At 60.1% G+C, this 57,671-nt stretch carries 51 protein-coding genes and 2 tRNA genes (1 of these 53 only partly in view); 19 read left to right on the forward strand and 34 right to left on the reverse strand.

Annotated features, from left to right (window positions below; all coding sequences use genetic code 11):
* Window positions 1–137: 137 nt before the first annotated feature.
* Window positions 138–213 (reverse strand) — tRNA-Gly (locus ACYP2A_RS28035).
* Window positions 214–218: 5 nt separating this feature from the next.
* Window positions 219–294: transfer RNA gene (locus ACYP2A_RS28040), tRNA-Glu, on the reverse strand.
* A 273-nt stretch (window positions 295–567) separates the two neighbouring features.
* Here ACYP2A_RS28040 and ACYP2A_RS28045 point away from each other — a divergent pair.
* Window positions 568–1,338, forward strand: a complete 771-nt coding sequence (locus ACYP2A_RS28045) for a hypothetical protein (protein WP_459749180.1) — start codon at window positions 568–570, stop codon at window positions 1,336–1,338.
* Window positions 1,339–1,395: 57 nt separating this feature from the next.
* Here the strand turns inward: ACYP2A_RS28045 and ACYP2A_RS28050 are convergent, their stop codons facing one another.
* Together ACYP2A_RS28050 and ACYP2A_RS28055 are read right to left on the reverse strand one after the other, a co-directional pair.
* Window positions 1,396–1,878: a GAF domain-containing protein gene (locus tag ACYP2A_RS28050; protein ID WP_459749181.1), complete on the reverse strand. Its 483-nt coding sequence runs from the start codon at window positions 1,876–1,878 to the stop codon at window positions 1,396–1,398.
* Entirely contained in the window at window positions 1,875–2,765 is an 891-nt protein-coding gene (locus ACYP2A_RS28055) for an ATP-binding protein (protein ID WP_459749182.1), read from the reverse strand. The genes ACYP2A_RS28050 and ACYP2A_RS28055 overlap by 4 nt, the downstream gene beginning before the upstream one ends.
* 86 nt (window positions 2,766–2,851) lie before the next feature.
* Between ACYP2A_RS28055 and ACYP2A_RS28060 the strand changes: the two genes are divergently transcribed.
* Window positions 2,852–5,224 (forward strand): hybrid sensor histidine kinase/response regulator, encoded by a 2,373-nt coding sequence (locus tag ACYP2A_RS28060; protein ID WP_459749183.1) that lies wholly within the window; start codon window positions 2,852–2,854, stop codon window positions 5,222–5,224.
* Window positions 5,225–5,227: 3 nt separating this feature from the next.
* On the opposite strand, the gene ACYP2A_RS28065 is transcribed toward ACYP2A_RS28060, so the two are convergent.
* Window positions 5,228–5,710, reverse strand: a complete 483-nt coding sequence (locus tag ACYP2A_RS28065) for a glutathione peroxidase (RefSeq protein ID WP_459749184.1) — start codon at window positions 5,708–5,710, stop codon at window positions 5,228–5,230.
* Between the two features lie 17 nt (window positions 5,711–5,727).
* The gene (gene msrB / locus ACYP2A_RS28070) at window positions 5,728–6,144 is read right to left on the reverse strand and encodes a peptide-methionine (R)-S-oxide reductase MsrB (RefSeq protein ID WP_459749185.1); all 417 of its coding nucleotides are present in this window, start codon (window positions 6,142–6,144) and stop codon (window positions 5,728–5,730) included.
* Between the two features lie 189 nt (window positions 6,145–6,333).
* Here msrB and ACYP2A_RS28075 point away from each other — a divergent pair, with 189 nt between their 5' ends.
* From ACYP2A_RS28075 to ACYP2A_RS28085, 3 genes are all read left to right on the forward strand, one after another.
* Complete coding sequence (locus tag ACYP2A_RS28075) at window positions 6,334–7,545, forward strand: pyridoxal phosphate-dependent aminotransferase (RefSeq protein ID WP_459749186.1); 1,212 nt, start codon at window positions 6,334–6,336, stop codon at window positions 7,543–7,545.
* Between the two features lie 213 nt (window positions 7,546–7,758).
* Entirely contained in the window at window positions 7,759–8,646 is an 888-nt protein-coding gene (gene htpX, locus ACYP2A_RS28080) for a protease HtpX (protein WP_459749187.1), read from the forward strand.
* Between the two features lie 154 nt (window positions 8,647–8,800).
* Window positions 8,801–9,568 (forward strand): DODA-type extradiol aromatic ring-opening family dioxygenase, encoded by a 768-nt coding sequence (locus ACYP2A_RS28085; protein ID WP_459749188.1) that lies wholly within the window; start codon window positions 8,801–8,803, stop codon window positions 9,566–9,568.
* A 68-nt stretch (window positions 9,569–9,636) separates the two neighbouring features.
* On the opposite strand, the gene ACYP2A_RS28090 is transcribed toward ACYP2A_RS28085, so the two are convergent.
* Both ACYP2A_RS28090 and ACYP2A_RS28095 read right to left on the reverse strand, forming a co-directional pair.
* Window positions 9,637–11,355 carry a DEAD/DEAH box helicase gene (locus tag ACYP2A_RS28090; RefSeq protein WP_459749189.1) on the reverse strand — a complete coding sequence of 573 codons (1,719 nt, stop codon included), beginning with the start codon at window positions 11,353–11,355 and terminating at the stop codon, window positions 9,637–9,639.
* A gap of 408 nt (window positions 11,356–11,763) precedes the next feature.
* A complete protein-coding gene (locus tag ACYP2A_RS28095; RefSeq protein ID WP_459749190.1) occupies window positions 11,764–12,519 on the reverse strand; it encodes a spermidine synthase in 756 nt (251 codons plus the stop codon).
* Between the two features lie 127 nt (window positions 12,520–12,646).
* Here ACYP2A_RS28095 and ACYP2A_RS28100 point away from each other — a divergent pair, with 127 nt between their 5' ends.
* The gene (locus ACYP2A_RS28100; RefSeq protein WP_459749191.1) at window positions 12,647–13,993 is read left to right on the forward strand and encodes a class II 3-deoxy-7-phosphoheptulonate synthase; all 1,347 of its coding nucleotides are present in this window, start codon (window positions 12,647–12,649) and stop codon (window positions 13,991–13,993) included.
* A 96-nt stretch (window positions 13,994–14,089) separates the two neighbouring features.
* Here the strand turns inward: ACYP2A_RS28100 and ACYP2A_RS28105 are convergent, their stop codons facing one another.
* Window positions 14,090–14,839, reverse strand: a complete 750-nt coding sequence (locus ACYP2A_RS28105) for a sulfite exporter TauE/SafE family protein (RefSeq protein WP_459749192.1) — start codon at window positions 14,837–14,839, stop codon at window positions 14,090–14,092.
* Window positions 14,840–14,945: 106 nt separating this feature from the next.
* Between ACYP2A_RS28105 and ACYP2A_RS28110 the strand changes: the two genes are divergently transcribed.
* The 3 genes from ACYP2A_RS28110 (at window position 14,946) to ACYP2A_RS28120 (ending at window position 18,204) form a co-directional block, all read left to right on the forward strand.
* Entirely contained in the window at window positions 14,946–15,395 is a 450-nt protein-coding gene (locus tag ACYP2A_RS28110; protein ID WP_459749193.1) for a MarR family winged helix-turn-helix transcriptional regulator, read from the forward strand.
* Between the two features lie 175 nt (window positions 15,396–15,570).
* Window positions 15,571–17,670 carry a TonB-dependent receptor gene (locus ACYP2A_RS28115; RefSeq protein ID WP_459749194.1) on the forward strand — a complete coding sequence of 700 codons (2,100 nt, stop codon included), beginning with the start codon at window positions 15,571–15,573 and terminating at the stop codon, window positions 17,668–17,670.
* 114 nt (window positions 17,671–17,784) lie between these two features.
* Window positions 17,785–18,204: an organic hydroperoxide resistance protein gene (locus tag ACYP2A_RS28120; RefSeq protein ID WP_459749195.1), complete on the forward strand. Its 420-nt coding sequence runs from the start codon at window positions 17,785–17,787 to the stop codon at window positions 18,202–18,204.
* A gap of 73 nt (window positions 18,205–18,277) precedes the next feature.
* Here ACYP2A_RS28120 and ACYP2A_RS28125 read toward each other — a convergent pair whose 3' ends face one another.
* Both ACYP2A_RS28125 and earP read right to left on the reverse strand, forming a co-directional pair.
* Window positions 18,278–18,847 (reverse strand): elongation factor P, encoded by a 570-nt coding sequence (locus ACYP2A_RS28125; protein ID WP_003226785.1) that lies wholly within the window; start codon window positions 18,845–18,847, stop codon window positions 18,278–18,280.
* Between the two features lie 99 nt (window positions 18,848–18,946).
* Window positions 18,947–20,080 (reverse strand): elongation factor P maturation arginine rhamnosyltransferase EarP, encoded by a 1,134-nt coding sequence (gene earP / locus ACYP2A_RS28130; RefSeq protein ID WP_459749196.1) that lies wholly within the window; start codon window positions 20,078–20,080, stop codon window positions 18,947–18,949.
* A gap of 116 nt (window positions 20,081–20,196) precedes the next feature.
* Between earP and ACYP2A_RS28135 the strand changes: the two genes are divergently transcribed.
* From ACYP2A_RS28135 to ACYP2A_RS28145, 3 genes are all read left to right on the forward strand, one after another.
* Window positions 20,197–20,586, forward strand: a complete 390-nt coding sequence (locus tag ACYP2A_RS28135; RefSeq protein WP_459749197.1) for a hypothetical protein — start codon at window positions 20,197–20,199, stop codon at window positions 20,584–20,586.
* Window positions 20,587–20,589: 3 nt separating this feature from the next.
* Window positions 20,590–21,072: a GreA/GreB family elongation factor gene (locus tag ACYP2A_RS28140; RefSeq protein WP_459749198.1), complete on the forward strand. Its 483-nt coding sequence runs from the start codon at window positions 20,590–20,592 to the stop codon at window positions 21,070–21,072.
* Between the two features lie 146 nt (window positions 21,073–21,218).
* Window positions 21,219–21,416, forward strand: coding sequence for a hypothetical protein (locus ACYP2A_RS28145; RefSeq protein WP_459749199.1), 198 nt, complete (start codon window positions 21,219–21,221; stop codon window positions 21,414–21,416).
* Window positions 21,417–21,467: 51 nt separating this feature from the next.
* Here ACYP2A_RS28145 and ACYP2A_RS28150 read toward each other — a convergent pair whose 3' ends face one another.
* A complete protein-coding gene (locus ACYP2A_RS28150; RefSeq protein ID WP_459749200.1) occupies window positions 21,468–22,745 on the reverse strand; it encodes a serine/threonine transporter in 1,278 nt (425 codons plus the stop codon).
* A gap of 267 nt (window positions 22,746–23,012) precedes the next feature.
* On the opposite strand from ACYP2A_RS28150, the gene ACYP2A_RS28155 reads away from it, so the two are divergent.
* Window positions 23,013–23,567 carry a TetR/AcrR family transcriptional regulator gene (locus ACYP2A_RS28155; RefSeq protein ID WP_459749201.1) on the forward strand — a complete coding sequence of 185 codons (555 nt, stop codon included), beginning with the start codon at window positions 23,013–23,015 and terminating at the stop codon, window positions 23,565–23,567.
* Window positions 23,568–23,583: 16 nt separating this feature from the next.
* Here the strand turns inward: ACYP2A_RS28155 and fabF are convergent, their stop codons facing one another.
* The 15 genes from fabF to mtnA all read right to left on the reverse strand — a co-directional run bounded on the left by fabF (window position 23,584) and on the right by mtnA (window position 43,718).
* Entirely contained in the window at window positions 23,584–24,858 is a 1,275-nt protein-coding gene (gene fabF, locus ACYP2A_RS28160; RefSeq protein WP_459749202.1) for a beta-ketoacyl-ACP synthase II, read from the reverse strand.
* Between the two features lie 171 nt (window positions 24,859–25,029).
* The gene (locus tag ACYP2A_RS28165; protein ID WP_459749203.1) at window positions 25,030–25,362 is read right to left on the reverse strand and encodes a ComEA family DNA-binding protein; all 333 of its coding nucleotides are present in this window, start codon (window positions 25,360–25,362) and stop codon (window positions 25,030–25,032) included.
* 151 nt (window positions 25,363–25,513) lie between these two features.
* The gene (locus ACYP2A_RS28170; RefSeq protein ID WP_459749204.1) at window positions 25,514–27,508 is read right to left on the reverse strand and encodes a polysaccharide biosynthesis protein; all 1,995 of its coding nucleotides are present in this window, start codon (window positions 27,506–27,508) and stop codon (window positions 25,514–25,516) included.
* 113 nt (window positions 27,509–27,621) lie between these two features.
* On the reverse strand, window positions 27,622–28,638 hold the full coding sequence (locus ACYP2A_RS28175; RefSeq protein ID WP_459749205.1) for an MraY family glycosyltransferase: 1,017 nt from the start codon (window positions 28,636–28,638) through the stop codon (window positions 27,622–27,624).
* Window positions 28,631–29,611: a UDP-glucose 4-epimerase family protein gene (locus ACYP2A_RS28180; RefSeq protein ID WP_459749206.1), complete on the reverse strand. Its 981-nt coding sequence runs from the start codon at window positions 29,609–29,611 to the stop codon at window positions 28,631–28,633. Before ACYP2A_RS28180 ends, ACYP2A_RS28175 begins: the two co-directional genes overlap by 8 nt.
* Window positions 29,612–29,884: 273 nt before the next feature.
* Window positions 29,885–31,345: an MBL fold metallo-hydrolase gene (locus ACYP2A_RS28185; RefSeq protein WP_459749207.1), complete on the reverse strand. Its 1,461-nt coding sequence runs from the start codon at window positions 31,343–31,345 to the stop codon at window positions 29,885–29,887.
* 350 nt (window positions 31,346–31,695) lie between these two features.
* Window positions 31,696–31,938, reverse strand: coding sequence for a lipopolysaccharide assembly protein LapA domain-containing protein (locus ACYP2A_RS28190; protein WP_459749208.1), 243 nt, complete (start codon window positions 31,936–31,938; stop codon window positions 31,696–31,698).
* Between the two features lie 3 nt (window positions 31,939–31,941).
* Complete coding sequence (gene ihfB / locus ACYP2A_RS28195; protein ID WP_459749209.1) at window positions 31,942–32,253, reverse strand: integration host factor subunit beta; 312 nt, start codon at window positions 32,251–32,253, stop codon at window positions 31,942–31,944.
* Window positions 32,254–32,538: 285 nt separating this feature from the next.
* On the reverse strand, window positions 32,539–34,224 hold the full coding sequence (gene rpsA, locus ACYP2A_RS28200) for a 30S ribosomal protein S1 (RefSeq protein WP_459749210.1): 1,686 nt from the start codon (window positions 34,222–34,224) through the stop codon (window positions 32,539–32,541).
* A gap of 121 nt (window positions 34,225–34,345) precedes the next feature.
* Window positions 34,346–35,035: a (d)CMP kinase gene (gene cmk / locus ACYP2A_RS28205; RefSeq protein WP_459749211.1), complete on the reverse strand. Its 690-nt coding sequence runs from the start codon at window positions 35,033–35,035 to the stop codon at window positions 34,346–34,348.
* A complete protein-coding gene (locus ACYP2A_RS28210) occupies window positions 35,032–37,239 on the reverse strand; it encodes a bifunctional prephenate dehydrogenase/3-phosphoshikimate 1-carboxyvinyltransferase (protein WP_459749827.1) in 2,208 nt (735 codons plus the stop codon). The genes cmk and ACYP2A_RS28210 overlap by 4 nt, the downstream gene beginning before the upstream one ends.
* A 28-nt stretch (window positions 37,240–37,267) precedes the next feature.
* Window positions 37,268–38,362, reverse strand: coding sequence for a prephenate dehydratase (gene pheA, locus ACYP2A_RS28215; protein ID WP_459749212.1), 1,095 nt, complete (start codon window positions 38,360–38,362; stop codon window positions 37,268–37,270).
* Window positions 38,362–39,447 (reverse strand): 3-phosphoserine/phosphohydroxythreonine transaminase, encoded by a 1,086-nt coding sequence (serC, locus tag ACYP2A_RS28220; protein ID WP_459749213.1) that lies wholly within the window; start codon window positions 39,445–39,447, stop codon window positions 38,362–38,364. The genes pheA and serC overlap by 1 nt, the downstream gene beginning before the upstream one ends.
* Before the next feature lie 122 nt (window positions 39,448–39,569).
* On the reverse strand, window positions 39,570–42,329 hold the full coding sequence (gene gyrA / locus ACYP2A_RS28225; protein WP_459749214.1) for a DNA gyrase subunit A: 2,760 nt from the start codon (window positions 42,327–42,329) through the stop codon (window positions 39,570–39,572).
* Between the two features lie 312 nt (window positions 42,330–42,641).
* Window positions 42,642–43,718, reverse strand: coding sequence for an S-methyl-5-thioribose-1-phosphate isomerase (mtnA, locus tag ACYP2A_RS28230; RefSeq protein ID WP_459749215.1), 1,077 nt, complete (start codon window positions 43,716–43,718; stop codon window positions 42,642–42,644).
* Window positions 43,719–43,911: 193 nt separating this feature from the next.
* Here mtnA and ACYP2A_RS28235 point away from each other — a divergent pair, with 193 nt between their 5' ends.
* The 5 genes from ACYP2A_RS28235 to ACYP2A_RS28255 all read left to right on the forward strand — a co-directional run bounded on the left by ACYP2A_RS28235 (window position 43,912) and on the right by ACYP2A_RS28255 (window position 48,623).
* Window positions 43,912–45,243, forward strand: coding sequence for a TRZ/ATZ family hydrolase (locus tag ACYP2A_RS28235; RefSeq protein WP_459749216.1), 1,332 nt, complete (start codon window positions 43,912–43,914; stop codon window positions 45,241–45,243).
* Between the two features lie 82 nt (window positions 45,244–45,325).
* Window positions 45,326–46,024 (forward strand): bifunctional 2-polyprenyl-6-hydroxyphenol methylase/3-demethylubiquinol 3-O-methyltransferase UbiG, encoded by a 699-nt coding sequence (ubiG, locus tag ACYP2A_RS28240; RefSeq protein WP_459749217.1) that lies wholly within the window; start codon window positions 45,326–45,328, stop codon window positions 46,022–46,024.
* A gap of 2 nt (window positions 46,025–46,026) precedes the next feature.
* Window positions 46,027–46,698 (forward strand): N-acetylmuramic acid 6-phosphate phosphatase MupP, encoded by a 672-nt coding sequence (gene mupP / locus ACYP2A_RS28245; RefSeq protein WP_459749218.1) that lies wholly within the window; start codon window positions 46,027–46,029, stop codon window positions 46,696–46,698.
* Window positions 46,699–46,734: 36 nt separating this feature from the next.
* The gene (locus ACYP2A_RS28250) at window positions 46,735–47,475 is read left to right on the forward strand and encodes a YciK family oxidoreductase (RefSeq protein WP_459749219.1); all 741 of its coding nucleotides are present in this window, start codon (window positions 46,735–46,737) and stop codon (window positions 47,473–47,475) included.
* A gap of 212 nt (window positions 47,476–47,687) precedes the next feature.
* Entirely contained in the window at window positions 47,688–48,623 is a 936-nt protein-coding gene (locus ACYP2A_RS28255) for a GGDEF domain-containing protein (protein WP_459749220.1), read from the forward strand.
* 12 nt (window positions 48,624–48,635) lie between these two features.
* Here ACYP2A_RS28255 and ACYP2A_RS28260 read toward each other — a convergent pair whose 3' ends face one another.
* The 7 genes from ACYP2A_RS28260 to ACYP2A_RS28290 all read right to left on the reverse strand — a co-directional run bounded on the left by ACYP2A_RS28260 (window position 48,636) and on the right by ACYP2A_RS28290 (window position 56,453).
* Window positions 48,636–49,427: a TenA family transcriptional regulator gene (locus tag ACYP2A_RS28260; RefSeq protein WP_459749221.1), complete on the reverse strand. Its 792-nt coding sequence runs from the start codon at window positions 49,425–49,427 to the stop codon at window positions 48,636–48,638.
* 35 nt (window positions 49,428–49,462) lie between these two features.
* Window positions 49,463–51,946 carry an EAL domain-containing protein gene (locus tag ACYP2A_RS28265; RefSeq protein WP_459749222.1) on the reverse strand — a complete coding sequence of 828 codons (2,484 nt, stop codon included), beginning with the start codon at window positions 51,944–51,946 and terminating at the stop codon, window positions 49,463–49,465.
* Window positions 51,947–52,035: 89 nt separating this feature from the next.
* Complete coding sequence (locus ACYP2A_RS28270) at window positions 52,036–53,838, reverse strand: ABC transporter ATP-binding protein (RefSeq protein ID WP_459749223.1); 1,803 nt, start codon at window positions 53,836–53,838, stop codon at window positions 52,036–52,038.
* Entirely contained in the window at window positions 53,831–54,463 is a 633-nt protein-coding gene (locus tag ACYP2A_RS28275) for a DsbA family protein (RefSeq protein WP_459749224.1), read from the reverse strand. The genes ACYP2A_RS28270 and ACYP2A_RS28275 overlap by 8 nt, the downstream gene beginning before the upstream one ends.
* A gap of 3 nt (window positions 54,464–54,466) precedes the next feature.
* Window positions 54,467–55,405, reverse strand: coding sequence for an oxygen-dependent tRNA uridine(34) hydroxylase TrhO (trhO, locus tag ACYP2A_RS28280; RefSeq protein WP_459749828.1), 939 nt, complete (start codon window positions 55,403–55,405; stop codon window positions 54,467–54,469).
* 217 nt (window positions 55,406–55,622) lie between these two features.
* Window positions 55,623–55,919: a BolA family protein gene (locus ACYP2A_RS28285; protein WP_459749225.1), complete on the reverse strand. Its 297-nt coding sequence runs from the start codon at window positions 55,917–55,919 to the stop codon at window positions 55,623–55,625.
* A 9-nt stretch (window positions 55,920–55,928) separates the two neighbouring features.
* Entirely contained in the window at window positions 55,929–56,453 is a 525-nt protein-coding gene (locus tag ACYP2A_RS28290) for a DUF2059 domain-containing protein (protein WP_459749226.1), read from the reverse strand.
* Between the two features lie 204 nt (window positions 56,454–56,657).
* Between ACYP2A_RS28290 and ACYP2A_RS28295 the strand changes: the two genes are divergently transcribed.
* A protein-coding gene (locus ACYP2A_RS28295) for a class II fumarate hydratase (RefSeq protein WP_459749227.1) crosses the window boundary here: on the forward strand, window positions 56,658–57,671 show its 5' portion. 381 nt of this gene lie beyond the right edge of the window; 1,014 of the gene's 1,395 nt are visible here — the first part of the coding sequence; its start codon is at window positions 56,658–56,660; its stop codon lies beyond the right edge, outside the window.

Genomic DNA, 57,671 nt, shown 5'->3' on the forward strand with positions numbered 1-57,671 from the left:
GAAAGGGCGGTGTCCTAGGCCACTAGACGAAGGGGACGTTGCCCGAAACATATACAGAATGTTTCAAACTAACCAGAAGGTGACAAACGGTCACTTTCTGTTTTCACCAGCACCGCCTGAGCAGCACTGCTTGAAACTGGAGCGGGAAACGAGACTCGAACTCGCGACCCCGACCTTGGCAAGGTCGTGCTCTACCAACTGAGCTATTCCCGCTTATATGGCGTCCCCTAGGGGACTCGAACCCCTGTTACCGCCGTGAAAGGGCGGTGTCCTAGGCCACTAGACGAAGGGGACACACTACAACTTCACTCCTTACCGCGTTTCGCTGTGTGCTTTACGCTGTAAGTGGCGCGCATTGTATGGATGGATTGAAAGGTCGTCAACCCCCATCTGAAAATTTATTTAAATCAAATACTTCGTGATGATTGGGGGTCCAACCGCAGGTCGCCTCATGCCGCTATGGTCATCAAGATTTTGCGGCAGAAGCGGATAACAACATCTAGGCGCAATAGTGCTTAGCCACTACACTCGCCATCAATTACCTGGACTAAAAAAGAGGTCTGCACAGTGACACCACTCATGATCACGGTGCTCATACTGGTGGGTATCGCACTGCTTATAGCAATCGGTTACCTCAATCATGTGGCTGAGAACAAAAAGCTGGACAAGGCACGTCATAAAGTCGAACTCAACGATCGCCTGCGTCGCTGCTCCGAAATAAGTGAAACATTCCCCGGGCAACTGATGACGCCAGCCCTCAAGCTCTTGCTGACACGCCTTGAGCTTAATGTGGTACAGCGCATGCTGAATCTGGACAAGGCCAATGCCCAGCTCAAGTTCCGCGCCGAGGAGCTTGAAGAACTGGTCGCCAAGGGCGAGGCGATTCCGATCGGCAACCCGGTCACTCCCATCCAGACCGAAGCCAAGGCCAAGGATGTACGCTTTCTATTGGAAGCGCTGCACGCCCAGGTGACTCGCGGCGCGCACGATGGCTTTCTGCATACCAGTGAAGCGAAGCACTGGATCCGTGAAATTCGCCACATTCTGGTGTTGCTGCACATCGAGTTCTTCAATACGCTCGGCCAGGAGGCGATGAACCAGGAGCAACCCGGCCAGGCGCGCCTGGCATTCGAGCGGGGCGTCAACTATCTGCGCAACCAGCCGGACCCTGTGACGTATCAGAACCAGTTGGCGGCCATGGAAAAACAGCTGGCGCGCGTCAATTCGATCGTGCTGACCAATACCGCTCCGACGGACGACGACGAGAACGCGCTGACCGAAGGCTTGAAAGCCGACGCCGAGCAGACCGAATGGAAGAAGAAGGTCATCTACGACTGATGACCCGGCTCAGCGTGCGCATGCAGGCCATGCGCACGCTGAAACCAACAGACAGGCTCAGCAGTCGCTGGCTTGCACAAAGATCGCCGCCAGGCGTTCGATACCCTGCTGATCCTGCACGGTAAAACGTCCCAGGCTGGGACTGTCCAGGTCCAGAACGCCGATCAGGCGCCCGTCCTTGATCAATGGCACCACCAATTCACTGTTCGACGCACTGTCGCAGGCGATATGCCCGGCAAAGGCATGCACGTCCTCGACGCGTTGGGTCTGCCGGCTGAGTGCCGCCGTACCGCATACGCCGCGCCCGAAGGGAATGCGTACACAGGCGATTTGTCCCTGAAACGGCCCCAGCACCAGCTCTTCATTACGGTTCAGGTAAAAGCCCGCCCAGTTGAGGTCATCGAGCTGGGTATACAGAAAGGCAGAAAACTGCGCCGCATTGGCGATGAAGTCGCGCTCGTCGGCCAGCAGGGACTGCAACTGGGCCGCCAGCAATGCATAACCTTGCAGGCCTTCGCCCGCTTCACTGAGGTCGATCATGGGTGCTGCTCCAGCAGTTGCAGGCCCACCCAGTAGCGGGCGAACTGATAGGCGCAGCGTCCATTACGGTTACCACGCCCGGTGGCCCAACGCACGGCCAGAATATCCAGCGCTTCGTCGCGCTGCCAGCTCAGGCCTGCCGCGCCGGCCAGCTGGCCAATCCAGTGCTCGACGACATCCAGATAATGCGATTGGGTAAAAGGGTAGAACGACAGCCACAGCCCGAAACGGTCTGACAACGCGATCTTGTCTTCCACTGCCTCGCTGGGGTGCAGCTCGCCATCGACGTGCTTCCAGTTGAGGTTATCGCTTTCTTTTTCCGGGACCAGATGGCGGCGGTTGGAAGTGGCGTACAACAGAACGTTGTCCGGGGCCTGTTCCAGTGAGCCATCAAGAACGCTTTTAAGCACACGGTAATCGCCCTCGCCCGCCTCGAACGACAGGTCGTCGCAGAACAGGACAAAGCGCTGCGGCAGTGTTTGCAGTTGCTCGACCAGGCGCGGCAGGTCGCCCAGATGATCGCGCTCGATCTCGATCAGACGCAGGCCGGCGTCGTGGTACTCGGCCAGCAAGGCACGCACCAGCGAAGACTTGCCGGTGCCGCGCGAGCCCCATAGCAACGCATGGTTGGCGGGCAGGCCGTCGATGAACTGGCGGGTGTTGCGACCCAATTGGTCACGTTGCAGGTCCACACCGATCAGGTCGGACAGGCGCATGTCGAGACTGACCTCAAGGGGCAGCAGATAGCCGCTACGCCCCTCGCGCACCCAGCGTGCGGCCAGGCTGTGCGACCAGTCAATGGTCTGGCGCGGCGCTGGGAGCAAGGGCTCCAGACGTGCCAGCACAGCTTCTGCGCGTTCAAGAAAAGCATTGAGCCGGGAATCCACTGTATCTCCTTGTCTATTGACCGATTTAACCGGACCTGTGATCGGCTATGCTACGAGCGCAATCCAGACCGGAAGTAGCAGTACCTATGGATATAGCCTTTACCAACAGGTTGTCGTTCAAACAGGCACGCCTGGCCGTCGCCATCGGTTTTGTGCTCGGCACCCTGCTCAGCCTGTTCCAGATCGGCCTCGATTATGCCAGCGAAGACGCCTCCATCGATCGTGAAATTCACGCCTTGCTGGAAATCAGCCACAACCCGGCCTCACGCATTGCCTACAACCTGGACGGCGAACTGGCGCAGGAGCTGACTCTGGGCCTGCTGCACTCATCGGCGGTGATCAGCGCACGGCTGACCGATAACAACAATATGGTCCTGGCCAGCGTCGACCGCCCCATGACCACCGGACGCTTTCGCCTGCTCAGCGACTACCTGTTCGGAGAAACCCGCGAATTCGAGCACCCCCTGGGCCTGGACAGCATGCCCAATGAACCCATCGGCACCTTGCGCCTTACCGTCGACACTTTCGCCTTCGGCAGCCCGTTCCTGCAGCGCGCCGAAATCACGCTGCTCAATGGTTTCGTGCGCAGCCTGGTACTGGCGGCACTCTTGTGCAGCCTGTTCTATATCACCCTGACCAAACCCCTGGTCGACCTGATTCGCGCCCTCACCCACCACGACCCCCGCCGTCGCGAGCAAGACAAGATGATCTGCCCGCCCGGCCACGAGCATGACGAAATTGGCGTGCTGGTCGATGTGGTCAACAGCCAGATCGCCACCGTGGCCAGCGAATTTTCCCAGCGTCGCGAAGCCGAAGACCGGCTGACCCGGCACCTGGACGAACTGGAAAATATCGTCGCGGCACGCACCACTGAACTCAAGGCGAGCAATTTGCGCCTGAGCCAGTCCAACGAAGAACTGCAACTGGCGCGCAGCACAGCCCTGGACATGGCGCAGGCGCGTTCGGCATTTCTGGCCCATATGAGTCACGAAATCCGCACCCCGCTCAATGGCCTGCTGGGCATGCTGGCCTTGTCGCTGGACGGCCCGCTCGGTCGCGAACAGCGCCAGCAACTTATGATCGCCCACGACTCGGGCAAGGTGCTGGTCGAGCTGCTCAACGATATTCTCGACATGTCCAAGTTCAATGCCGGACATCTGGAGTTCGAGCGCATTCCCTTTGACCTGTGCTCTCTGGTCGAAGACACCGCCATCCTGCTGTCACAGAACACCGCGCCCAGCGTCGAGCTGACGTGCCTGATCGCGCCGGACTTTCCGGCCTCGGTGCTGGGCGATCCGACACGGGTGCGGCAAATCGTCAGCAACCTGCTGTCCAATGCCTTGAAATTTACCCGCTTCGGCCGGGTGGATGTGCGCCTGAGCCATTATCAGGACAGCGAAAGCCAGACTCACCGGGTGCGCATCGAAGTGCGCGACACCGGCATTGGTATTGCCCGTGAAGCCCAGACAAGAATCATCCAGCCATTCACGCAGGCCGAGACGGCGATCACCCGACAGTTTGGCGGTACCGGCCTTGGTCTGTCGCTGACCCACAACCTCTGCGAGGCGATGAGTGGCCAGTTAGACATCGAGTCGCAACCTGGCTTTGGCAGCCGTTTCAGCGCTGAACTGCCCCTGCCGGTGCACCTCGATGCCGTCCCGCACACGCGCCTGAGCGGGCGCGTCACGGTGATCAGCATGGCCGGCAGCGGCCTGGTGGAGTTGCTGGGCAATCAGTTGCCTGGCTGGGGCGTCACGCTGGAGCGGCGCAGCATCGATGAGGCCAGTACGTTTCTTGAAGCCGAAACCCGCCCCGACCTGCTGATCACCGACTGCCCCGAGTGTCTGTTCGACATCCGCCGTGGTACCTCGGTGCCGATCCTGCTGGTCACCGCCTATGGCAATTTCATGCCCGCCGAACAGGTCAGCGCACTGGCGCCGCTGCAACAACTGGCCAGGCCCCTGGCACGCAACGCGCTGTACCAGATCCTGCGCCGCGCCCTGCGCCAGGAGACGCCCGACGGCGAAGACCAGCCCAAAGAAACCACTGCACCCTGCAAGGCGCGCGTGCTGCTGGTAGAAGACAACCCGGTCAATCAGATGGTGGCCAAGGGCATGCTGCACAAGCTTGGCTGCGAGGTGACCATCAGCGGCCATGGTGGCGAGGCGCTGGAGGCGCTGGAACACGGCCAGTTCGATCTGGTGCTGATGGACTGCAATATGCCGGTGATGGATGGCTACGAAGCCAGCCGGCAGATCAGACATAGCGGGCGCTGGCCAAACCTGCCAATCGTCGCCCTGACCGCCAACGCCATGCCCGAAGAGCGTGAGCGCTGCCGGGACGCCGGAATGGACGATTACCTGGCTAAACCGTTTCGTCGCACAGAGTTGCTGAACATGCTCGACCAGTGGGTACCGGCAACCCAGGAATACACAGGGCTGCCGCATATCGCCCAGTGATTATCAAGAAAGCAGGGCTTCGATCTGCGCCTCAAGCGCCTGCGGCTTGACCAGTGGCGAGAAGCGCTGAACCCGCCCATCCTGGCCAATCAGGAACTTGGTGAAATTCCACTTGATGCGCCGGGTACCCAACAATCCGGGAGCCTGCTGCTTGAGTTCGACGAACAGCGGGTGCGCGGCATCGCCATTGACGTCGACCTTGCCGAACAGCGGGAAGCTGACGCCGAAGTTCAATTCGCAGAATTCGCCGATGTCTCGCGCACTGCCGGGCTCCTGGCGACCAAACTGGTTGCACGGAAAGCCCAGTACGACCAGCCCACGCTCGCGGTAACGCTGCCATAGCTGCTCCAGCCCCTTGTATTGCGGGGTGAAGCCGCACTGGCTGGCGGTATTGACCACCAGCGTCACCTTGCCGGCCACGTCACCGAACGTCTTGCGCTCGCCTTTGAGGGTCGTGCAGGGAATGTTCAGCAGATTGTTGCTCATGGTCAGGTCCGTATCCGTCAGGCGTTGGGGGTGGCTGCAAGATCGCGCGGCACCAGGGTCAGGCACACCGAATTGATGCAGTAGCGCAGGCCGGTAGGCGGCGGGCCATCGGGAAATACATGGCCCAGGTGCGCATCGCAGCGCGCGCAGACGGTTTCGGTGCGGATCATGCCGTGGCTGATATCGCGCACTTCGACCACCGCGCCGTCGTCGATCACATCATAGAAGCTGGGCCAGCCACAACCGGAGTCGAACTTGGTCCTGGAATCGAACAGGGCAAGGTCGCAGCACACGCAATGATAGACGCCATCGGTTTTGGTGTCGGTATATTTGCCGGTATACGGCCGCTCGGTGCCTTTGAGCCGGCACACCTGATATTGCAGGGGGTCGAGCATCGCTTCCCACTCTTCACGGGTCTTTTGCAACTTGTCCACTGGTACACCTCCGCGTCCGAAAAACCCCGATCTGTGTCTTTTCCACAGGTCGGGTGGCACGTATGATTGCGCCTCATCAGTCGTCAGTCTGTCACCCGCTTCTGACCCAGACAAACCCAATTTTCACGGCCAGTTGTGCCGCCAGATCGTTGCTCAGGCAATCGCACGTCCATTTTCGGGATCATCCACATGCAGTTCAGCAAATCGAACAAGCTCGCCAACGTCTGCTATGACATCCGCGGGCCTGTGCTCAAGCACGCCAAACGCCTGGAAGAGGAAGGCCATCGCATCCTCAAGCTGAACATCGGCAACCCGGCGCCATTCGGCTTTGAAGCCCCGGATGAAATCCTTCAGGACGTGATCCGCAACCTGCCCACCGCACAGGGCTACAGTGACTCCAAGGGCCTGTTCAGCGCCCGCAAGGCGGTCATGCAGTACTACCAGCAGAAACAGGTCGAAGGCGTCGGCATCGAAGACATCTACCTGGGCAACGGCGTCTCCGAGCTGATCGTGATGTCGATGCAGGCTCTGCTCAACAATGGCGACGAGGTGCTGATCCCGGCCCCCGACTACCCATTGTGGACCGCCGCCGTAAGCCTGGCCGGTGGCAACCCGGTGCATTACCTGTGCGACGAGCAGGTCAACTGGTGGCCTGATCTTGCCGACATCAAGGCCAAGATCACCCCCAACACCAAAGCGCTGGTGATCATCAACCCGAACAACCCGACGGGCGCCGTTTATCCCAGGGAAGTGCTGCTGGGCATGCTGGAGCTGGCGCGCCAACATAACCTGGTGGTGTTCTCGGACGAGATCTACGACAAGATTCTTTACGACGAAGCCGTGCACATCAGCACCGCCTCGCTGGCACCCGACGTGCTGTGCCTGACTTTCAACGGGCTGTCCAAATCGTACCGCGTGGCGGGCTTTCGTTCCGGCTGGCTGGCCATTTCCGGACCCAAGCATGCCGCGCAAAGCTACATCGAGGGCATCGACATGCTGGCCAACATGCGCCTGTGCGCCAACGTGCCGAGCCAGCATGCCATTCAGACCGCACTGGGCGGCTACCAGAGCATCAATGACCTGGTACTGCCACCAGGCCGCCTGCTGGAACAGCGCAACCGTACCTGGGAGTTGCTCAACGACATCCCCGGCGTCAGTTGCGTCAAACCCATGGGCGCGCTGTATGCCTTCCCGCGGATCGACCCGAAAGTCTGCCCGATCCATAACGACGAGAAGTTCGCCCTCGACCTGCTGCTGTCGGAAAAGCTGCTGATCGTTCAAGGCACGGCGTTCAACTGGCCATGGCCGGACCACTTCCGCGTGGTGACCTTGCCGCGCGTCGACGACCTCGAACAGGCCATCGGTCGCATCGGCAATTTCCTCAAAGGCTACCGCCAGTAACTCCCGCCTCTGCTGTCCCTGCCGCCCAAGGCAGGGACAGTCAGCACCCGCCCCGCCTGTACCTCTCTCAGCTTGCGTTCAGCCTGAGCGGTTTACCCTTGCCTGCAAGAAAACGACACAGTTTGAAATAGTCCCTCTGTTGAATAGCGACTGGCATCGCCTTATATACCCGGCATCGCGTTACATATTTGTCCCGAGGAGAACGTTTCGACCATGATGCGCATCTTGCTGTTTCTGGCCACCAACCTGGCGGTGGTGCTGATTGCCAGCATCACCCTGAGCCTGTTTGGCTTCAACGGGTTCATGGCGGCCAACGGGGTGGATCTGAACCTCAATCAGCTGCTGGTGTTCTGCGCTGTGTTCGGCTTTGCAGGCTCGCTGTTCTCGCTGCTGATCTCCAAATGGTCGGCAAAAATGAGCACGGGCACGCAGATCATTACCCAGCCTCGCACCCGGCATGAACAATGGCTGCTGCAAACCGTCGAGCAACTGGCGCGTGAAGCCGGCATCAAGACCCCCGAGGTCGGTATCTTCCCGGCCTACGAGGCCAATGCCTTCGCCACCGGCTGGAACCGCAACGACGCCCTGGTGGCGGTCAGCCAGGGCATGCTCGAGCGTTTCTCGCCCGATGAAGTCAAGGCGGTACTGGCGCATGAAATCGGCCACGTGGCCAACGGCGACATGGTGACCATGGCGCTGGTGCAGGGCGTGGTGAACACCTTCGTGATGTTCTTTGCGCGCATCATCGGCAACTTTGTCGACAAGGTCATCTTCAAGACGGAGAACGGCCAGGGCATCGCTTATTACATCACGACGATCTTTGCCGAACTGGTACTGGGCTTTCTGGCCAGCGCCATTGTCATGTGGTTCTCGCGCAAGCGCGAATACCGCGCCGACGCAGCCGGCGCACAACTGGCCGGCGCCCAGGCCATGATTGGCGCCCTGCAGCGCCTGCGCGCCGAACAGGGCGTGCCGGTGCAAATGCCCGCCACCCTGAGCGCCTTCGGCATCAATGGCGGCCTCAAGCACGGTCTGGCCGGCTTGTTCATGAGCCACCCGCCACTGGAAGAACGCATCGAGGCCTTGCGCCAGCGCGGCTGATCCTTGCGGCGAGGTTAAGCAAAGGGCGACGTGAGTCGCCCTTTTTGCGTCAGACACTTCGATAAATTCGATCATAAGGCCGCAGAACTTATATTAGATCCGGATAGGTCTTGTACCTGAAGATAGGCCATTGCTCATTTTCAGGAGGCCTTTCATGTTTCCCAGCCTGTTCATTTCCCACGGCTCGCCCATGCTGGCACTGGAGCCAGGTGCCAGTGGCCCTGCCCTGGCGCAACTTGCCGCCGAACTGCCCCGCCCACGCGCTATCGTCATCGTCTCGGCGCACTGGGAAAGCGCTCATCTGAGCGTCAATATCAATCCACAACCGGAAACCTGGCACGACTTCGGTGGCTTTCCGCCTGAGCTGTTTGCTGTGCAATACCCTGCCGTCGGTGCGCCAGAGGTGTCCCGAGAGGTGATCGCGCGACTTGAGGCCAGCGGCTTGCCGGTGCACATCGACAACCAGCGACCGTTTGACCACGGCGTCTGGGTGCCACTGTCATTGATGTACCCGAACGCCGACATCCCGGTTGTGCAGGTCTCACTGCCCAGCCGACAGGGTCCGGCCTTGCAGACCCGCGTCGGCAAGGCGCTGGCGGGGCTGCGCGAACAGGGCATTCTGATCATCGGCTCCGGCAGCATCACCCATAACCTGCGCGAACTGGACTGGCACGCAGGGCCGGAACGGGCTACCGGCTGGGCGCTTGAGTTCCGTGACTGGATGATCGAAAAACTGGCCAGCGATGACGAAGCCTCATTGCACGACTACCGCCGCCTTGCACCCCACGCCGTACGCAACCACCCCAGCGACGAACACCTGCTGCCGCTGTACTTTGCCCGTGGCGCCGGCGGCACATTCAACATCGCACATCAGGGCTTTACCCTCGGCGCGCTGGGGATGGACATCTACCGTTTCGATTGATGCGCGCCTAAAAAACACAGGCAAAAAAAATCCCCGAACCAGTCGGGGATTTTTTCATTCAGACTGAATCAGTCTTCGCGATACCGGCGCAGCTTCAGTTGCTTACCGGCGACACGGGTGTCTTTCAGCTTGGTCAGCAGACGCTCCAGGCCTTCTTCCGGCAGTTCAACCAGGCTGAAGCTGTCACGGATCTGGATGCGACCGATTGCGTCACGGGCCAGGCCACCTTCGTTGAGGATGGCGCCGAGCAGGTTCTTGGCGGCGATACCGTCACGCGCACCCAGCGCGGTACGGCAACGGGCACGGCCTTCGGCAAGTGGCAGCGGCGCACGACGCTCGCGCTCTGGACGGTCACCACGATCGGCGCGATCGGCACCGGAACGCTCAGGGCGATCGCCACGCGGGGCGTTGTTCGGCACCAGTGGGCGCTCGCGCTCGATGTCTGCCATGGTCAGGGCCTGACCCAGGGTAGCCTTGCGCAGCAGGGCAGCAGCCAGCGCACGTGGCGAGCAACCGATGTCAACGGTCAGACGGTCGAGCAGTTCACCGTGGCTGGCTTCGGCATCGGCCACCAGCGGCGTCAGGCTGTTGGTCAGCTTCTTGATGCGGGCGCTGAGAATGGTGGCGGCGTCCGGCAGGCGAACTTCAGCCACCTTCTGGTTGGTCACACGCTCGATAACCTGCAGCATGCGGCGCTCACGCGGGGTGACCAGCAGCAGTGCGCGGCCTTCGCGACCGGCACGGCCGGTACGGCCGATACGGTGAACGTAGGACTCTGGATCGTACGGCATGTCCACGTTGAATACGTGGGTGATGCGCGGAACGTCCAGACCACGCGCGGCAACGTCGGTCGCAACCACGATGTCCAGACGGCCATCCTTGAGCGAGTCGATGACGCGCTCACGCTGGTTCTGGGCGATGTCACCGTTCAGGGCAGCAGCCTTGTAGCCTTTGGCTTCCAGGGCGCTGGCCAGGTCCAGGGTAGCTTGCTTGGTGCGCACGAACATGATCAGCGCGTCGAAGTCTTCGACTTCCAGCAGGCTCAGGACCGCGTTGGTTTTCTGGTCAGCGTGAACCAGCAGGTGAGCCTGCTCGATCTTGGTAACGGTCTGGGTCTTGGTCTGGATCTTGACGTGCTGCGGATCGCGCAGGTGGCGCTCGGCAATGGCACGGATCGACTGAGGCAAGGTGGCCGAGAACAGAACGGTCTGACGGGTCTCAGGCATGGCCGCGAAGATGACTTCGAGGTCATCCATGAAGCCCAGCTTGAGCATTTCGTCAGCCTCGTCCAGAACCAGATGGTTCACGGTGGCGAGGACTTTTTCGTCACGACGCAGGTGATCGCACAGACGACCCGGGGTGGCGACGACGATTTGCGCGCCATTACGGATAGCCTTGAGCTGCGGGCCCATCGGCGCGCCGCCGTAGACGGCAACCACGTTCACGCCTGGCATTTGCTTGGCGTAGGTTTCGAAGGCGGTGGCGACTTGCAGTGCCAGCTCGCGGGTGGGCGCCAGGATCAGGGCCTGAGGCTCACGCTTGCTCGGGTCGATACGGCTCAGGATAGGCAGGGCGAAGGCGGCGGTTTTACCGGTGCCTGTCTGCGCCTGACCGATCATGTCGTGGCCGGCAAGAATAATTGGGATCGATTGCTGCTGAATGGCCGAAGGCTCTTCGTAGCCAGTCGCGATGACGGCGGCAACAATACTAGGGTGAAGGTCGAGAGCGGCGAAGCCGCCAATTTCCTGGGTCATGGGTCTGCCTCTGGTGCATCCGCAAAGACCCATGCTGCAAAGCTGCGCGTGCCGTGTACGACTCAAGAGTCACCCTGGCTGCTTTGTGGCGGGGATTTGCGAAAACAATTGATGAATGGATTAACCAGGTTAGTTCGCGCTGCGAACCCGCAACCGAAGCAGGCTCCGGTGAGTGCATCGCCTGGATAACGGCCCTGTAAAGGCCGGCGCGCACTATACCGGAATTGCACGGGTAAGTGAGGCTTTTTTTATGAATTGTTACGCACAAAACGCATGTTTCATGTGGCCTGAGCCTTGGTTTTTTCGCTGTAATGGCCTGCGCAGTGGCAATTATCCGCCTGCGCCTGCTAAAACGATTCATGTTCGGCGAAAAAACCGGCCTCCACCGTTGGTCGGGCGCGACAAAATGCCTCGCCCGCCACAGCGTTTCAGACCGCTGTTTCAGGTTGCCGGACGCAGATCGCGGATCAACGCCTGTAACGAATAACCCAACCGGGGCGCGAGGGCTTCGGCGCGCTCGACCAGCGACTCTTTGCACAGGTCCTGATCGAGGTCGGCCGGAACGATCAGAATCACATTGCCCTCCTTGACCGGCAGCTCCCAATAATGCCGGTGATAGAGGCCCCGAAATAGCGCTGCCCCCAGTGGTCGACCGTCGTCGGCGGCCCACTGGTTGATGATCAGCCAGCCGCCGGGGTTCAGGCGCTTCTGGCAGTTCTCCAGAAACACCCAGGCCAGGTGCCCGACGCCCGGGCCGACATCGGTGTACAGGTCGACGAAGATCAGGTCGGCAGGCTCGGCTGTTTCAAGCAGCTGCACGGCATCGCCAATACGCACATACAAGCGTGGATCGTCGTCCAGGCCCATGTACTCCATGGCCAGACGCGGCACTTCGGGGCGCAGTTCGATGGCTTCGACGTCTTCCAGAGGCAGGAACTTCAAGCAGGCCTGGGTCAGGGTGCCGGCGCCGAGACCGAGGAACAAGGCGCTTTCCGGCGCATCATGGCACAGCGCGCCGACCAGCATGGCGCGAGTGTAGTCGTACTCCAGCCAGCTCGGGTCGGCGGTGAAGGTGCAGCTTTGCTCGATGGCATCGCCGAATTCGAGGAAGCGGTAGTCGTCCACTTCCAGTACGCGGATCTTGCCGAAATCGTCATGGACTTCAGCCAGAACCCGTTCCTCACGCTCGTGAGTCATGACCTCTCCTGACCAGCGCGCGCATGCCCTGGCAGCGCGCAAAGCGCGAATTGTCGGCCAAGCGCGTGGCTTTGTCGAACTGCTACCATACGGCCCTCGATCAGCCCTGATAAAAGAGTCAACAATAATGAAGCCAACGTGGAGCCCGGACAGCTGGCGGGCCTTGCCGATCCAGCAACAACCCCTCTACCCCGACGCCGCGCATGTGCAACGCGTCGAGCAGAGCCTGGCCAGTTTTCCGCCGCTGGTATTCGCCGGCGAGGCCCGCGAATTGCGTCGCCAGTTTGCCGAAGTGACGCAGGGTCGTGCTTTTCTGTTACAGGGCGGCGATTGCGCCGAGAGTTTCGCCGAGTTTTCGGCGGCCAAGATCCGCGACACCTTCAAGGTCTTGCTGCAAATGGCCATTGTCATGACCTTTGCTGCCGGCTGCCCGGTGGTCAAGGTCGGGCGTATGGCCGGCCAGTTTGCCAAGCCGCGCTCCTCCAACGATGAAACCATCGCTGGCGTGACCCTGCCGGCGTACCGGGGCGACATCGTCAACGGCATCGGTTTCGACAGCAAAAGCCGCGTGCCGGACCCCGACCGCCTGCTGCAGGCGTATCACCAGTCCACCGCGACTCTCAACCTGCTGCGCGCCTTTGCCCAGGGCGGCTTTGCCGACCTGCATCAGGTGCACCAGTGGAACCTGGATTTCATCGCCAACTCGGCGCTGGCGCAAAAGTACGGGCAACTGGCCGACCGCATCGACGAAACCCTGGCCTTCATGCGTGCCTGCGGCCTGGATACCGCGCCGCAATTGCGCGAGACCAGCTTCTTCACCGCCCACGAAGCACTCCTGCTCAACTACGAAGAAGCCTTCGTACGCCGCGACAGCCTGACCCAGGATTACTACGATTGTTCGGCGCACATGCTGTGGATCGGCGACCGGACCCGGCAACTGGACGGCGCGCATGTCGAGTTTTTACGCGGTGTGCATAACCCGATCGGTGTCAAGGTCGGGCCGAGCATGAACACCGAAGACCTGATCCGCCTGATCGATGTGCTTAACCCGGACAACGATCCCGGCCGCCTGAACCTGATCGCACGCATGGGCGCCAACAAGGTCGGCGACCACTTGCCTGCACTGATTCGTGCCGTGGAACGTGAAGGCCGCCAGGTGCTGTGGAGTTCCGACCCGATGCACGGCAACACCATCAAGGCCAGCAGCGGTTACAAGACCCGGGATTTCGCGCAGATTCTCAGCGAGGTGAAGCAGTTCTTCCAGGTACACCAGGCTGAAGGTACGCATGCCGGCGGGATTCATATCGAGATGACCGGCCAGAACGTCACCGAATGCATCGGTGGCGCCCGGCCGATCACCGAAGACGGTCTATCGGATCGTTACCACACCCACTGCGACCCGCGAATGAACGCCGACCAGTCGCTGGAACTGGCGTTCCTGATTGCCGAGACTCTCAAGGGAGTGCGTGCCTGAGCACGCACAGCTTCAAGCGGTAAGCTGCAAGTTAAAAGCATCAGGCAGTACGCGATGTGGCTTTAGCTTGTAGCTTAAAACTTGCAGCTTGCCGCTTTAGACTTTCAAGGCTAAAACGAGTGCGCAGAACATCAGAAATACACAGAACAGCGTGCGTAACCGCCGCTCGGGCATCGAGTGGGCCAGTTTCACCCCCCAACTGATACTGGCCAGGCCGCCGATGGCCAGTGGAATACCCATGTGCCAGTCGACATGCTGATGCCACGCATAGGTCAGCAGGGTAATACCGGTACTTGGCGTCGCCAGTGCCAACGCCAGGCCTTGGGCAACCACCTGACTGGCGCCGAACAGGCTGGTCAGAATCGGCGTGGCGACAACGCCACCGCCGACCCCGAACAGGCCGCCGGTAATCCCTGAAACGCCCCCCAGCACCCACAGCCAGCGCTCGCGCTTGAGCCCGGTACCGCCGATCCGTGCGCTGCTGCGGATCATCTGCATCAGATTGAAGGCGATCAGCACCAACAGAAAAATTACGAAGCCCAGACGCATGCTTGAGGGGTCGATGCGTACCGCCCATAACGATGTCAGCCAGGCCAAGGCAAAGCTGGGCACAATCAATAGCAATGCATGCTTGAGGCGAATGCGGTTGCGCTGGTTGTAGCGCCACAGCGCCAGCAGCACATTGGGCAACACCATCAACAACGCCGTGCCTTGGGCCAGTTGCTGATCCAGGCCGAACACCACGCCCAGCACCGGAATCGCCACCAGGCCACCGCCGATACCGAACAATCCTCCCAGGGTGCCCATGGCGGCCCCGAGCAACACGAACATCACCACCTCGATCACACGTTTTCCTCAACCCGGCTATTGGACGCTATGGCATGAATTATCTGGTGCAATAAAGATTGCAGCACTAAATTAAACGCCTATTTGCTTTGAATCAGGATTGTCCATGACCGACAACGCCGCTTGCGACGCACTGCGTCTCGATAACCAACTGTGTTTCGCGCTGTATTCCACTTCGCTGTCGATGACCAAGGTCTACAAGCCACTGCTTCAGGCTTTGGGCCTGACCTACCCGCAATACCTGGCGATGCTGGTGCTCTGGGAACAGGATGGCCTGACCGTCAGCGATGTCAGCACCCGCCTGCTGACCGACCCCGGCTCGCTGACGCCGCTGCTCAAACGCCTGGAAGCCGAAGGCTTGATCAACCGCACACGTAGCAAACAGGACGAGCGCGTTGTGCAGTTGTACCTGACCGAACAGGGCCGCGCCTTGCAGCAAAAAGCCTTGAGCGTGCCTAACTGCATTTTTTCGGCCAGCGGCCTGGACCTGAAAAAACTGCGTGAACTACAAGAACAACTGCTAAGCCTGCGCGACAGCCTGCAAGCACACCTGTAGTAAGACTCCTGGCGAACCTGGGCACGCGTCTAGGATAACGCTTTCAGATGACTCAGACATAATATGTAACAAAATCACTACCAGGCAGACAAGGAAGCTTTAGCAGCAGCAAATAGTAAGCATTACCATTCGCATCCTAAAACTATAACGCCACACACTCAGGATGCATCACCTCATGTCTGCCCCTTCACGCCTTACGCCCCTGGCCCTCGGTATTTCGGCCTTGCTCGGCGCGGGCTTCGCTTGCGCTGCCCCCACTACCCTGCCGGCCTTGTCGATCAACGCCGACGTTGAACAAGACGAGTCCAGTCCTCGGGTCAAAGAGGTCAGCACCGCGACCCGCACCTCGACACCGGTGCGCTATGTGCCGCAGGCCATCGACACGGTCAAGACCGCCAATGTGCTCGACTACGGCGTCAATGACCTGGGCACCGCCTTGAGCGGCCTGCCCAACGTCAGCAACAGTGGCGACACCCGTTTCGACGGCCTGCGCATTCGCGGCTTCGATGCCAGCAATGACTTTTATCTGGATGGTATTCGCGACGACAGCCAGTACGTGCGCGACCTGCACAATATCGAACGCCTCGAAGTGCTCAAAGGCCCGGCGGCGGTGCTGTACGGACGCGGCAGCCAGGGCGGCATCGTCAACCGGGTGAGCAAGGCGCCACAAGCCGGGCGTCGTTCGAAGATCGAAGTCCAGGGCGGCAGCGAAGACCTGCGCAGTCTCTATGCCGACTTGAGCAGCGACCCCAGCGACAACATCAGCCTGCGTCTGAACATGGGCAATATGGACAGCAACAGCTTTCGCGACGGTATCTCCAGTCATCGGCAGTTGTTCGCACCCTCGATGAGCTGGCAGCTCACCCCCGATCTCAACTGGCTGGTGCAGTACGAATACAGCCGCTTCGATCGCACCCCGGATCGCGGCATTCCCAGCATCAATGGCCGCCCGGCGGATGTCGGCCGCGACACCACGTATGGCGATAGCCGCGACTTCATCGATGACAAGGCGCAATCGCTGCGCTCGCGCCTGAGCTATGACATAAATGAGCACTGGCAACTGCGTCAGACCCTGGGTGTATTCAAGCTCGACAGCGACTTCGACAATACTTATCTGACCGGCTACACCCCCGCTACCGGGCTGGTCGCCCGCCAGCACTGGCAACAGGACCTGCGCACCCGCAACGTTTTCAATAACGTTGAGCTTGAAGGCAGCTTCGACACCTTCGGCCTTGAACATCGCCTGCTGACCGGCATTGAAACGGGCAGCCAGCGCCGCGACCCGAAACTGTACACGGGGGCCACCAGCGGTGCGGGCAGCCAGGCCGTGCCGTCTCTGGACCCGTTCAATCCAGACCGCAACCGTCGTCATACCGGGCTGATGGTCCCGTCGAGCAGCAACTACACCGAGGTCGAAAGCCGCGCCCTGTATGTTCAGGACCAGTTGCGCATCAACGATCAGTGGCAATTACTGGGCGGCCTGCGCTACGACCGCTTCGAGGTCGACACCACCAACCGCCTGCGCGGTATCAGCGAAGAGCGCGACAGCCACAGCACCAGCCCACGGGTTGGCGTGGTGTGGACGCCGCTGGTCGATCATTCGTTCTATGCCTCATGGAGCAAAACCTTTTCGCCGGTCGGCGGCGGTTTGATCGGCATCACGCCGGGCGCTGCGGGCAATACCAACGACCTGAGCCCGGAGCTGACCAGGCAGAAAGAAATCGGCGTCAAGAGCGACTGGCTGGAGGATCGCCTGAGTACCACCCTGGCCGTCTACGAGCTGGAGCTCTACAACCGCCGCACCACCGACCCGGATAATCCGGGCCTGACCATTCTCACCGGCCTGCAACGCTCACGCGGCATCGAGCTGACCGCGACCGGGCAACTGACCGGCAACTGGTCCATGCGTGGCGGCATCGGTATTCAGGACGCGACCATTGTCAAAGACAACAACGGCCTGGAAGGTAATCGGGTCAGCAACGTCGCCAAACGCAACGCCAGCGTATTTCTCACCTGGAAGCCGGAAATGGGCTGGTACGCCGAAACCGGTCTGACTCTGGTCGGCCAGCGTTATGCCGACAACCAGAACACCGCCGTGCTGCCGGGCTACGGCCGCTGGGACGCGCTGGCCGGTTACCGCCAGAAAGACTGGGACTTGCGGGCGGCGCTGAACAACATGACCGATCGCACCTATTACAGCTCGGCCACCAGCGCCGGCCAGATCCGCCTGGGCGACCCGCGCAGCGTGGTGGTGACAGGGACGTATAGCTTCTGATTCATCATTTTCAAAAATTAACTTGCGCGCAAGGTAATTGCGAACTACATTGACCTTACATTCAGTTGGCGCACAAACCTTTTGCTCGCCAAATAACCACTGTGAGGTCACACCATGCAAGCGCTCTATACTGCTGTTGCCACTTCCACCGGCGGCCGTGACGGTCGCGCGATTTCCAGCGACCAGATCCTCGACGTCAAACTGGCGACGCCGAAAGAGCTTGGCGGTGCGGGTGGCGCAGCGACCAACCCTGAGCAATTGTTTGCCGCCGGTTATTCGGCCTGCTTCATTGGTGCCCTGAAGTTCGTGGCCGGCCAGGCCAAGCGCAGCATCCCGGCTGACGCGTCGATCACCGCCCATGTCGGCATCGGCCAGATTCCTGGTGGCTTCGGTCTGGACATCGACCTGCACATCAGCCTGCCGGGCCTTGAGCAAGCCGACGCCCAGCAACTGGTCGACGCCGCCCACCAGGTGTGCCCGTACTCCAACGCCACCCGTGGCAATGTCGATGTACGTCTGCACGTCACCGTTTGATCAGCAAACGCCAGATGCAAAAAAGCCCGCAATCATGCGGGCTTTTTTGTGGAACGCAGTTACAAAGCAGTGCTTATTTGGCACGGCCTTTGTACGAACCGCCTTCACGGGTATCGATCTCGATCATGTCGCCGATTTCGATGAAGTCGGCCACGCTCAGCTCTGTGCCGTTTTTCAGTTTGGCAGGCTTCATGACCTTGCCCGACGTGTCGCCACGAGCGGAGCCTTCGGTGTAGTCAACCTGACGCACGATGGTGGTCGGCAGCTCTACGGAAACCAGGCGCTCTTCGAAGAACACGGCTTCGCAGACGTCGGTCATGCCTTCTTCGACGAATGGCAGAACGGACTCGATGTCTTCGGCGTTCAGTTCGTACATGGTGTAGTCGGTGGTGTCCATGAACGTGTAGGTGTCACCGCTGATGAAAGACAGGGTGGCTTCCTTGCGGTCCAGAATCACGTCATCCAGCTTGTCGTCTGCGCCGTATACGGTTTCAGTCTTGTAACCGGTCAGCAGGTTCTTCAGCTTGGTCTTCATGATTGCGCTGTTACGACCGGACTTGGTGAACTCGGCCTTTTGTACCAGCCAAGGATCGTTGTCGATACGGATCACGGTACCGGGTTTCAGCTCTTTACCAGTTTTCATTGCATATATCCGAAATTGGATGGAATTAACCAAAGGCTCTGTACGAGAAATAGCCTGCGCAGGCAGTTTCCGTACAGAGCCTGATATCAAGGCCGCATATCATAGCGAATTTCGGTAAAACTGTACCAGCGCCTCGGCAAGATCGCGCCGTATGCCTTGCCGTTCACACCAGTCGGCGGCCTGTTGACGAAGTTGTGGCCAGTGTCTGGAAAAACGCTGCCAGTGCTCACCCAGCGCCTCGCCTGCGCTCCAGGCACGCCAGAAGCCGGCCAGGGCCTGCGCGGCCTCGACCGACAGCCCGGCGCTGTAAAGCTCGACGAACGCATCAAGCTTGGGCTCGTGGGCGTCGCCGTCCTGCTGATAGATATGCCAAAGCATCGGCCGCGCCGCCCATTGCGCACGCACAAACGAGTCTTCGCCGCGCACCACATTGAAATCGCAGCACCACAACAAGCGGTCATAATCTTGCTGACGAACGAACGGCACGACCTGTACGGTCAATGCACCGCGCCGACGAATGGCGCCCACCTCAAGATCCGCTTCACCCAGCCAGCGCTGCAAATCACCCAGAATTCGCCCCGGTGGTACCAGCAAGTGAGTGGCCTGCCCCTCGCCCGCCAGCGCATCCAGCCAACTGCCCAGATTCGGGTTTTCATAGGCGAACAACGAGATCAGCCGCGAACCTTCATCAGGCTGCACACCCAGACCTTGCAGAAAATCGCGCTGCGCCTGTAAATCGCCCTGAAAAGCCTGGCGCTGTTCGAGTATCCCCTGTTCACGCAACAGGCCGCCGGTGCGGTCGTTGAAGCCCGGAAAAAAGAAGAACTTCTTCAAGCCGTTGGCCTGGGGTGAAGGCAGGCCATGACAGCCGCTGACCCAGTCTTCGGCGCTCAGATAATCCAGATTCAGCCACAATGGCCTGGGCGTGCGTTGCAGCATCGCTTCGGTATAGGTCGGCGGCAGGCGACAGGCAAAGGCTTCGAGCACCACATCGGGCACCGTGACCGGCTGCCAGGGTTCGGCCCAATGACACACCTGTACGCCGGCGTGCCACTGCACGGCGGCTGCGCCATCGGCATCCGGGCACAAGCGCACGAATGCGGCCAGGTCGTTGATCCACAGACGCACAGCACAAGGGTGCTCGGCGACCAGTTGACGCGCCAGGCGCCAGGTGACGCCTACATCGCCATAGTTATCCACGACATCGCAGAAGATGTCCCAAGAGACTTGCATGGTGGCTCCACAAGGCCAGACGGCGAAAAAGCCGATTGTCCATAGATCAATGCGCTTGTACCAGCACCGCTCGTGGCACAATTGCCCCTGTCGTCCCGCGCCCGGAAGTGATCGCCATGCCGTCCTATAGCAGTCGCCGCGAAGTGTATGTCTCTCTCAAGCTGATTCTGTGCATTGCACTGGGTATCTGGCTCGGTGCCGTCGCCGTGGCCCTGACCGGCCTGCTGCTGTACAAGAGCTTGCCCGCCGAGCAGACCCAGGCGCTGCAAGCGGCAGCCGTCAGGCTGATCGCCCCGCCCGCCGCTCCTGCTGCAACACAACCTGACGCCTTGTTCGACAAATATCAGCAGAACCTGCGTGAAAACGAAGCGCGCCAGGCCCGTGAGTATGCCGACAGCCAGCGCAGGAATAACTTCAATCGTGCCAAGTGCGATTTCTGGATGCAGCAAGACCGCACCGCCCCGAGCGACAAGAGCCGCAACGGCATCAATGAATTCTGTGGATAGAGAATGAACAAGACTCACCTGCTGCAATTGATCACCGATCGTTTGCAGTTCGACCTGGACATCGCCCAGCGTGCGGCGCAGACCGCTTATGAAGCGGCGACCCATGAAGAAAATATCGCCGAGAACAAATACGACACACTAGGCCTTGAAGCCTCGTATCTGGCCGCAGGCCAAGCGCGCCGCGTCGACGAAATTCGCCAGTCGCTGGCGCTGTACCGCGCAGCGTCGGCCAAGCCCTTCGATGAGTCACGGGGTATTCAGGTGGGTGATCTGGTGACCCTCGAAAGCGCCAATGGCGAAACGCGCTACCTGTTTCTCGGCCCGGATGCCGCCGGTCTGAAGATCCATGTCGATGACTGCCTGATCACGGTCATCACTGCTCGGGCACCCTTGGGCCAGAGCCTGCTCGGCAAACTGCAAGACGATAGTGTCGAGATCGTGGTCAACGGCCAGCGTCAGGTGTTCGACATCACACAAGCGCTGTGACATGCCCCGCATTTACGGGCTTGCCGGTGTGCGGATTTTCTGGGTAAGGTGCGTCGTGGCCGTATGACGGGCTACATGACGGGACTATGTGATAGGGCTATGTGAAGGCGCAGTACAACAAGGACCTATACCCAAGGAGATTTTTCATGACGAACGTCATTGCATTCCCTGACGCCCATGAACGTGATCGCCTGAAGTCCAGCGACAGTCCGGCGTTGAGATACCTGAGCAAGAAAGAGCGACAGTTGATCGACCAGTTACGCCTGACCAGCCATGCAGGCCGTCAGTATGTGTATGAGTACGCAAACATCATGTACATGACACGGCCGCTACACCCCAACTGAAGCCGTCACAAGAGCCCCGCCTGGCGGCAGGGCTCTGCAGTACCGTATGACTTAGTGTGTCAGGGACCAGATCAGCGCCGAGATGGCCACGACGCCTGCAACCACGACGAACACGTTCGACAGCTTGCCAGCGTATTGACGCATGGCAGGTACCTTGCGGATGGCGTACATCGGCATCAGGAACAGCAGCACCGAAATGACCGGACCACCCAGGGTTTCGATCATGCGCAGGATACTGGGGTTGAGTGTGGCCACGATCCAGCACACCAGCAGCATGGCCAGCGCGGTCAGGCGATCCAGAGTCTTGGCGCCCGGGCGCAGGCCCGATTTGAGCACCAGGCCTTTCAAGCCCTCGCTGGCGCCGATGTAGTGGCCCAGGAACGATTTGGAAATTGCCACCAGGGCAATCAGCGGTGCAACCAGTGCGATGGTCGGATTGCTGAAGTGGTTGGCCAGGTAAGACAGGATCGACAGGTTCTGGTCCTTGGCTTCGGCCAGTTGCGCAGGCGACAGGGTAAAGACACAACTGAATACAAAGAACAGCACCATGAACACCATCAACAGGTGGGCACGGGACAGGATACGCGAGCTGCGCACTTCGGCCTGATCGCCATACAGGCGCTTCTGGTCGACGGCGAACGCCGAAATGATCGGCGTATGGTTGAACGAGAACACCATCACCGGAATGGCCAGCCACAGCGCGGGCAAAAAGCTTGAAGGCTCAGGCAGCGTGCTGGCAGTGCTGAGAATACCGCCGTTCCAGTGCGGAATCAGATACACCGACAGGAACAGCAACGAAACGATGAACGGATAGACCATCAGGCTCATGACCTTGACGATCACCCGCTCGCCACAACGTACCACTGCCAGCAGGCCGAGAATCAGCACGAAGGCCAGCAAGGCACGCGGTGGTGGCTCGATGTGCATCTGATGCTGCATGAAGCTGCTGACCGTATTGGTCAGGCCCACGCTGTAGATCAGCAGGATCGGGAAGATGGCAAAGAAGTACAGCAGGGTGATCATGGCGCCTGCGCCCTTGCCGAAGTGCTCCTCGACCACCTCGGTGATATCGCCACCGTTGCGGCCCGAGAGTACGAAGCGGGTCAGGCCGCGGTGCGCATAGAAGGTCATCGGAAACGCCAGCACGGCCAGGGCCAGCAGCGGCCAGAAGCCGCCCATGCCCGCGCTGATGGGCAGGAACAAGGTGCCAGCACCGATGGCGGTGCCGAACAGCCCGAGCATCCAGGTGGTGTCGTTACGATTCCACGCGGTACTGGCTGCGGGGGCTGCATCCAGGCGTTCTGCGACGCCATTGGCCTGATCGTTCATCCGGTCGTGTCTCCGTTGCCGGTTAGCGCAAAAGCAGAACACCGCGGTCATTGGCAGCGCGGCGCCCACCCTGAAAAACAGGGTCGCGATTTTCCGCGATCAGAAACGGAAAGCAAGGACTATCGGATCAAAAGCTCAACAATCATCGGATTTTGTGGCGATCATGCGCATTTAATTCACGCAAAATGCACACTAGTCGCACGATAAACGGTTATTCATGCAAGAATTTTGCACACTTTATCAAGCGTCCCGATCAGGAGCCGGTACATGCGTTACACCCAGAACCACAAGAGCCAGACCCACCAGAAAATCGTCAAGGAGGCGTCGGTGCGCTTTCGTCGCGATGGCATCGGGGCGACCGGTCTGCAGCCCTTGATGAAGGCCCTGGGGCTGACCCATGGCGGTTTTTATGCGCACTTCAAGTCCAAGGACGATTTGATCGAACAAGCGCTCAATTGCGCAGTCGACGAGATGCGCCAGCGCGTCGATGCGCTGCAAACAGCTGATAACCCGCTGCACGACTTCATTGATTTGTACCTGTCGGCCAAACATCGCGACAGCCCCGAGCAAGGCTGCCCGTTACCGACCCTGTGCGCCGAACTGGGCCAGCGCGAGCAGCCCAGCGCCTTGACCGATGAAGCTCTGGCGTTGCGCCTGGCCTTTATCGAACAACAGCTGCAAGGTCCTGATACGTCAGCCCGCAGCCTGATGATGTTCTCAACCCTGATCGGCGCCCTGGTACTGGCGCGCAGCGTGCAGGACCCGCAATTGTCCGAGCATATCCTGCAGACAGCCGCCGCCAGCCTCAAGCAAGAGGGTTAACTCCTCAGAGGCACCCTCAGGCGGTCCAGCGCCGTAACAACAGACTGGCGTTGACCCCGCCAAAGCCGAAGCCGTTGGACAAGGCGTACTCGATAGGCATCGAGCGTGCAGCACCGCGCACAATGTCTACACCTTGCGCCGCATCGTCAGGGTGATCGAGGTTCAGCGTCGCCGGAATAATCTGGTCACGAATGGCCAGAGCTGTAAACACCGCTTCAATGCCACCTGCCGCGCCCAACAGGTGGCCGGTAGCCGATTTGGTGGAAGTCACCGCCACCGCATTGTGTTCGCCAAACACCGCCTTGATCGCTGCGAGTTCGCCTTTATCGCCCACTGGCGTTGAGGTTGCATGGGCGTTGAGGTGCTGGATTTGCGCGGCCTGGATACCGGCCTGACGAATGGCGCAGCGCATCGCTCGTTGCGCACCACTGCCATCTTCAGGGCCTGCCGTGAGATGGTATGCGTCGGCGCTGGTGCCATACCCGACGATCTCGACAATCGGCGTAGCTCCCCGCGCAAGGGCATGTTCCAGCGACTCGATGACCAGCATGCCCGCCCCCTCGCCCATGACAAAACCATCACGGTCCTGATCGAAAGGCCTCGAGGCACGTTCAGGTGTCTCGTTGAAAGCGCTGGACAACGCCCTGGCAGCGGCAAACCCGGCCAGGCTGACCCGATCGATCGCTGCCTCTGCGCCGCCGCACAAGGCAATGTCGGCCTCACCGTCGCGAATCATCCGCGCCGCATCGCCAATCGCCTGCACACCGGCGGCACAGGCCGTCACCGGTGCCCCCAGCGGCCCTTTGAAACCATGCTGGATCGACACATGCCCGGCAGCCAGATTGACCAGAAACGACGGGATGGTGAACGGTGACAAACGCCGTGGGCCACGGTTGTCGGTAGTGCGTACCGCCTCGGCAATCGAGCCGAAGCCGCCGACACCGGAGCCGATCACTGTCGCGGTACGCTCCTGCTGCGATTCAGTTACTGCGACCCAGCCGGCCTGATTCAGCGCTTGTCGCGCGCCTGCCAGAGCAAACAGGATGAAGCGGTCCATCTTTTTCTGCTCTTTGGCAGACGCTGCCATTTCAGGGTCGAAGCCGGCTACGCTGTCTTCATCGATTCCGCGTACGCGCCCACCTACCTGGGTCGGCAGATCCCGCACGACGTCGTCAGGCAAGCGGACAATGCCCGACTGCCCGTCCAGCAAGCGCTGCCAGACCGTTTCAAGCCCGGTTCCCAATGGTGTTACCAGCCCCATGCCAGTTACCACGATGCGCCGCGTGCTCATATGAACCCCTTGACTGGGCCTTGATACGCTCAAGGCCTTGATATGTTGGTCATCATTTAAATATTAATATGTCGACCGACATTCAATGTGTCAAGGTGCAGATTCTCAGGGTGCAGACGCACAAAGGCCGATCACTGATCGGCCTTTGGTAACGTGTGTGGGGGGATGGATTTATTCGATGCTGACCCGATCGCGATTGCGATCCAGCAGGGTCTTGCCGACGCCTTTGACTTCAAGCAGCTCGTCGACCGAGGTAAAGCTGCCATTGGCTTCGCGGTAGGCCACGATCGCATTGGCCTTGTTGGCGCCGATGCCGGACAGGTTTTTTTGCAGGGTTTCGGCATCGGCCATGTTGATGTTGGTCTTGTCGACGGACTGCTGCGTCGCGGTTGTCGCAGCCTGCGTGGACGCGGCGGCTGGAGGCGTTGGCGAGTTCGCCATGGCGCCCATCGAGACAGTGGTCAGCACGGCCGCCAGAAGGGATGAAAACAAGGCATTACGCATAACAGGTACTCCGTAAGTTCACAGGTTCGAGGCAGCAGTCCAGTGCTGCCCTTGCAAACTAGTTCAATCCACGGGCCTGCGACAACGCCAGAGCGTGTCGGCGTATGTCCTTAAAAATGCTTACAAATCCCGCTTGAAACAGCCGGGTTTTTCAAGGTTCCTGACGACGCTCCTGATAAATCCAGTCAACGATTTCACCTTCGGGCGCATAACCGCTGACCGTATCGCGCAATAACTGGCGCACGGTGGTGTAGTCGTCGTTGTTGACGGCTGTCAGCAACCTTGTCAACAACACTTTCATGACCTCCCACGGCAGGTAATCTTCGCTGGCACTCATGATCATCGGGTGCTCGGTGGCCACGACATTGTCGCCAATCAGTAACTCTTCGTAGAGTTTCTCGCCGGGTCGCAGGCCGGTGAACTCGATGGAAATGTCGCCATGCGGGTTCTTTTCCGAACGGATGCTCAGCCCGGAAAGATGAATCATCTTCTCGGCCAGTTCGATGATCCTGACCGGCTCGCCCATGTCGAGTACAAACACATCACCGCCCTGCCCCATGGAGCCTGCCTGGATGACCAGTTGCGCGGCCTCCGGAATGGTCATGAAATACCGGGTAATCTTTGGATGAGTGACCGTCAGCGGGCCGCCCGACTGGATCTGCTTGTGAAACAGCGGAATCACCGAGCCCGAGGACCCCAGTACGTTACCGAAGCGGACCATGCTGAAACGGGTCTTGTTGACCTGATGCACATTGGACTGGTCGCCAAACATCACCGGTGCCGCCTCACGGCTCAGGGCCTGAAGGATCATTTCGGACAAGCGCTTGGTGCTGCCCATCACATTGGTAGGCCTGACGGCCTTGTCGGTCGAGATCAACACAAAGTTGGCGACCCCGGCCTGCAAGGCTGCCTGAGCAGTATTGAGGGTGCCGACCACGTTATTGACCACGCCTTCGGCGATGTTGTGCTCGACCATCGGCACGTGTTTGTAGGCGGCAGCGTGGTAGACCGTGTCGACCTTCCAGGTTTTCATGATGTCGACCAGCTTGGGGTGATTGCGCACCGACCCCAGTATGGGCAACAGCTTGACGGTCAACGACTCGCGATGGATGCGCTGCTCAAGCTCGCAGAGAATGGTGTAGAGGTTGAATTCGCTGTGGTCGAACAATAGCAACACGGTTGGCTTCAACAGCAGTATCTGTCGGCACAGCTCCGAACCGATGGAGCCACCTGCGCCCGTCACCAGCACGGTCTGCCCCTTGATGCAATGCTCCAGCAAGTTGTCCCGGGCCGGTACCGAATCACGGCCCAGCAAGTCGGCAATGTCGATTTCCTGCAAATCGTCGACCTTGACCCGACCTGCCGCCAGGTCCATGAAGCCAGGCACGCTGCGTACGTGCAGCGGAAATCCTTCGAGATAACCCAGGACTTCACGGCGCCGGCCGCGGGTCGAGGATGGAATCGCCAGGAGGATTTCCTGGGCGCCGGTGACCTCGATCATGCGCTGGATATGCCGGGGCTTGTAGACCTGCAAGCCAGAAATGACCCGATTGGAAATCGACTCGTCATCGTCGATAAAAGCCACAGGACGCATCAGACGCCCCATGCGCAGCGCGGCGACCAACTGGTTGCCGGCGGCACCGGCGCCATAGATCGCTACCTTGCGCAGACCATCGTCGCGATTGGCGAAAGGCACATGCTGCACTGCAGCGAACCAGTCACCGAGAAAATACTGGCGCATCGCCAGGCGCAGACCGCCGATCATGACCATGCTCAGCCACCAGTAGTTGAACATGATCGAGCGCGGCACGATCTGCTGATGATTGCTGTAGGCATAGACCATGCAGCCCAGGATCAAGGCAGACAAGGTTACGGCCTTGATGATGGCGATCAGCGCATCGTTGCCAAAATAGCGCATCACCGCCCGGTACATACCGAAACGAATGAACAACGGGATGGCGACCACCGGCGCACTGATAAACAGCCAGGTGTGCTTCTCCAGGGGGTTGATCAGGTCATCGATTCCCAGGCGAACCAGAAACGACGCCCACAGGGCAATCCAGACCAGCAAAACATCGGTCGAGACCTGAATTATTCGCTTTTGCCGACGCGGCAGCGCCAACAGAAAAGCTCGCAATTTGTCCATGACTCCCTCAACCAATCCCTTTCACCTCTTTTGAGTCGTCCCTGCGAACCTCTACTTTAGAAATACGCAGATACGATTTGACAATCTATATGAAAAAGCCCAATCCCGTCGGGTCAATTACCCTCGGCCCGACCTGCGTCGAACTTCCAGGCCAGCGCCACCAGTGGCACATACGCCAGCACTACACCCGCAAGCCCGTCGATCCAGCCCAGTGCCACGGCAAAGGCCCATGGCAGCAGCCAGCCAATATTGATGATGGCGACCGCCAGAGTCACCGGCAGATGACTGCCGTAATGACGCGAGGCGAACTGATAAGCATGGCTGCGATGCGCCTGATACACCTTCTCGCCACGCAGCAGACGCCGCAACAAGGTCAGCGTGGCATCGACCACAAAGCTTCCCAGCAAAATCAGCCAGGCCCAGAACAGCAATGGCGATGCCCAGGCGGCCTGCAATGACAGCACGCCCAGTGCAATACCCAGAAAACCACTGCCCGCATCGCCCATGAAGATTCGCGCTGGCGGGAAGTTCCAGTACAGAAAGCCCGATACAGACGCTGCCAGTAACGCAGGCGCAGCAATCAGAGCACCAAAACCTGCGACCGAATAGATAAGACAAGCGCCAACGCAAACTGTTACCGCTTCGACACTGGCAATGCCATCAATTCCGTCCATGAAGTTGTAGAGGTTGAGCATCCACACCAGATAAAAAGCCGCCAGAATCGCCCCCACCCAGCCCGACTCCAGCCGCCAGCCAAGAATGTCCAGCGGTGCCAGCCCTCCCAGCCAGAACAATGCCCAGGCCGCCGCCGCAAAATGCCCCAGCAAACGCCAGCGCGCAGCGATATGACCGTGGTCATCCATGAAGCCGATGACTGCAACCAGACCGCCCCCCCCGATCATGGCCAGCGCGAAATCGCCGCCAACCAGCCCGCCGGCGCCCAGCAGAGCAACAGCCAATACAAAGGCGATCACGATTGACACACCACCGCCCCGCGGAGTGGGTATGGAGTGCGAGCTGCGCGCATTGGGAATGTCCATGAGGCTTCTGGACAAGGCATAGCGCCGGACCACTGCGGTCAACGACAGGGATAACAGGGCAATCGCGACGACCCACAACCACTCAAGCATGTTTTTTGTGTTCCAGATAATAAGCGGCCGTTTCACTCATCGCTTGATCGATGCCGACAGGCGGCGTCCAGTCGAGAAGCGTACGAGTCTTGTCGATATCAACTTGCAGCGAACTGCACAAACGTTGTGAAAATGCGCGCTTGCCCAGCAGCGTGGCGAGGCCGGCAAGCAACCACACCGGCACCGGGAGCAAACGAGCAGGCTTGCCAAGCGCCCTGGCCATACGCTGCAACAACTGCGTAGTGGACAGGTCATGGCCGTCGCTGACCAGAAAGGTCTGATTGGCCGCGCGCGGATGATCGATACACCTCACCACCAGGTCCACCAGGTTGGCCAGCGCAACCAGGCTACGGCGATTATCGATAGCCCCCAGCGGCAGGGGTATGCCTTTGTCCAGCCAGCGCATCATGTTCAGAAAGTTGGCCTTGACCCCAGGGCCATAGACCAGCACTGGGCGCACAATGACCACCTCCATCGCGGTCCGCCCGGCCAGCTCGCGCAAGCCTTGTTCAGCGTCCCGCTTGGACGCCCCGTAAGGGTCCAGCGGCCGGGCACAGTCATCGGCCTTGAACGGCAAGCCCAAGGGCGAATGCTCGCCATTGACCTTGATCGAACTGATGAAAATGAACCGCTTGACCCCGGCCTTTGCAGCGTGTTCGGCCAGATTCAGGGTGGCTGCAACATTGTCGCGCACGTAGTGCGCTTCAGCATCGGCAGCCGTTTCGTGCAGAACATGCACGCGGGCTGCGCAGTGAATAACCACATCGCAGTCCGCCACAAGCGCCTGCCATTGATTGTGCGGTGAAAGATCGCCCACCCTGACAACTTCAATGCGTGTATCGGCCTGGGGGTAATCACGACGAACCGCAACACGGACTCGATGCGAAGTAGTGTCCACAAGATGTCGAACGATTGCACTTCCGACAAAGCCTGTTGCACCAGTGACCGCAATAGAAACAGGCAGGCCTGTCATGCGTTGCCTTTCATTATTTCGACCCACGACTTGAAGTTCATTTGAAACAGTGCGGCCAGTCTAGCATCAACGCCTCTCGGCGAACGGTCTTTCGCAGCGCAGTAGCGCATGGCCAGCCACCCCTGAACACAACGAACGATTGCTGACAGAACGATACAAACCTGGAGGCCCTGGCACCGACAAAATAGTTGATTCGTACGCAAGGAAAATACTTAGTTGAATGTAGGTTATATCCTACGGATCGATTTCATTAAACTTCCACACGTATCACCCTTAACTATGCCAAGGCTCTTTATCACGGCCCGGAATCAATAACTCAAGCGCTCTGTTGTGCTGGCGATAGACACGGACAAGGCGTTGCCCCAACGCCTTCTTGGCCGCACTTTCACCGTGCACCAGACGTATCTGGCCAGGCCATTGCGCCATGCCGGTCACGAATGATAACAAGCCCTGTTGATCCGCATGTGCAGAGTAGCCGGCAACGGTACAGACACCGGCACGAATGTCGTAAGACACACCCTCCAGTTCGACGCGCCCAGGCTCGCTTGCCTGCTCTTGAGCCTGAATGACCCGACCCGGTGTGCCCTTGGCCTGGTAGCCGACGAATACGATAGTGTGCCGGGAATCACCCAGCATGGCCTTGAGGTAATTGACGATTCGCCCTCCTGAACACATGCCACTGCCCGCAATCACAATGGCCGGACGCGCTGTACTGGCCAGATAGTTAACCGTTTTCACATGTTGCGTATGACCGTCGACAGTCACCATCTGATCAAAACCCAGCGACGCTCGCCCTTCAGCCAGTCGTTGTTGAGCCCCAGGATCCCAGTCGGCATGAAACGCACGATAGACCTTGGTAAAACGACTGGCCAACGGCGAATCAAGGATCACCGGCAGTTGCGCCCAATCGATGAGTGCCCCAGGCGCTGCGCCTTGCTGTGCGGCACTCACAGGACTCACTAGTGCTTTACGACGCAGAATGTCTTCGAGCTCGTACAACAACTCCTGAGTACGCCCGATACTGAACGACGGCAGCAGCACAGTGCCTCCGTCTTCCAGGGCCCGATCAATAGCCCGCTCCAGACGCGCCTGCCGCTGGGTGCGGTCTGCGTGGAGCCGGTCACCATAGGTACTTTCCAGAACCAGAACATCGGCGTATTCCGGCGAACGCGGGCTACGCAGAATAGGCGTATGACAAGCGCCAAGATCACCGGAAAACACCACCCGCTCTTCCCGACCTTCCAGGGGGTATTGCAGGTCACATTCGACATAGGCCGAGCCCAAAATATGACCGGCACGCTGCAAGCGCAAACGGCACCGCAGCGAGGCCGTATCGACCATGGTGAACCAGCGCTCGAACGGCAAGGCGACGATCCTGCGCCGCAGGACCTCCAGGAAACGCTTCGCGTCCTGGCTGTCATGGGCATAACCATGCTTGAGCACATCCTCCATGACCAGAGGCAACAGCCTGGCAGAAGCATCGCTGCACAAAATCGGCCCCTTGAAGCCTGACGCCATGAGCTCGGGCAGTCGACCGACATGATCGTTATGGACATGAGTGATGATCACTGCCTTGAGCGTCGCCGGTATGACGCCCAGCGCGTCAGGGTTCACCACGTCATTATCGGCTCCGCAATCGATCAGCAGGCTGTGCTGCGAATCCACGAACAGTTGATGACAAGAGCCCGTCACGCGCAGGGTCGCGCCGTGATGAAGAATATGCGGATAGTGCATTCAGTGACCTCATCATGGGGACCCCGCCATCAGGATTTCAGGCAGATCCGCTGAAACCTCGGCAGGCAGGTTTCGCAATAGAAGAGGCGCATTTTGCATGGAGGGAGCGAGTTTTCAAGCAAAGGAAAACTTCAACTCAAGACAGTGAACCCTGCCAGATTGGCGAAGTATGCCGGCGATAGGGCCATGAAGAGCGCAAATAAACTTCAACTACAAAGCAAACAGAAATTTCCATCTCACATGAAAGAAAAATCCTACACAACGAGATGAAAAATCTCGCAGGGCGCCAGATAAAATCTTACAACAGCCTGCAAGGCAAGCAGGCTCAATGTAAACAGCCAGTAGCTGTATCAGGCAGAACGCGTGGAAACCACAGATTTTTTTCTCAGCCCGGCAAACCACGCAAGCAGCGGGCCGATCAGCATGCCCAAAAGCAAGGCAAGGATAACGGGAACCGCCAGGGACAATTGCGGAGCTGACCAGCCAAAGAATGTCAGGCCGACAAGCTGGCGATTCTCCAGGACGAATACAGCGGTGACTGCAATCAGCAACAACAGGATCGCAACCGAAAAGACTCTTTTAAACGTGCGCATCGACTAATCCCTCTCTGCGTGGACAAAGTCCTCTTCATCCTCGTTCACCCGGTCACGCAACTCCTTGCCCGGCTTGAAGTGAGGAACGAACTTGCCGTCCAGACTGACCGACTGACCGGTCTTTGGGTTACGCCCCAGACGAGGGGCCCGGTAATGCAATGAGAAGCTGCCAAAACCCCGGATCTCGATACGATCGCCAGTGGCCAGGCATTGAGACATTTGCTCAAGCATGGTCTTGATGGCCAGCTCGACATCCTTGGATGAAAGCAGCCCCTGATGGGTGACAATTCGTTCGATCAACTCCGACTTCGTCATAATTTTCCCTTCTTTTTCAAGCAGCTAGATCAGCGCTTCAAAGGTTTTAGCATGACCGGATGAATTTGAACAGCCTGCATCTTGACTTATGTGAAGCATCTCAACCCTGAAAATCCAGGCGATCAGAGCACGACTTACGGCAGCTTGCGGCCTGCCAGCATTTGCAGTGCAGCCTGAGCGCCTGAAAAAGGATCAGGGGAGCAAGAGAAAAAGTGACTAAACATTTCTGACGCCCACAAAAAAGGGCGACCGAAGTCGCCCTTTTTCTCAGCGGTAAAGCAGAACTTAGTTCTGTTTTTCCATCTGGGCACGCAGCAGATCACCAATGGTGGTCGGACCGGTGCTTTCAGCTACTTCAGGCTTGTTGCGCAGGCTCTGAATAGCTTCTTTCTCTTCTTCGACGTCTTTCGACTTGATCGACAGGCTGATTACGCGGCTCTTGCGGTCAACACTGATGATCTTCGCTTCGATCTCTTCGCCTTCTTTCAGGACGTTACGCGCGTCTTCAACGCGGTCGCGGCTGATTTCGGAAGCTTTCAGAGTCGCTTCGATGTCATCGGCCAGGGTGACGATAGCGCCCTTGGCGTCAACTTCTTTCACGATACCGCGAACGATAGCGCCTTTGTCATTGACAGTGACGTACTCGGAGAACGGATCGCTTTCCAGTTGCTTGATACCCAGGGAGATGCGCTCGCGCTCCGGGTCAACCGACAGGATGACGGTGTCCAGCTCGTCGCCCTTCTTGAAGCGACGAACGGCTTCTTCACCGGCTTCGTTCCAGGAGATGTCGGACAGGTGAACCAGACCGTCGATGCCGCCGTCCAGACCAATGAAGATACCGAAATCGGTGATCGACTTGATGGTGCCGGAGATACGGTCGCCCTTGTTGAACTGGCCAGAGAAGTCTTCCCACGGGTTGGACTTGCACTGTTTGATGCCCAGGGAGATACGACGACGCTCTTCGTCGATGTCCAGAACCATGACTTCCACTTCGTCGCCAACCTGAACGACTTTCGAAGGGTGGATGTTCTTGTTGGTCCAGTCCATTTCGGAAACGTGCACCAGACCTTCCACGCCTTCTTCCAGCTCTGCGAAGCAGCCGTAGTCGGTCAGGTTGGTAACGCGTGCAGTCACGCGGGTGCTCTCTGGGTAACGAGCCTTGATAGCAACCCATGGGTCTTCGCCCAGTTGCTTCAGACCCAGGGAAACACGATTGCGCTCGCGATCGTACTTCAGAACCTTGACATCGATCTCGTCGCCAACATTGACGATTTCCGATGGATGCTTGATACGCTTCCAGGCCATGTCGGTGATGTGCAGCAGGCCATCGACGCCACCCAGGTCCACGAACGCGCCGTAGTCGGTGAGGTTTTTGACGATACCTTTGACTTGCTGACCTTCCTGCAAGGATTCCAGCAGAGCTTCACGCTCGGCGCTGTTCTCGGCTTCCAGGACACTGCGACGGGAAACGACAACGTTGTTGCGCTTCTGGTCCAGCTTGATGACCTTGAACTCGAGCTCTTTGCCTTCCAGGTGCGTGGTGTCGCGCACTGGACGGACGTCGACCAGCGAACCCGGCAGGAACGCACGGATGCCGTTGACGTCGACGGTGAAACCGCCCTTGACCTTGCCGTTGATAACGCCCTTGACCACTTCTTCAGCGGCGAAAGCTGCTTCCAGAACAATCCAGCACTCGGCGCGCTTGGCTTTCTCGCGGGACAGCTTGGTTTCGCCAAAGCCGTCTTCGACCGCGTCCAGCGCTACGTGAACTTCGTCACCGACCTTGATGGTCAGCTCGCCCGCATCGTTGTAGAACTGCTCGAGCGGGATGACGCCTTCGGACTTCAGACCGGCGTGTACAGTTACCCAGTCGCCGTCGATGTCGACAACGATACCGGTAATGATTGCGCCTGGCTGAAGGTTCAGGGTTTTCAGGCTTTCTTCAAAAAGTTCTGCAAAGCTTTCGCTCATTTTAATTCCTGTTGATCAAGGGCGAAGAATACGCCCATCTGCCACGTTCCAGACCACGTGGGTTTCGTTCATATAAGAGATGCCTGCGGGACGTTGTCTGGTCCCCCGCAAGACGTCTTGGTCATCCGGCGATGTCGCGTAGCGCGACTTCGCTCAGGATGCGTTGCAGCACCTGCTCGATGGACAATTCCGTGGAATCCAGCTGAATGGCGTCGTGCGCTGGTTTGAGCGGCGCAACCGCTCGCTGGGTGTCACGCTCGTCGCGGACACGTATCTCATCTAGCAGACTCGTAAGACTAACATCATCACCCTTGGCCTTCAACTGCAGGTAACGGCGACGCGCACGTTCTTCAGCACTGGCGGTCAGAAAAATCTTCAAGGGTGCGTCAGGAAAAACCACGGTTCCCATGTCCCGGCCATCGGCCACCAGGCCCGGCGCCTCTTGAAACGCCCGCTGGCGCTGCAGCAAGGCATCGCGCACCGCCGGCAACGAGGCCACCTGCGAGGCACCGCTACCGACCTGCTCGTTGCGGATGGCCTGGGTCACTTCGTCGCCTTCCAGGATAATACGCTGGCCCTGGCCGTTTTCGCCGGCAACGAACTGCACATCCAGATGCGCCGCGAGCAATTTGAGCGCTTCTTCATTGGTCAGGTCGACCCCATGATTGCTCGCTGCAAACGCCAGCAGGCGGTACAACGCACCGGAATCGAGCAGGCACCAGCCCAACTGGCTGGCCAGCAAACCTGCAATGGTGCCCTTGCCCGAACCGCTGGGTCCGTCGATGGTAATAACAGGTGCTTTGATCTTCACGATGGGTCCTCTTGCGCAACAGACATACCGACTTGAGCGCACAGCGCCAGGAAATTGGGAAAGGATGTCGCGACATTGGCACAGCCACGAATCCGGATCGGCGCCGCTGCCCGCAAGGCGGCAACACTGAAAGCCATGGCAACACGATGATCGCCATGAGCATTGATGTCGCCGCCCGCGAGCGCGCCACCTTCGATAATGATGCCATCGGCCGTAGGCTGGGCATTGATCCCCAGCACCTGCAAGCCGTCGGCCATCAGCTGGATACGATCGGAGTCTCTACCGCGCAATACCTGGGCGCCGCGCAAGACCGTGCAGCCACGGGCGCAGGCGGCCGCAATGAACAACACCGGAAATTCGTCGACAGCCAGCGGCACCAGCGCCTCGGGAATGTTGATTCCGACCAGCGGCGCCGAGCGCACCCGAATGTCAGCCACGGGCTCGCCGCCCACTTGCCGGACGTTTTCCAGGCCAATATCGGCGCCCATCAGGCGCAGAATATCGATGACCCCGGTGCGGGTTGGATTAACACCAACATGTTCAAGCAATAGCTCACAGCCTTCGCCGATGGAAGCCGCCACCATGAAGAACGCCGCCGAAGAAATATCCCCCGGCACCTCGATATGTGCAGCCTGCAAGCGATGCCCCGACTCGACAGTGACTCGACCTTCGCTGCGCTCCAGCGGATAGCCAAAGCCTTGCAGCAACCGCTCGGTATGGTCACGGGTCGCAGCCGGCTCATTCACGACGGTACGGCCCTCGGCGTACAACCCGGCCAGCAACAGGCAGGACTTGACCTGCGCACTGGCCAACGGCGATTCGCACACCTGTCCGACCAGTTGCCGCCCACCACGGATGACCAGCGGCGCACAGCCTCCGGCGTCAGTCTCGATGACGGCGCCCATGGCCTGCAGCGGCTCGACCACGCGACTCATCGAACGCCTGGACAAGGTCGCATTGCCGGTCAGGGTGCTGTCGAAGCTCTGCGCTGCCAGAAGACCGGACAGCAGTCGCATCGAGGTCCCGGAATTGCCCAGATAGATCGGCCCCGGCGCGGATTTCAAACCATGCAGGCCGACCCCATGAATCGTCACCCGACCATGGTGGGGCCCCTCGATGACCACGCCCATGTCACGGAACGCCTGCAAGGTCGCCAAGGCATCTTCGCCCTCGACGAACCCTTCGACCTCGGTAGTGCCTTCGGCCAGCGAGCCAAAAATGATCGCTCGATGGGAAATGGACTTATCGCCCGGCACCCGCAAGCAGCCATTGACCTGACTGCCGGGGCTGGCGACAAACACCCGATCGACCTCAGCCTGCGGCTCTACATACGCGCGCCGGGCGAGAATCTTGCCGAAATGCTCACGCGCCATGCGCGCCCGCGTGAAGACCCCGAGCAACTGATGCCCGTCACCGGCCTCGACCGCTTCACGCAGGTCATCCAGGTCACTGCGGTAGAGGTCCAGCGTGCGCAATACCGCCTCGCGGTTGGCCAGAAAGATGTCGTGCCACATCACAGGATCGCTGCCGGCAATCCGGGTAAAGTCGCGAAAGCCACCCGCCGCATAGCGGAAGATTTCCAGGTTCTCGTTACGCTTGGCCAGCGAATCCACCAGGTTGAACGCCAGCAAATGCGGCAGATGACTGGTCGCCGCCAACACCTCATCATGCCGTTCGACGCGCATGTGCTCGACATCGGCGCCTAACGCAGCCCACAGTCGATGCACCACACTGACCGCTTGAGGATCGGTGTCCGGCAACGGCGTGAGAATCACCTTATGGCGGCGAAACAGCTCGGCATTGGAAGCCTCGACCCCACTCTGTTCGGACCCGGCAATCGGATGCCCCGGCACGAAGCGCACAGGCATGGCACCAAAGGCCTGCTGTGCTGCACGCACCACATTGCCCTTGGCACTGCCGACGTCGGTGAGAATGGCATTGCCCAGATCAAGGGGCGCCAACCGGGCCAGCACTTTTTCCATGGCCAGGATCGGCACCGCCAGCTGGATCACATCAGCGCCGCAACAGGCACTGGCCAGATCCGCCTCACAGCGGTCGACCACCCCCAGCTCGACGGCCAGATGCCGCGACTGCGGGTCCAGATCGACACCAACCACCTCACGACACAACCCGCTCTGCCGAATGCCCTTGGCAAAGGAGCCGCCGATCAGGCCGAGTCCGACCACCACCAGGCGACCGATCAACGGCCCGCTCGATTGCACTGTCATGACGTCACAGCACCGCTTTGGGGTACGAGCCCAGTATTTTCAGGGCCACGGCTTCCTGACGAATCGTCTCCAGCACTGCCTTGACCAGCGGGTCCTGGTGATGACCGACGAAGTCGATGAAGAACACGTAGGTCCACTTGCCGCTGCGCGACGGACGGGTTTCGATGCGGGTCAGGTCCAGGCCATTTTCATGGAATGGCACCAACAACTCGTGCAGGGCACCGGGCTTGTTGCTCATCGAGACGATGATCGAAGTCTTGTCGTCGCCGGTCGGCGGCACTTCCTGATTGCCGATAATCAAAAAGCGCGTGGAGTTGTCCGGGCGATCTTCGATCTTTTCCGCCAGACGGGTCAGGCCGTACAGGCTGGCCGCCATATCACCGGCAATGGCCGCCGAGTTCCACTCGCTCTTGACCCGCTTGGCCGCTTCGGCGTTGCTGGCGACAGCCACGCGCTCGACGTTCGGGTAATGCGCATCCAGCCACTTGCGGCACTGCGCCAGCGACTGGGCATGCGAGTAGATACGGGTGATGCTCTGGGTCTTGGTGCTCTCGCCCACCAGCAAATGGTGGTGAATGCGCAGCTCGACTTCACCACAGATCACCATGTCGTGCTCAAGGAAGCTGTCGAGGGTGTGGTTGACCGCACCTTCGGTGGAGTTCTCCACCGGCACGACACCAAAGTTCACCGCACCGGCCACCACTTCACGGAACACTTCGTCGATGGCCGCCATTGGCTTGCTGACCACAGCATGACCAAAGTGCTTCATGGCGGCGGCCTGGGTGAACGTGCCCTCAGGCCCCAGGTAGGCGACATTCAGCGGCATCTCAAGGGCCAGGCACGACGACATGATCTCGCGGAACAACCGGGCCATTTCTTCGTTGCTCAAAGGGCCGCGATTACGCTCCATGACCCGCTTGAGCACCTGGGCTTCACGCTCCGGGCGATAGAACACCGGCACTTCGCCTTCGGCGAGCGAAGACATCTTGACCCGCGCCACTTCCTGGGCACAGCGGGCACGCTCGCCGATCAGCTCTTGAATCTTCTCGTCGAGTGCGTCGATACGCACCCGCAGCGCCTTGAGTTCCTGCTCGGACATCAGCCGTGTTCCTTCTCGAAATCTTTCATGTAGGCCACCAGCGCGTTGACCGCATCCAGGCCTACGGCATTGTAGATCGAAGCGCGCATGCCACCGACCGAACGGTGCCCCTTGAGGTTGAGCAGGCCATTGGCCTCGGCGCCGACCAGAAACGGCTTGTCCAGGCGGTCATCGGCCAGGCGGAACGGCACGTTCATCCACGAGCGGTCAGCCTTGTTGATCGGGTTGTTGTACAACGCGCTGGCATCGATGTAGTCGTACAGCGTGCGCTGCTTGAGTTCATTGACCCTTGCCATGGCCTCGACACCGCCCTGCTCCTTGAGCCACTCGAACACCAGGCCGGACAGGTACCAGGCCAGGGTCGGCGGGGTGTTGTACATCGAGCCGTTATCGGCCGCGACCTTGTAGTTGAGCATGGTCGGGCACAGGGCGCGGGCGCGGCCCAGCAGGTCTTCACGGATGATGACCACCACGATGCCGCTGGGGCCGATGTTTTTCTGGGCGCCGGCGTAGATCATGCCGAAACGGGAAATATCGACCGGACGCGAGAGAATGTCAGAGGACATGTCGGCAACCAGCGGCACGTCGCCGGTTTCGGGAATCCAGTTGAATTCCAGACCGCCGATGGTCTCGTTGGGCGCGTAGTGAACGTAGGCTGCGTTTTTCGACAGCGTCCACTCGTCCTGACCCGGGATGGCGAAGTAGTCATAAGGCTTGGCCGTCGCGGCCACATTGACCTTGCCGTAGCGCGACGCCTCTTCGATAGCCTTCTGCGACCAGATACCGGTGTCGACGTAATCGGCCTCGCCGTTTTCCGGCAACAGGTTCAGGGCGATCTGGGCAAACTGCTGACTGGCGCCGCCCTGCAGGAACAGCACCTTGTAGTTGGAGGGGATATTCAGCAGGTCGCGAAAATCCTGCTCGGCCTTGTTGGCGATGGACACGAACTCATCGCTGCGATGGCTCATTTCCATGACCGACAAACCTTTGCCATGCCAGTCCAGGAGCTCGGCCTGGGCACGCAACAGCACAGCTTCCGGGAGCGCAGCAGGGCCTGCGCAGAAGTTAAAGACTCGCTTGCTCATATCCACTCTCGTCAAATGCGTTGGGTCTGTTCGCGCTACGTTGCGCCGCCGAAACGTAGCAAGGGCTGGACAGGTATGTGCACGCACAAACGAGCCAGCCCTCAACTGATTTACTTCATCACTCAGCCTTGCGGCTCTTCGTCTTCTACGCTGTCTTGCGGCAGACCGTCAGCAGCAGCCTCGCCGCCTTCAAGCGCCTGCTCGTCCAGCACGGACTCTTCTTCCTCTTCGCTTTCCGAGGGTTCCTGAACCCGCTCAAGGCCCACCAGCTTCTCGTCGCTGGCCAGCTTGATCAGCGTCACGCCCTGGGTATTACGCCCCAGGCTGGACACTTCACCAACACGGGTACGCACCAGCGTGCCCTGATCGGAGATCAACATGATCTCCTCGCCATCAAGCACCTGAACCGCGCCGACCAGACGGCCGTTACGTTCGTTGCTGACCATGGCGATAACGCCCTGCCCGCCACGTTTGTATTCAGGGAACTCGGAAATCGCCGTACGCTTGCCATAACCACGCTCGGAAGCGGTGAGAATCTGGCTGCCTTCTTCTGGAATCAGCATCGAAATCAGCTTCTGCCCTTCTGGCAGACGCATGCCGCGAACGCCACGAGCGGTACGGCCCATGGCGCGAACGTCGGATTCCTTGAAGCGCGTAACCTTGCCGCCGTCAGAGAACAGCATGATTTCCTGCTCGCCATCAGTGATGGCTGCCGAAATCAGGATGTCGCCTTCGTCGAGCTCAAGGGCGATCAAGCCCACGCTACGCTGACGACTGAATGCAACCAGCGGGGTCTTCTTGACCGTACCGTTGGCGGTGGACATGAAGATGAACGGAGCCTTCTTCTTGTCTGCAGCCTTGATGCGCGCCTTGCGCTCTTCTTCGGTTTCGCCACTGTTCTCGTCATCGATTTCGCCTTCGATGACTTCGCCTTCTTCGTCAGCCTGCTTGCGCATGGCTTCCAGATCCACCGGCAACATGGTGGTGATGTATTCACCCTCGCTCAACGGCAGCAGGTTGACCAGCGGACGACCACGCGCAGCACGCGAAGCTTCCGGAATTTCGTAGGTCTTGAGCCAGTACACCTTGCCTTTGCTGGAGAACATCAGCAGCGTGGTGTGACTGTTGGCGACCAGCAGGTGCGAAATGTAATCCTCGTCCTTGATGCCGGTGGCCGACTTGCCCTTGCCACCGCGACGCTGGGCCTGATAGGCAGTCAGCGGCTGGGTCTTGGCATAGCCACCGTGGGAAATGGTCACCACGCGGTCTTCTTCGGTGATCAGGTCGCCCAGCGTCAGGTCCAGACGCGCATCGAGAATCTCGGTGCGGCGCACATCGCCGTATTCGGCGCGAATCACTTCCAGCTCTTCGCGAATGACTTCCATCAGTCGCTCGGCACTGTTGAGGATGCGGATCAGCTCGCCGATCTGCTTGAGAATTTCCTGGTACTCGCCCAGCAACTTCTCGTGTTCAAGACCGGTCAGGCGGTGCAGACGCAACTCAAGGATGGCCTGAGCCTGCTCGGGTGACAGGTAATACTTGCCGTCACGCAGACCGTATTGCGGATCGAGGTTTTCCGGGCGGCACGAGTCGGCACCGGCGCGCTCGACCATCTCGACCACAGCACTGGATTCCCAGGCGGTGCTGATCAGCCCTTCCTTGGCCTCGGCCGGCGACGGCGAAGCCTTGATCAGGGCGATGACAGGATCGATATTCGACAGCGCAACGGCCTGGCCTTCAAGGATATGACCGCGTTCGCGCGCCTTGCGCAGTTCGAACACGGTACGCCGGGTCACGACTTCGCGGCGGTGACGCACGAAGGCTTCCAGCAGGTCCTTGAGATTGAGAATGCGCGGACGGCCGTCGATCAGGGCAACGATGTTGATGCCGAACACGCTTTGCAGCTGGGTCTGGGCATAAAGATTGTTGAGGATGACCTCAGGCACTTCGCCACGGCGCAACTCGATGACCACGCGCATGCCGTCCTTGTCGGACTCGTCGCGCAGCTCGGTGATACCTTCGAGCTTTTTCTCTTTGACCAGCTCGGCGATCTTTTCGATCAGACGAGCCTTGTTGAGCTGGTACGGCAGTTCGGTAATGACGATCTGCTGGCGACCACCGACCTTGTCGATGTCCTCGATCGTGGAACGGGCGCGCATGTAGATGCGGCCGCGACCCGTGCGATAGGCCTCGACGATACCGGCGCGACCATTGATGATGCCCGCCGTCGGGAAGTCGGGGCCGGGGATGAACTGCATCAGTTCATCGATCGTCAGGTCGGGGTTGTCGATCAGCGCCAGGCAGCCGTCGATGACCTCGCCCAGGTTGTGCGGCGGAATGTTGGTCGCCATGCCCACGGCGATACCGCTGGAGCCGTTGACCAGCAGGTTGGGGATCCGGGTCGGCATGACCGCCGGGATCAGCTCGGTGCCGTCGTAGTTGGGCACCCAGTCCACGGTTTCTTTGTGCAGGTCGGCCAGCAACTCGTGAGCCAGCTTGGTCATGCGCACTTCGGTGTATCGCATCGCAGCGGCGTTGTCGCCGTCGACCGAACCGAAGTTGCCCTGACCGTCGACCAGCAGGTAGCGCAGCGAGAACGGCTGGGCCATACGCACGATGGTGTCGTAGACAGCGGTGTCGCCATGCGGGTGGTACTTACCGATCACATCGCCGACCACACGGGCAGACTTCTTGTACGGCTTGTTCCAGTCGTTGCCCAATTCGCTCATGGCATACAGCACACGCCGATGCACGGGCTTCAGGCCATCGCGCGCATCCGGCAGCGCTCGACCGACGATTACGCTCATGGCGTAGTCGAGGTAGGACTGTTTCAGCTCGTCTTCGATATTGACCGGGAGAATTTCTTTGGCCAGTTCACCCATGAGAAGCCTGATTCCTTTTTCTGGTGAAACCCCGCCATTCCTTGCGGAACGGCCAAGGCTCGCCGCCACTGGCTACGGCCAGACGGCGATTTACGACAAATCAACGGGTTACGCCATGGATCTGCGCAGTAGGAGGGACTGCGATTAGCGTCCCCGGAAACCGCCGGATGTTACCACAACCGCCGCTACGCTCCTATCCTTTGCAAGAGCCAGAAACGAGCCATCCGGACGTAAGTCGTCCGAGAAGCGCTCACAGGCCCGCAGAGAAGACTGCGCACAGAGATAATGACGCTGATGACCATTAGCCAGCACTCAGTGCAAGTGCTTGCGACTCATCAACTGCGCCAGCTTGGCCGTATCGGGCCGCTCGACGACGCCCTTCTCGGTGACGATGGCATCGATCAGGTCGGCCGGGGTGACATCGAATACCGGATTGAACACATCGACATCAGCCCCTACCCGCTGCCCGCCCAGCTCCAGCAACTCACGGCCGTCACGCTCTTCCAGAATGATATCGTCACCGCTGGGCATGCTCATGTCGATGCTCGAACTCGGCGCCACGACCATGAAGCGCACGCCATGGTGCATGGCCGCGACCGCCAGTTGGTAGGTGCCGATCTTGTTGGCCACATCACCATTGGCGGTAATCCGGTCGGCGCCGACGATCACCCAGGTAATGCCTTTGGTGCGCATCAGGTGTGCCGCGGCGCCATCGGCATTAAGCGTGACCGGCACGCCATCGTTGAGCAGTTCCCAGGCCGTCAGGCGCGAGCCTTGCAACCATGGGCGGGTTTCGTCGACGTATACACGCTCGATCATGCCCTCCAGATACGCCGCACGAATTACCCCCAGCGCCGTACCGACACCGCCGGTAGCCAATGCACCGGCGTTGCAGTGAGTCAACACGGTTTGCAGATTGCCCTGATGCTTGCGGATCAGTTCGGCGCCCAGCTGCGCCATGGTCAGGTTGGCTTCACGATCGCTCAAGTGAATTGCCAGTGCCTCGGCCTCCAGGGCCGCCAGCGGGTCTTCACCCGGCTTGAGGCGTTGCAGGCGCTCACGCAGACGATTCAGCGCCCAACCGAGGTTGACCGCCGTAGGCCGTGCATCGGCCAAGAGGCTGAAATCTGCTTGCAGCGCTGTCTGCCAGTCGCCACCGGCGGCGATCCGCGTGCGAGCGCCCAGCACCAGGCCATAGGCCGCACTGATGCCAATGGCCTGGGCACCGCGCACCACCATGTCGCGAATCGCCTCAGCCACGCCGGCCGCACTGTGACAGGCCAGCCAGGTTTCCTCAAACGGCAATGCCCGCTGATCCAGCAGGTAAAGAGCGTCATCCCGCCAATCGATGGCCTGTACTTTCTCCGCAGCCAATAACCGATCGCGCATCGCCCACTCCGTTTTCACAATCAAAACCCGAATAAAAAAGCGGTCGATTATAGCGAGCCCACCTTAAGGACGCTCGGGTATACTTCGCCATCACCCTTGATACAGACCTTTATAGACAGAGCGCGTGCCATTGACGCCGACGTTATCCTTGCAAGCGTTTTACACAATCTGAACAAACCCCGGAAGCCTTGTCATGCCAACACCCCACACGCCCTTCGATTTGCTGCTCCTGCCCGCCTGGCTGGTGCCGGTCGAACCTGCAGGTGTGGTGCTCAAGGAGCATGGCATTGGCATCCGCGACGGCCTGATCGCCTGGATCGGGCCACGTGCCGAGGCCCTGCGCCGGCCCAGTACGCAAGTCATCGAACTGCCCGGCATGTTGCTCGCCCCCGGCCTGATCAATGCCCATGGCCATGCGGCGATGACCCTGTTCCGCGGCCTGGCCGATGACTTGCCGCTGATGACCTGGTTGCAGGAGCACATCTGGCCAGCCGAGGGTAAATGGGTCGATGAAGCCTTCGTGCGCGACGGTACCGATCTGGCCATCGCCGAACAGCTCAAGGGCGGCATCACCTGTTTCTCGGACATGTATTTTTATCCCAAAGTCGCTGCCGAACGGGTGCACAACAGCGGTATGCGCGCACAAATCTGTGTGCCGGTGCTGGATTTCCCGGTGCCCGGCGCGCGCAACATCGACGAAGCCCTGCACATAGGCATCGAGCTGTTCAACGACCTGGCGCACCATTCGCGCATCAAGGTTGCCTTCGGCCCGCATGCCCCGTACACCGTCAGCGACGAAAATCTGGAGCGGGTACGGGTCATCGCCGATGAGCTCGATGCCATGATCCACATGCATGTGCACGAAACCGCCTTCGAGGTCGAGCAATCCCTCGAACAGCACCAGGAGCGCCCGCTGGCGCGCCTGCAGCGGCTGGGCCTGCTGGGCCCGCGCCTGCAAACGGTGCACATGACCCAGATCAGCGACGAAGACCTGACCTTGCTGGTAGAAAGTAACACCAGCGTGGTTCACTGCCCCGAGTCGAACCTGAAACTGGCCAGCGGCTTTTGCCCGGTCGAACGCCTGTGGCAGGCCGGGGTCAATGTGGCCATCGGCACCGATGGCGCAGCCAGTAACAATGACCTCGACCTGCTGGGCGAAACCCGCACCGCCGCCTTGCTGGCCAAGGCCGTGGCCGGCTCTGCCACCGCGCTGGACGCCCACAGGGCGTTGCGTATGGCCACGCTCAACGGAGCCCGGGCCATGGGCATTCAGGCAGAAACCGGCTCGCTGGAGATTGGCAAGGCTGCCGACATGGTCGCCTTCGATCTCAGCGGGCTGAACCAGCAGCCGATCTACGACCCGGTCTCGCAACTGATCTACACCTGCAACCGCGACTGCGTGCGCCATGTGTGGGTGGCCGGCAAGCCATTGCTCGAAGATGGCCGCCTGACCCGCATGGACGAACAGGCCTTGTGCGACACCGCCATTGCCTGGGGCCGGCGCATTGCCGGCCACACCGAATAATGCTGCACCGGCTCATCATCAGTGCCAGGCCTTTTGCCGGCCGCCGGATCACACCGAATCCAGAGTTAAAGAGGGACACCCCATGAGCAACGTCGACCGCGCAGAAATCGCCAAATTCGAGGCCCTTGCCCATCGCTGGTGGGACCGCGAAAGCGAATTCAAGCCCCTGCACGACATCAACCCGCTGCGGGTCAACTGGATCGACGAGCGCGTCAGCCTGGCCGGCAAGAACGTCCTCGATGTCGGCTGTGGCGGCGGCATTCTCAGCGAGGCCATGGCCTTGCGCGGCGCCACGGTGACCGGCATCGACATGGGCGAAGCGCCACTGGCCGTGGCCCGCCTGCACCAGCTTGAGTCCGGCGTAGAGGTCGAGTACCGGCAGATCACCGCCGAAGACATGGCCCTGGAAATGCCCGAGCAGTATGACGTGGTCACCTGCCTGGAAATGCTTGAACACGTGCCGGACCCGTCTTCTGTGATCGCGGCCTGCTACCGCATGGTCAAGCCTGGCGGCCAGGTGTTCTTCTCGACCATCAACCGCAACCCCAAGGCTTACCTGTTCGCCATCGTCGGCGCCGAGTACATTCTCAACCTGCTGCCGCGCGGCACCCATGACTTCAAGAAATTCATCCGCCCTTCCGAGCTGGGTGCCTGGAGTCGCGCCACCGGCCTGCAGGTCAAGGACATCATCGGCCTGACCTACAACCCGCTGACCAAGCACTACAAGCTGTCGGGCGATGTCGACGTCAATTACATGATCCAGACCGTGAAGGAGGCTTGAGCATGCGCCTGCGAGCCATCCTGTTCGACATGGACGGTACCTTGCTGGACACCGCGCCGGACTTCATCGCCATCTGCCAGGCGATGCTGGCCGAACGCGGCTTCCCGGCGGTAGACGACAAGCTGATCCGCGATGAAATCTCCGGTGGCGCCAAGGCCATGGTCGCCGCGACCTTCGCCCTGTCGCCCAATGCCCCGGAATTCGAGGCCCTGCGCCTGGAGTTTCTGCAGCGTTACCAGGCCGACTGCGCCGTCCACACCCGGTTGTTCGACGGCATGGGCCAATTGCTCGCCGACATCGAAAAGGCCGGGCTGATCTGGGGCGTGGTCACCAACAAGCCGGTGCGCTTTGCTGCCCCCATCATGGAGCGCCTGGGCCTGGCCGAACGCTCGGCGCTGTTGATCTGCCCGGACCACGTGACCTACAGCAAGCCGCACCCTGAACCGCTGATCCTGGCGTGCAAGCAACTGGACCTGGACCCTGCCAGCGTGTTGTTCGTCGGCGACGACCTGCGCGACATCGAGTCGGGTCGCGACGCCGGCACCCGCACCGCTGCGGTACGCTATGGCTATATCCACCCCAACGACAACCCCAGCCATTGGGGCGCCGATGTGGTGGTCGACCACCCGCTGGAGCTGCGCAAGGTGCTCGACAACGCCCTCTGCAGTTGCTGAAAGCTGCAACCCGCTGTCATTTCCAGGAGGTTAACGATGTTCGATTACGCCGCACGCCCCGGCTTGCTCAACGGCCGGGTCATTCTGGTTACCGGTGCAGGACGTGGTATCGGTGCCGCTGCGGCTGCAACCTTTGCCGCCCACGGTGCCACGGTACTGCTGCTGGGCAAGACCGAAGCCAGCCTGACTCAGGTTCATGACCGGATCAACGCCGCCGGTCACCCGCAACCTGTGGTAATCCCCTTCGATCTGGAAACTGCCCAGGCACCGCACTACGACGAGCTGGCCTCGATGATCGATAAACGCTTCGGCGCCCTCGACGGCCTGCTGCACAATGCTTCGATCATCGGCCCACGCATGCCGCTTGCGCAGTTGCCTGGCGAGCAGTTCATGCGCGTGATGCACATCAACGTCAATGCCATGTTCATGCTGACCCACGCGCTGCTGCCGTCGCTGATACAGTCGGCCGACGCCTCGGTGGTGTTCACCTCCAGCAGTGTCGGACGCAAGGGCCGCGCGCAGTGGGGTGCCTATGGCGTGTCGAAATTTGCCACCGAAGGATTGATGCAGACCCTGGCCGACGAAATGAACGGTGTGGCGGCGGTACGCGCCAACAGCGTCAATCCCGGCGCCACGCGCACCGACATGCGCGCCCAGGCGTACCCGGCGGAAGACCCGCTGGTCAACCCGACGCCTGAGCAGATCATGCCCGTCTATTTGTACTTGATGGGGCCCGACAGCACCGGTATCAATGGTCAGGCATTCAACGCCCAATGATGCAAAACAGTGCTCAAGGCGACGATGCTTCGACACAATCTGACGCATCAGTCGGTTAAAAACATTCACAGCGTCAAGCTAATGCCGCCGTATTGCTCTGAACCCTGCCTGCAAGCCGTTGATTTTCCGAAATTCAGGGATGAATGAACCGAATGGCACGAGTTTCGCTCTAACCCATCCAGCCAGCAAGGAATGTGCTGAGGAGTGAAGACATGAGTTCTCCCACCCGGATCGATTCAATGGCCATCGACACCCGTGTCGTGCAGCACCTGGATGCGCAAAACCGCGCACAGAATCGTTCATCGGTCGCTCGCCACCCCATGGATCTGGCGCAATTGAGGCTGCACCTGGCGCAGCAACTGCAAACCAGTCTGGAAGCCGATCGCATCCTGACCCTGTTTTTTCAGAGCCTGCAGCCTTATCTGACGCTCGACGGCCTGCTCTACAGCCACACGGCCAGTGACCTGCAATTGCAACTGGGCGAGAACAGCACCGAGGTGTCCAGCTACAGCCTCAGCCATGAAGGTGAATCGCTTGGCCAACTGACCCTTCACCGGCAGCAGCCGCTCGATGACACTCAGCGCGATGAACTCGAAGACTTGTCGGGCTGCCTGTTGTATCCGCTGCGCAACGCCCTGCTCTATCGCATGGCCATTCAGAACGCCATGCGCGACCCACTGACCGAAACCGGCAACCGGGTCGCCATGGAACAAACCCTGTCACGCGAAGCAGAAGCTTCGCTGCGTCACCGGCAGCCGCTGTCGCTGTTGATGCTGGACATCGATCACTTCAAGCGCATCAACGACACTCATGGCCATTTCAACGGTGACCACGTACTCAAGATCATCGCCCAGACCTTGAAAAGCCAGGTGCGCAATGTCGACCGGGTGTTTCGCTATGGGGGTGAAGAGTTCGTGATCATTCTGGCAAATACCGACCGCGACACCGCCGCACTGGTCGGCGAACGCCTGCGCCAGGCGGTGCAGGACCTGGACTTCAGCAGCCTGGGCAACCTCAGGCCAAGTATCAGCCTGGGTTGCTCGACGTTGTTGCCGGCCGAATCTACCGACAGCCTGCTGCGCCGCGCCGACAGCGCCCTTTATGTAGCCAAGCGCGAAGGCCGTAATCGCATGATGATGGCCGGTTGAAGCCGGCATCGATCACGCAGGTTGTGCAACCCGTTCACGCGCCGTTTTACTGCGCTCCTGGCGCTCGGACTGCATGCAGCGCTCCAGAAACAGGTGCATGTAGTCGTAACTGCGAGTGATCGCCTGGCGCAGTTCGTACTGCTGAGCCTCGCTGGCGTGATTGCCGACCAGCGTGCAGATGATTTCCAGTGCCTCCCAGGGATGGGCATCGTCGTACTGGGCGTGCATTTTCAGCCACTTCATGGCCCGCTTGCGTGACTCGTCCGGGAACCCCTGCGCATAAACGCCGGTAGAGCAGACCAGTGCCGACCACTCCCCGGTAGCCCCTTCGATGGCGTAGTTGGTGGCCGCCATTGCCACCGCCAGGCTGTCACTGGCACAGCTCTGCGCACACCAGTGGCTCAGGGCGTGCAGTTCGGGCGGTACACGCTGGGCCTTGAGGTCGTCCAGGCTGACATCATGGGCCTGGCACCAGTTGACCCAATAGTCGGCATGATTGAGTTCGACACGAATGTTGCGCATCAGCCAGCGCCGCGCCATGTCTTCGCCGGGATGGCGGGCAAAGCGGGTCTTGGTCAGGTTCTGCGCCATATAAACAGCAAACTGCTCGACCACCGGCCAGCCGCCGATCAGGTAGTTGCGCATCGTGGCGGGGTTCAGGCGCCCGTCGCGCATGCGCTGGTAAAGCTCGTGCCCGACCACACGGGCCTTGGCGGCGCTGCAATCATTGATCAGTTGCTGCGCCCAGAGGGGGTAACTGCCGGCCTCCATGAGCGGGCCGGTTCTGACGAAAGTTTCGATCACTGTATAACTCCTGTTAGAAATCCTTGCGTTGGGATCTATGCCCGGTAAGCGGAGGCACTGCGCCCCGGGCCTGGTTGTTGCGGTACTGGCTGCACGCCTAGCCGTACCGGTTTTTTATAGAGACTTTCACGCGTCAGCAGCTCGGGGCGACCGATCAGGTAGCCCTGGGCAAAGTCCACGCCCATTTCACGCAGGACGCCCTCAATCAGTGGCGTCTCGACATATTCGGCGATAGTGCGCTTGCCCATGACATGACCGATGTGATTGATCACCTCGACCATCGAGCGGTTGACCGCGTTATCGAGCATATCCTTGACGAAACTGCCGTCGATCTTGAGAAAGTCCACCGGCAGGTGCTTGAGGTAAGCGAACGAAGACATACCAGCACAAAAATCGTCCAGTGAAAACAGGCACCCCAGCGCCTTGAGCTCGTTGATGAACGCGATGGCACGCCCCAGGTCAGCGATGGCGGTGGTTTCGGTGATCTCGAAACAGATCATGCCAGGCGCAACGCCATGGCTGCGAAACTGCTGCTTGAGGTATTCCAGAAAGGCCGTATCGCCGATGCTCGCACCCGACAGATTGATCGCACACAAGGTACGCGGCACCTGATCGGATTCGCTTTCACGACTTTGCGCAATCAACCGAAACACCGAGCGCACCACCCAACGGTCCAGTGTCGTCATCAGGCCGAACCGCTCGGCGGCAGGAATAAACCGGTCTGGCACCACGATATTCCCCGACTCATCGCGCAAGCGCAGCAGGATCTCGATATGACGCTGGTCGTGATCGTTGTCCTCAGGCGTTATCGGAGCAATTTCCTGGGCATACAGGCAAAAGCGATCCTCTTCCAGTGCCATGTGCAAGCGCTGAATCCAGGCCATTTCCCCGGAACGCAAGGACAACTCCAGGTCATCGGGGTGATAGACCTGCACCCGGTTGCGACCTTTTTCCTTGGCCATGTAACACGCAAGATCGGCCGCACGCAGTGCATCCTCCAGGCTCAGCCGGGCGGCATCGATCAACACCACGCCAATGCTGGCGGTGGCCATGAAGGTGCGACCCTTCCAGACGAAATGCAGGTTTTCGACCATGCGCAGCAGACCTTCGGCAATTTCCTGCGCAGCCTGTGGCGAGCACTCGTGCAGCAGAATGCCGAACTCGTCACCCCCCAGCCGCGCCAGGGTGTCGCCTTCGCGCAGGCCCTGAGGCAGCACCGTGCACAGATGACGCAGTAACTGATCACCAGCGGCATGACCGTGGCCGTCGTTGATCAGCTTGAACTGGTCCAGATCAAGCAACAGCAACGCATGACCGACACCTTCACGGCCCAGCAACTGCTCAAGGTGGTATTCGAACTCGCTGCGATTGACCAGCCCGGTCAGCGGATCATGCGCGGCCTGCCAGGACAGGTTGGCCACGTACTGGCGCTCCTGGGTCAGGTCGTGCAGCACCAGCACCGCGCCACTGACCTGGCCATCGATGTGAATCGGCGACCCCACCAGCGCCACCGGCACCGTGCTGCCGTCCAGGCGCTGGATCAGCTTGCAATGCACACTGCCACTTTTGAGCTGCCCGCGCTGAATATGCTCGATCAGCATCGAGCTGTCGTGGCGATCACTCTCGTCCAGCAGATGAAACAACGCTGCCAGGGGCATGCCGCTGGCCTGCGCGGCTTGCCAGTGGGTAAGTTTCTCGGCCGCTGGATTCATGTAGACGATGCCGCCCTCGGCATCGGTACTGATGACCCCGTCACCGATCGACGCCAGGGTAATCTGTGCCCGCTCCTTTTCCCGACGCAAGGCATCGGCGATGGCCCGACGCAGTACCAGCAATTTATGGGTGCGCAATAACGCCAGCACGATCAGGCTCAACGCCGTCACCAGATTGATGCCCACCAGCACGGCCAGCAACTGCCGGGAGCCAGCCCCCAGCGAATCGCTGAAAGCCATGGCCGCCGGGCTGATTTGCGCATTCAGGCTATCGATGCGCTCGCGCCACAAGGCTATCTCGGCCGGCGTCGGTTCACCCAGGGCAATCCGCTCGCGCAACGTCTGTGCCAGGGCGTCGAGCTCACTCAGGTAAGCGTCGCCCAGCGTCCACCAGTGCAAGGCCTGCTGCATCGGCTCGACGTCGCTGAAATAGCGATACAACCAGATGATGCCAGCGGCATCCTGCGGGTGATTGCCGCCTTGCAGAATACCGGCCCGTGCCGCCGCCAGGTCAGGCTCGGGCCGGTCCAGCGCCTCACGCAACTGGCGGTCACCCTGAGGAATGGCGATAGCCTGACGGTACCGGAGCCAGTCATGTTCGTTACGGCTCAGTACATACAGGTCCAGATAATGAATGGCGTCCTTCTGCCCCTTGGACCAAAGGCTTTCACCACCGACATAGCTGCGCACCGCCGACATCAGGTACAGGCTGAAACACCCCAGCAGTACCTGAAACAGCGCGATGGCAATAAAGGGCCAGACAATCCCCATCAAACGGGGCTTTGCGAGAGGTCGCGGGGGCTTCATGAATTCCGTTCACCGACTGCCGACTGAGTATCCTGACCTCAGACTAGGCCAGATCCACCGATTGGGCGGACTCAAAAGTGAAGCGGGTCTCAGACTTGCTGCAAATGACCGTAGAGCCTGGCGTACAAACCGCCTTCGGCCATCAATTGCTGATGGTCGCCATCTTCGGCAATACGCCCGCCATCGAACACCAGCACCCGGTCAGCCTGTTTCACTGCCGACAAGCGGTGCGCGATGATCAGCGTGGTGCGCCCGTGCAGAAAGCGCCCCAGCGCCTGATGCAGATTGTATTCGGTGGCCGCATCCAGTGCCGAGGTCGCTTCGTCGAGAATCACCACCCTGGGCTCGGCCAGGACCATGCGGGCAATCGCCAGGCGCTGGCGCTGACCACCGGACAAGCGTACGCCAGAGCGACCAAGCACTGTATCCAGACCCTGCGGCATGCTGCGCACGGTGTCTTGCAACTGCGCGATACCCAGCGCCTGCCAGCAATCCTCGTCACTGCACGTGCGGCCCATGGTCAGATTGGCGCGCACGCTGTCGTTGAACAATGCCGGATGTTGCAGCACCACCGACACGTGCTCGCGCAGGTGCGCCAGGCCGATCTGCTGCTGGGTTGCGCCACCAAAACGAATCGTGCCGCTGTCGGGGGTGTACAACCCCAGCAGCAATTGCACCAGCGTGCTCTTGCCGCCGCCACTGGCACCCACGATGGCCACCTTCTCGCCCGGTGTGATGGTCAGGTTCAACTGGTCCAGCACCCGCTCCGTGCCATAGCCAAAGCTCAGGCCACGCACCTCAATGCCTACGGTGTCATGGCCTGCGAACGGATCGACGCCGCCCGGGTAATGCGGTTCATCGGCACGCGCCAACAGCTCGTTGATACGGGTCAGCGCGCCACCGGCGGCGTACCAGGCGTATTGCAGGTTCAGCAGTTGCTCGACAGGGCTGATCATGAACCACAGGTAACTGAACACTGCCAGCATCTGGCCGATCGACAGGTCTGAAAACAGCACGGTGAGCATCGCTGCAGCACGAAAGATATCGATGCCAAACTGAAACAGCAGGGCACTGGCACGCCCGGAGGCATCGCTTTTCCACTGCGAGTTGACCGCGTAATCGCGCACCTCGCGGGCACGCAGTCCCAGCCGGCCGAGAAAAAAGCCCTGACGGTTGCTGGCGCGCACTTCCTGAATCGCCTCCAGGGTTTCGCTCAGGGTCTCGGTAAAGCGCCCAGTGCTGTCGTTTTCCAGCTTCTTGAGGTGCTTGACGCGCTTGCCCAGACGCACTGTGGCCATCACCACCAACGGATTGAACAACAGAATCAGCAACGCCAGCTTCCAGTGCATCCATACCAGAATGGCCGATGTCCCGGCCAGGCTGAGCATGGCCACCAGAAAGCGGCTCAGGGTTTCACCGACAAATTTATCCAGCGTATCGAGGTCGGTGACCAGATGGGTGGTCACCGTGCCGCTGCCCAGGCTTTCGTATTCGCGCAGGGCAATGCGCTTGAGGCGCTCGATCAGGCGCAAGCGGATGCGGTAAACGATGTCTTTGGACAAACGCGCGAACAGTCGCGCCTGCAAGACGTTGAACAGCAAGGCGCCCAGGCGCAGCAGCAAGGTCAGCAACAGCATCAGGCCGATATAGCCGACCGCCTTCTGCAAACCCTCAGGCAGCAGGCGGTCCATAAATCGCAACGCAGTATCGCCATGCCCAAGCAGCACTTCGTCGACCAGCAACGGCAACAGCAACGGAATCGGCACACTGCACAGCGTGGCCATCACCGCCACGCCATTGGCGGCCCACAAGGCTTTCTTGTTTTGCAGCACCAACCTGCGAATTTCAGCCCAGCTCAGTCGATCGTCAGTAGCACCGGGGCTGTCAGGCACAGGCAGCACGCTCCAGCCAGCGCCCCAGCAACGGCGCCAGCGCCTCCAGCGGCTGATAACCGTTGGTCAGCAAAGCCAATTGCCCGTTACGTTCGGCCAGCAGGGTCGGAAAGCCGGCGATACCCAAGCCCTGAGACCAGGAAAAATCGGCTTGGGTCGCGGCAAGGCTGTCGACATGATCGAACGCCTCGGCAAACGCCTGACGCGGCAGGCCGGCCTGTTCGGCCAGTTCAACCAGAATCGCAGGCTGAGTCACATCACGCCCCTGGGCGTAGAACGCGCTCTGAATCAGCCCCACCAGTCGCCACGCCGCCAGCGGATCGAGCTGTCGGGCCGTGACCACCGCCCGGCAGGCGGGCGTGGTGTCGTAGACAAAGCCGTCCGGCAAAGCGCCCTCGAACGCAAACGGCTGGCCGGTGGCCTGCGCCACCGACTGCCAGTGGTCGAGAATGTAGCGGCGTGTCGAAGCTTCCAGCGGCGCATCGTTGGAGCGCAGGCCGCCCATCACCAGGTGCAGTGCCACGCCGCTCTCCTGAGCCTGACGTACCAGCGCCTCGGCAACCGGGGCAAAGCCCCAGCACCAGGAACACATCGGGTCCATGACATACACCAGGCGAGCGGACATGGCTCAGGCCTCCGGTTGTTGACGGTAGTTGAAACCGATCGGGTGCGGCTGATTGCGCGCCTTGGCCAGTTCGATCTGCTTTTGCCGGTCGATTGCGCTGCGCCGGGTCTTCTCGCTCAGCGTGTTCCAGCAGTGTGGGCAACTGATGCCCGGGGTGTAATGCTCGCTGGCGCGATCTTCAACGCTGACCGGCGTGCGGCAGGCATGGCATTGATCGTAGTCGCCTTCGGAGAGGTCATGGCGCACCGTGACGCGATTATCGAAAACGAAACAGTCGCCACGCCACTTGGTGTCTTCCTGCGGGACTTCTTCAAGGTATTTGAGAATGCCGCCCTTGAGGTGGTAAACCTCTTCGAACCCCTCGCCCAACATATAGCTGGAGGCCTTTTCGCAACGAATGCCGCCGGTGCAGAACATCGCGACTTTCTTGTGTACCGCAGGGTCGAAGTGCTCCTTGATGTAGTCAGGAAACTCGCGAAACGTAGTGGTCTGCGGATCGATGGCGCCTTCAAAGGTGCCGATCGAGACCTCATAGTCGTTACGGGTGTCGATCAGCAGCACTTCAGGATCGCTGATCAGCGCATTCCAGTCCTTGGGCTCAACGTAGGTGCCGACCTTTTTGTTCGGGTCGACGCCTGGCACACCCAGGGTCACGATCTCTTTTTTGAGTTTGACCTTGGTGCGATAGAACGGCTGTTCGTCGCACAACGACTCTTTGTGATCGATGTCGACCAGACGTGCATCGCTGCGTAACCAGGCCAGCAGGCCATCGATGCCTTCACGCGTTGCGGAAACCGTACCGTTGATGCCTTCTTCGGCGATCAATAACGTGCCTTTGACGTCGTTGTCGACCATTGCCTTGAGCAGCGGCTCGCGCAATTTGACGTAGTCTTCAAGGGTGACGAATTTGTACAGCGCGGCCACGACGATTGGCTGGGCCATCGATGTTTGAGTCATGAAAATCTCCAGGTGGTGACCCTCGCAAAGGGCCTACCGGATAAAAAAGTGCCTGACGGACAAGAACGGAAACGCAAAAGCGTGCGACCAGAATCGGCGCGGCGCGGATTCTAGCAAAAACACAGGCACGGCTGACAGCCGCATCGATTGATCAGGATCAAGCCATGTGCATGAGCGGCCTTTGCAGGCCGCTCACCGTCATTCAGACATGACCGCCGGCACAGGTCGGCGACGCCGGTGCTGCCCCGGTCACGGCCCACTCGGCCGGGGTGTAGGTATGCAACGCAAGGGCGTGAAACTCGCTCATCAGTTCGCCCAGCACGCCATAGACCTTCTGGTGCCGCTTGACGGCGTTGAGCCCCTGGAACTGCTCACTGACCAATACGGCCTTGTAGTGGGTCTCAAGGCCACGGCTGTGCATGTGGCTTTCGTCCAGCACCTGCAAGTGCTCGGGCTGCAGAGCCGCCAGGGTCGATTCGATACGTTGTTGCATGCTCATGATCAGTTCTCAAGGAGTCTTGGTGGCCGGTGCCTGGGCCTTGGAAGGTTCAAGCTCGGCGCTCATGTCGGTAAGCAGTTTGTTGACCACCGGCACCGCGCTTTGCGATTTGGTCTGGATCAGCATGACCGACTGCTGGGCCAGCTCAGGCATCTTGCTCAACACTTTCTTGCCCAGCGGCGACTGGTAGAAACTGACCAGTTCCTTGAGTTCGGCTTCGGTGAAGTTATTGGTGTAGATGCGCACCATGTCCGGCTTGAGCTTGTTCCAGCCGATGGCCTGGTCCAGTGCCGTGTTGGCCTTGGCCTGGTAGGTTTCCAGCAGGGCCTTTTTCGAGGCAGGCGCCTTGGCTTCGGCAAAACGCTGGGCAAACAGCTGTTGCGCCTGGGCATACATTGGCGTGGCCAGCTTGTCGGCATTGGTCAGGTTGAGGAGCGTTTCGGCGCTGGCATTATGGCTGGCGGTATCGGCAAGTACCTGACCGCTGGCGCAGGCCAGGACCAGCACGGCGAATGTGGCACGAAAACGGGTCATCGGGTTTCCTTTTTCAGCAGACGAGGCATGACCTCAAGGCCGACCATTCTGCGCCCATGTTCGCACGTGGCTCAAGCCTTGGACTTTTTTGCAAAAGTTCAATGACCGGGAACTGATCGTGTATATGGGCAACTAAACTAATGGCTCTCCGGGTAATGGACCAGGAGAGGAAAATGGCCTTAATGCAGATGAAGGAGCAGCCCTGTGAGCCGTACTGAAACCGACAGCCTTGGCCCGATCGAAGTCCCCGAGGACGCCTATTGGGGCGCTCAGACCCAGCGCTCGCTGATCAACTTCGCCATTGGTCGCCAGCGCATGCCGCTGCAGGTTGTCCACGCCCTGACCCTGATCAAGAAGGCCGCCGCCCGGGTCAACGACCGCAATGGCGACCTGCCGGCCGACATTGCGCGGCTGATCGAACAGGCCGCCGACGAAGTGCTGGCCGGCGAGCATGACGAGCAGTTTCCGCTGGTCGTCTGGCAGACGGGCAGCGGTACGCAAAGCAACATGAACGTCAACGAGGTGATCGCCGGACGCGCCAACGAGCTGGCCGGCAATGGCCGCGGCGGCAAGGCGCCAGTGCACCCCAACGATCATGTCAACCGCTCACAAAGCTCCAACGACTGCTTCCCTACCGCCATGCACATCGCTGCGGCTCAGGCGGTGAAAGAACAACTGCTGCCCGCCATTGCCGAGCTGTCCAGCGGACTGGCCGAACAGTCGGCCCGGCACAGCAAGCTGGTCAAGACTGGCCGCACGCACATGATGGACGCCACGCCGATCACCTTTGGCCAGGAGTTGTCCGGGTTTGTCGCGCAGCTCGATTATTCGCAAAAAGCCATTCGCGCCACCCTGCCAGCGGTCTTCGAACTGGCGCAGGGCGGCACCGCCGTGGGCACCGGTCTGAATGCGCCCAAAGGCTTTGCAGAAGCGGTAGCCGCAGAACTGGCTGCATTGTCGGGCTTGCCATTTGTCACCGCGCCAAACAAATTTGCCGCGCTGGCCGGCCATGAACCACTGGCCGCGCTGTCGGGCGCGCTGAAAACCCTGGCCACCAGCCTGATGAAAATCGCCAACGACCTGCGCCTGCTGGGTTCCGGCCCGCGCGGGGGGCTGGCCGAGGTGCGTTTGCCGGCCAACGAACCGGGCAGTTCGATCATGCCCGGCAAAGTCAACCCGACCCAGTGCGAGGCCTTGTCGATGCTGGCCTGCCAGGTA

Source organism: Pseudomonas sp. 3A(2025) (genome assembly GCF_054589175.1).

Excerpts from the sequence above, each read along its gene's own strand:
- ACYP2A_RS28065 (WP_459749184.1), bottom strand. The coding sequence starts at position 5,710 with ATGAGCAACAATCTGCTGAACATTCCCTGCACGACCCTCAAAGGCGAG.
- ACYP2A_RS28150 (WP_459749200.1), bottom strand. The coding sequence starts at position 22,745 with ATGAACGATCAGGCCAATGGCGTCGCAGAACGCCTGGATGCAGCCCCC.
- ACYP2A_RS28165 (WP_459749203.1), bottom strand. The coding sequence starts at position 25,362 with ATGCGTAATGCCTTGTTTTCATCCCTTCTGGCGGCCGTGCTGACCACT.
- ACYP2A_RS28175 (WP_459749205.1), bottom strand. The coding sequence starts at position 28,638 with ATGCTTGAGTGGTTGTGGGTCGTCGCGATTGCCCTGTTATCCCTGTCG.
- pheA (WP_459749212.1), bottom strand. The coding sequence starts at position 38,362 with ATGTCCGAGCAGGAACTCAAGGCGCTGCGGGTGCGTATCGACGCACTC.
- ACYP2A_RS28090 (WP_459749189.1), bottom strand. The coding sequence starts at position 11,355 with ATGGGTCTTTGCGGATGCACCAGAGGCAGACCCATGACCCAGGAAATT.
- ubiG (WP_459749217.1), top strand. The coding sequence starts at position 45,326 with ATGAGCAACGTCGACCGCGCAGAAATCGCCAAATTCGAGGCCCTTGCC.
- ACYP2A_RS28190 (WP_459749208.1), bottom strand. The coding sequence starts at position 31,938 with ATGCGCACGTTTAAAAGAGTCTTTTCGGTTGCGATCCTGTTGTTGCTG.
- ACYP2A_RS28075 (WP_459749186.1), top strand. The coding sequence starts at position 6,334 with ATGCAGTTCAGCAAATCGAACAAGCTCGCCAACGTCTGCTATGACATC.
- ACYP2A_RS28145 (WP_459749199.1), top strand. The coding sequence starts at position 21,219 with ATGACGAACGTCATTGCATTCCCTGACGCCCATGAACGTGATCGCCTG.
- ACYP2A_RS28125 (WP_003226785.1), bottom strand. The coding sequence starts at position 18,847 with ATGAAAACTGGTAAAGAGCTGAAACCCGGTACCGTGATCCGTATCGAC.
- ACYP2A_RS28235 (WP_459749216.1), top strand. The coding sequence starts at position 43,912 with ATGCCAACACCCCACACGCCCTTCGATTTGCTGCTCCTGCCCGCCTGG.
- ACYP2A_RS28285 (WP_459749225.1), bottom strand. The coding sequence starts at position 55,919 with ATGAGCATGCAACAACGTATCGAATCGACCCTGGCGGCTCTGCAGCCC.
- ACYP2A_RS28050 (WP_459749181.1), bottom strand. The coding sequence starts at position 1,878 with ATGATCGACCTCAGTGAAGCGGGCGAAGGCCTGCAAGGTTATGCATTG.
- ihfB (WP_459749209.1), bottom strand. The coding sequence starts at position 32,253 with ATGACGAAGTCGGAGTTGATCGAACGAATTGTCACCCATCAGGGGCTG.
- ACYP2A_RS28085 (WP_459749188.1), top strand. The coding sequence starts at position 8,801 with ATGTTTCCCAGCCTGTTCATTTCCCACGGCTCGCCCATGCTGGCACTG.
- ACYP2A_RS28265 (WP_459749222.1), bottom strand. The coding sequence starts at position 51,946 with ATGAAGCCCCCGCGACCTCTCGCAAAGCCCCGTTTGATGGGGATTGTC.
- ACYP2A_RS28120 (WP_459749195.1), top strand. The coding sequence starts at position 17,785 with ATGCAAGCGCTCTATACTGCTGTTGCCACTTCCACCGGCGGCCGTGAC.
- rpsA (WP_459749210.1), bottom strand. The coding sequence starts at position 34,224 with ATGAGCGAAAGCTTTGCAGAACTTTTTGAAGAAAGCCTGAAAACCCTG.
- serC (WP_459749213.1), bottom strand. The coding sequence starts at position 39,447 with ATGAGCAAGCGAGTCTTTAACTTCTGCGCAGGCCCTGCTGCGCTCCCG.
- gyrA (WP_459749214.1), bottom strand. The coding sequence starts at position 42,329 with ATGGGTGAACTGGCCAAAGAAATTCTCCCGGTCAATATCGAAGACGAG.
- ACYP2A_RS28185 (WP_459749207.1), bottom strand. The coding sequence starts at position 31,345 with ATGCACTATCCGCATATTCTTCATCACGGCGCGACCCTGCGCGTGACG.
- ACYP2A_RS28180 (WP_459749206.1), bottom strand. The coding sequence starts at position 29,611 with ATGACAGGCCTGCCTGTTTCTATTGCGGTCACTGGTGCAACAGGCTTT.
- earP (WP_459749196.1), bottom strand. The coding sequence starts at position 20,080 with ATGCAAGTCTCTTGGGACATCTTCTGCGATGTCGTGGATAACTATGGC.
- trhO (WP_459749828.1), bottom strand. The coding sequence starts at position 55,405 with ATGGCCCAGCCAATCGTCGTGGCCGCGCTGTACAAATTCGTCACCCTT.
- ACYP2A_RS28110 (WP_459749193.1), top strand. The coding sequence starts at position 14,946 with ATGACCGACAACGCCGCTTGCGACGCACTGCGTCTCGATAACCAACTG.
- ACYP2A_RS28115 (WP_459749194.1), top strand. The coding sequence starts at position 15,571 with ATGTCTGCCCCTTCACGCCTTACGCCCCTGGCCCTCGGTATTTCGGCC.
- ACYP2A_RS28140 (WP_459749198.1), top strand. The coding sequence starts at position 20,590 with ATGAACAAGACTCACCTGCTGCAATTGATCACCGATCGTTTGCAGTTC.
- ACYP2A_RS28290 (WP_459749226.1), bottom strand. The coding sequence starts at position 56,453 with ATGACCCGTTTTCGTGCCACATTCGCCGTGCTGGTCCTGGCCTGCGCC.
- ACYP2A_RS28095 (WP_459749190.1), bottom strand. The coding sequence starts at position 12,519 with ATGACTCACGAGCGTGAGGAACGGGTTCTGGCTGAAGTCCATGACGAT.
- mupP (WP_459749218.1), top strand. The coding sequence starts at position 46,027 with ATGCGCCTGCGAGCCATCCTGTTCGACATGGACGGTACCTTGCTGGAC.
- ACYP2A_RS28255 (WP_459749220.1), top strand. The coding sequence starts at position 47,688 with ATGAGTTCTCCCACCCGGATCGATTCAATGGCCATCGACACCCGTGTC.
- ACYP2A_RS28170 (WP_459749204.1), bottom strand. The coding sequence starts at position 27,508 with ATGGACAAATTGCGAGCTTTTCTGTTGGCGCTGCCGCGTCGGCAAAAG.
- ACYP2A_RS28060 (WP_459749183.1), top strand. The coding sequence starts at position 2,852 with ATGGATATAGCCTTTACCAACAGGTTGTCGTTCAAACAGGCACGCCTG.
- fabF (WP_459749202.1), bottom strand. The coding sequence starts at position 24,858 with ATGAGCACGCGGCGCATCGTGGTAACTGGCATGGGGCTGGTAACACCA.
- ACYP2A_RS28100 (WP_459749191.1), top strand. The coding sequence starts at position 12,647 with ATGAAGCCAACGTGGAGCCCGGACAGCTGGCGGGCCTTGCCGATCCAG.
- ACYP2A_RS28135 (WP_459749197.1), top strand. The coding sequence starts at position 20,197 with ATGCCGTCCTATAGCAGTCGCCGCGAAGTGTATGTCTCTCTCAAGCTG.
- ACYP2A_RS28250 (WP_459749219.1), top strand. The coding sequence starts at position 46,735 with ATGTTCGATTACGCCGCACGCCCCGGCTTGCTCAACGGCCGGGTCATT.
- ACYP2A_RS28275 (WP_459749224.1), bottom strand. The coding sequence starts at position 54,463 with ATGTCCGCTCGCCTGGTGTATGTCATGGACCCGATGTGTTCCTGGTGC.
- ACYP2A_RS28155 (WP_459749201.1), top strand. The coding sequence starts at position 23,013 with ATGCGTTACACCCAGAACCACAAGAGCCAGACCCACCAGAAAATCGTC.
- mtnA (WP_459749215.1), bottom strand. The coding sequence starts at position 43,718 with ATGCGCGATCGGTTATTGGCTGCGGAGAAAGTACAGGCCATCGATTGG.
- htpX (WP_459749187.1), top strand. The coding sequence starts at position 7,759 with ATGATGCGCATCTTGCTGTTTCTGGCCACCAACCTGGCGGTGGTGCTG.